This is a genomic window from Kitasatospora sp. NPDC059160, assembly GCF_042755465.1.
GTDB lineage: Bacteria > Actinomycetota > Actinomycetes > Streptomycetales > Streptomycetaceae > Kitasatospora.
On the sequence record NZ_JBHZCN010000031.1, the window covers coordinates 1 to 54,553 of the forward strand.

At 73.0% G+C, this 54,553-nt stretch carries 53 protein-coding genes and 2 pseudogenes (1 of these 55 cut by a window edge); 34 read left to right on the plus strand and 21 right to left on the minus strand.

Going from position 1 to position 54,553, the window contains the following annotated elements:
* Nucleotides 1–156 (plus strand): annotated as a pseudogene (locus tag ACFXOZ_RS15430) (IS5/IS1182 family transposase); the annotation flags it as partial.
* Between the two features lie 15 nt (nucleotides 157–171).
* On the opposite strand, the gene ACFXOZ_RS15435 reads toward ACFXOZ_RS15430, so the two are convergent.
* Together ACFXOZ_RS15435 and ACFXOZ_RS15440 are read right to left on the minus strand one after the other, a co-directional pair.
* The gene (locus ACFXOZ_RS15435; RefSeq protein WP_380590698.1) at nucleotides 172–366 is read right to left on the minus strand and encodes a DUF397 domain-containing protein; all 195 of its coding nucleotides are present in this window, start codon (nucleotides 364–366) and stop codon (nucleotides 172–174) included.
* Between the two features lie 2 nt (nucleotides 367–368).
* Complete coding sequence (locus tag ACFXOZ_RS15440) at nucleotides 369–1,238, minus strand: helix-turn-helix domain-containing protein (protein WP_380521876.1); 870 nt, start codon at nucleotides 1,236–1,238, stop codon at nucleotides 369–371.
* A gap of 142 nt (nucleotides 1,239–1,380) precedes the next feature.
* Between ACFXOZ_RS15440 and ACFXOZ_RS15445 the strand changes: the two genes are divergently transcribed.
* From ACFXOZ_RS15445 to ACFXOZ_RS15460, 4 genes are all read left to right on the plus strand, one after another.
* Nucleotides 1,381–1,758, plus strand: a complete 378-nt coding sequence (locus ACFXOZ_RS15445) for an ATP-binding protein (protein ID WP_380590701.1) — start codon at nucleotides 1,381–1,383, stop codon at nucleotides 1,756–1,758.
* Nucleotides 1,755–2,000 (plus strand): hypothetical protein, encoded by a 246-nt coding sequence (locus ACFXOZ_RS15450; RefSeq protein ID WP_375888509.1) that lies wholly within the window; start codon nucleotides 1,755–1,757, stop codon nucleotides 1,998–2,000. Before ACFXOZ_RS15445 ends, ACFXOZ_RS15450 begins: the two co-directional genes overlap by 4 nt.
* Before the next feature lie 103 nt (nucleotides 2,001–2,103).
* Nucleotides 2,104–2,562 carry a MarR family winged helix-turn-helix transcriptional regulator gene (locus ACFXOZ_RS15455; RefSeq protein WP_380590704.1) on the plus strand — a complete coding sequence of 153 codons (459 nt, stop codon included), beginning with the start codon at nucleotides 2,104–2,106 and terminating at the stop codon, nucleotides 2,560–2,562.
* Nucleotides 2,563–2,608: 46 nt separating this feature from the next.
* Nucleotides 2,609–3,136: a hypothetical protein gene (locus ACFXOZ_RS15460; RefSeq protein WP_380590707.1), complete on the plus strand. Its 528-nt coding sequence runs from the start codon at nucleotides 2,609–2,611 to the stop codon at nucleotides 3,134–3,136.
* A gap of 56 nt (nucleotides 3,137–3,192) precedes the next feature.
* On the opposite strand, the gene ACFXOZ_RS15465 is transcribed toward ACFXOZ_RS15460, so the two are convergent.
* The 4 genes from ACFXOZ_RS15465 to ACFXOZ_RS15480 form a co-directional block, all read right to left on the minus strand.
* Nucleotides 3,193–3,807 carry a hypothetical protein gene (locus ACFXOZ_RS15465; protein WP_380590709.1) on the minus strand — a complete coding sequence of 205 codons (615 nt, stop codon included), beginning with the start codon at nucleotides 3,805–3,807 and terminating at the stop codon, nucleotides 3,193–3,195.
* A gap of 72 nt (nucleotides 3,808–3,879) precedes the next feature.
* Nucleotides 3,880–4,440, minus strand: a complete 561-nt coding sequence (locus ACFXOZ_RS15470) for a GNAT family N-acetyltransferase (protein WP_380590712.1) — start codon at nucleotides 4,438–4,440, stop codon at nucleotides 3,880–3,882.
* 115 nt (nucleotides 4,441–4,555) lie between these two features.
* On the minus strand, nucleotides 4,556–5,116 hold the full coding sequence (locus tag ACFXOZ_RS15475) for an NIPSNAP family protein (protein ID WP_380521866.1): 561 nt from the start codon (nucleotides 5,114–5,116) through the stop codon (nucleotides 4,556–4,558).
* Nucleotides 5,113–5,619 carry a hypothetical protein gene (locus tag ACFXOZ_RS15480; RefSeq protein ID WP_380590715.1) on the minus strand — a complete coding sequence of 169 codons (507 nt, stop codon included), beginning with the start codon at nucleotides 5,617–5,619 and terminating at the stop codon, nucleotides 5,113–5,115. The genes ACFXOZ_RS15475 and ACFXOZ_RS15480 overlap by 4 nt, the downstream gene beginning before the upstream one ends.
* Nucleotides 5,620–5,675: 56 nt before the next feature.
* On the opposite strand from ACFXOZ_RS15480, the gene ACFXOZ_RS15485 reads away from it, so the two are divergent.
* Nucleotides 5,676–6,620 carry a helix-turn-helix transcriptional regulator gene (locus tag ACFXOZ_RS15485; protein ID WP_380590718.1) on the plus strand — a complete coding sequence of 315 codons (945 nt, stop codon included), beginning with the start codon at nucleotides 5,676–5,678 and terminating at the stop codon, nucleotides 6,618–6,620.
* A 64-nt stretch (nucleotides 6,621–6,684) separates the two neighbouring features.
* On the opposite strand, the gene ACFXOZ_RS15490 is transcribed toward ACFXOZ_RS15485, so the two are convergent.
* On the minus strand, nucleotides 6,685–6,882 hold the full coding sequence (locus tag ACFXOZ_RS15490) for a DUF397 domain-containing protein (RefSeq protein WP_375888879.1): 198 nt from the start codon (nucleotides 6,880–6,882) through the stop codon (nucleotides 6,685–6,687).
* Between the two features lie 198 nt (nucleotides 6,883–7,080).
* Here ACFXOZ_RS15490 and ACFXOZ_RS15495 point away from each other — a divergent pair, with 198 nt between their 5' ends.
* The 3 genes from ACFXOZ_RS15495 to ACFXOZ_RS15505 are packed head-to-tail and all read left to right on the plus strand — an operon-like array spanning nucleotide 7,081 to nucleotide 13,761.
* The gene (locus ACFXOZ_RS15495; protein WP_380590721.1) at nucleotides 7,081–8,775 is read left to right on the plus strand and encodes a TIR-like protein FxsC; all 1,695 of its coding nucleotides are present in this window, start codon (nucleotides 7,081–7,083) and stop codon (nucleotides 8,773–8,775) included.
* Nucleotides 8,772–12,770 carry an FxSxx-COOH system tetratricopeptide repeat protein gene (gene fxsT / locus ACFXOZ_RS15500; RefSeq protein WP_380590724.1) on the plus strand — a complete coding sequence of 1,333 codons (3,999 nt, stop codon included), beginning with the start codon at nucleotides 8,772–8,774 and terminating at the stop codon, nucleotides 12,768–12,770. The genes ACFXOZ_RS15495 and fxsT overlap by 4 nt, the downstream gene beginning before the upstream one ends.
* 28 nt (nucleotides 12,771–12,798) lie before the next feature.
* Nucleotides 12,799–13,761, plus strand: coding sequence for a 2-hydroxyacid dehydrogenase (locus ACFXOZ_RS15505; protein ID WP_380521854.1), 963 nt, complete (start codon nucleotides 12,799–12,801; stop codon nucleotides 13,759–13,761).
* A 6-nt stretch (nucleotides 13,762–13,767) separates the two neighbouring features.
* Here the strand turns inward: ACFXOZ_RS15505 and ACFXOZ_RS15510 are convergent, their stop codons facing one another.
* From ACFXOZ_RS15510 to ACFXOZ_RS15520, 3 genes are all read right to left on the minus strand, one after another.
* Complete coding sequence (locus ACFXOZ_RS15510; protein WP_380590784.1) at nucleotides 13,768–14,622, minus strand: alpha/beta fold hydrolase; 855 nt, start codon at nucleotides 14,620–14,622, stop codon at nucleotides 13,768–13,770.
* 22 nt (nucleotides 14,623–14,644) lie between these two features.
* Nucleotides 14,645–15,574, minus strand: coding sequence for a DUF4231 domain-containing protein (locus ACFXOZ_RS15515; protein ID WP_380590727.1), 930 nt, complete (start codon nucleotides 15,572–15,574; stop codon nucleotides 14,645–14,647).
* A 163-nt stretch (nucleotides 15,575–15,737) separates the two neighbouring features.
* Nucleotides 15,738–16,502 carry an SIS domain-containing protein gene (locus tag ACFXOZ_RS15520; protein ID WP_375888891.1) on the minus strand — a complete coding sequence of 255 codons (765 nt, stop codon included), beginning with the start codon at nucleotides 16,500–16,502 and terminating at the stop codon, nucleotides 15,738–15,740.
* A 220-nt stretch (nucleotides 16,503–16,722) separates the two neighbouring features.
* On the opposite strand from ACFXOZ_RS15520, the gene ACFXOZ_RS15525 reads away from it, so the two are divergent.
* Nucleotides 16,723–17,421, plus strand: coding sequence for a metal-dependent transcriptional regulator (locus ACFXOZ_RS15525; protein ID WP_375888894.1), 699 nt, complete (start codon nucleotides 16,723–16,725; stop codon nucleotides 17,419–17,421).
* Between the two features lie 443 nt (nucleotides 17,422–17,864).
* Here ACFXOZ_RS15525 and ACFXOZ_RS15530 read toward each other — a convergent pair whose 3' ends face one another.
* Nucleotides 17,865–18,569 carry a bifunctional DNA primase/polymerase gene (locus tag ACFXOZ_RS15530; protein ID WP_375888897.1) on the minus strand — a complete coding sequence of 235 codons (705 nt, stop codon included), beginning with the start codon at nucleotides 18,567–18,569 and terminating at the stop codon, nucleotides 17,865–17,867.
* A gap of 305 nt (nucleotides 18,570–18,874) precedes the next feature.
* Between ACFXOZ_RS15530 and ACFXOZ_RS15535 the strand changes: the two genes are divergently transcribed.
* Complete coding sequence (locus ACFXOZ_RS15535) at nucleotides 18,875–20,251, plus strand: transcriptional regulator (protein ID WP_380399140.1); 1,377 nt, start codon at nucleotides 18,875–18,877, stop codon at nucleotides 20,249–20,251.
* A gap of 164 nt (nucleotides 20,252–20,415) precedes the next feature.
* Nucleotides 20,416–21,633: a hypothetical protein gene (locus ACFXOZ_RS15540; RefSeq protein WP_380590729.1), complete on the plus strand. Its 1,218-nt coding sequence runs from the start codon at nucleotides 20,416–20,418 to the stop codon at nucleotides 21,631–21,633.
* Between the two features lie 116 nt (nucleotides 21,634–21,749).
* On the opposite strand, the gene ACFXOZ_RS15545 is transcribed toward ACFXOZ_RS15540, so the two are convergent.
* A complete protein-coding gene (locus ACFXOZ_RS15545) occupies nucleotides 21,750–23,051 on the minus strand; it encodes an ABC transporter substrate-binding protein (protein ID WP_380521847.1) in 1,302 nt (433 codons plus the stop codon).
* Between the two features lie 175 nt (nucleotides 23,052–23,226).
* Between ACFXOZ_RS15545 and ACFXOZ_RS15550 the strand changes: the two genes are divergently transcribed.
* Nucleotides 23,227–23,742, plus strand: coding sequence for a hypothetical protein (locus tag ACFXOZ_RS15550; RefSeq protein ID WP_375888906.1), 516 nt, complete (start codon nucleotides 23,227–23,229; stop codon nucleotides 23,740–23,742).
* A 114-nt stretch (nucleotides 23,743–23,856) separates the two neighbouring features.
* Nucleotides 23,857–24,723 (plus strand): formyltetrahydrofolate deformylase, encoded by an 867-nt coding sequence (gene purU, locus ACFXOZ_RS15555; RefSeq protein ID WP_380521845.1) that lies wholly within the window; start codon nucleotides 23,857–23,859, stop codon nucleotides 24,721–24,723.
* Nucleotides 24,724–24,738: 15 nt separating this feature from the next.
* Here the strand turns inward: purU and ACFXOZ_RS15560 are convergent, their stop codons facing one another.
* Nucleotides 24,739–25,956 (minus strand): zf-HC2 domain-containing protein, encoded by a 1,218-nt coding sequence (locus ACFXOZ_RS15560; RefSeq protein WP_380521843.1) that lies wholly within the window; start codon nucleotides 25,954–25,956, stop codon nucleotides 24,739–24,741.
* Nucleotides 25,957–25,993: 37 nt separating this feature from the next.
* A complete protein-coding gene (locus ACFXOZ_RS15565; RefSeq protein ID WP_380399131.1) occupies nucleotides 25,994–26,569 on the minus strand; it encodes a sigma-70 family RNA polymerase sigma factor in 576 nt (191 codons plus the stop codon).
* 689 nt (nucleotides 26,570–27,258) lie between these two features.
* On the opposite strand from ACFXOZ_RS15565, the gene ACFXOZ_RS15570 reads away from it, so the two are divergent.
* Nucleotides 27,259–27,732, plus strand: a complete 474-nt coding sequence (locus tag ACFXOZ_RS15570; protein WP_375888915.1) for an ATP-binding protein — start codon at nucleotides 27,259–27,261, stop codon at nucleotides 27,730–27,732.
* 447 nt (nucleotides 27,733–28,179) lie between these two features.
* On the opposite strand, the gene ACFXOZ_RS15575 is transcribed toward ACFXOZ_RS15570, so the two are convergent.
* Nucleotides 28,180–29,151 (minus strand): GlxA family transcriptional regulator, encoded by a 972-nt coding sequence (locus tag ACFXOZ_RS15575; protein ID WP_380521841.1) that lies wholly within the window; start codon nucleotides 29,149–29,151, stop codon nucleotides 28,180–28,182.
* A gap of 209 nt (nucleotides 29,152–29,360) precedes the next feature.
* Between ACFXOZ_RS15575 and ACFXOZ_RS15580 the strand changes: the two genes are divergently transcribed.
* The 5 genes and pseudogenes from ACFXOZ_RS15580 to ACFXOZ_RS15600 form a co-directional block, all read left to right on the plus strand.
* Nucleotides 29,361–30,686, plus strand: coding sequence for an MFS transporter (locus ACFXOZ_RS15580; protein ID WP_380399125.1), 1,326 nt, complete (start codon nucleotides 29,361–29,363; stop codon nucleotides 30,684–30,686).
* 272 nt (nucleotides 30,687–30,958) lie between these two features.
* Entirely contained in the window at nucleotides 30,959–31,591 is a 633-nt protein-coding gene (locus ACFXOZ_RS15585) for a GNAT family N-acetyltransferase (protein ID WP_380590732.1), read from the plus strand.
* Nucleotides 31,588–31,932: a DUF4229 domain-containing protein gene (locus ACFXOZ_RS15590; protein ID WP_375888924.1), complete on the plus strand. Its 345-nt coding sequence runs from the start codon at nucleotides 31,588–31,590 to the stop codon at nucleotides 31,930–31,932. The genes ACFXOZ_RS15585 and ACFXOZ_RS15590 overlap by 4 nt, the downstream gene beginning before the upstream one ends.
* 27 nt (nucleotides 31,933–31,959) lie before the next feature.
* Nucleotides 31,960–33,105: a LacI family DNA-binding transcriptional regulator gene (locus ACFXOZ_RS15595; protein WP_380521837.1), complete on the plus strand. Its 1,146-nt coding sequence runs from the start codon at nucleotides 31,960–31,962 to the stop codon at nucleotides 33,103–33,105.
* A gap of 300 nt (nucleotides 33,106–33,405) precedes the next feature.
* Nucleotides 33,406–33,903: pseudogene (locus tag ACFXOZ_RS15600) on the plus strand (SdrD B-like domain-containing protein); the annotation flags it as partial.
* Nucleotides 33,904–34,340: 437 nt separating this feature from the next.
* On the opposite strand, the gene ACFXOZ_RS15605 reads toward ACFXOZ_RS15600, so the two are convergent.
* Nucleotides 34,341–35,549: an MFS transporter gene (locus ACFXOZ_RS15605; protein WP_375888930.1), complete on the minus strand. Its 1,209-nt coding sequence runs from the start codon at nucleotides 35,547–35,549 to the stop codon at nucleotides 34,341–34,343.
* Nucleotides 35,550–36,011: 462 nt separating this feature from the next.
* On the opposite strand from ACFXOZ_RS15605, the gene ACFXOZ_RS15610 reads away from it, so the two are divergent.
* Nucleotides 36,012–37,337, plus strand: coding sequence for a dicarboxylate/amino acid:cation symporter (locus tag ACFXOZ_RS15610; protein ID WP_380521836.1), 1,326 nt, complete (start codon nucleotides 36,012–36,014; stop codon nucleotides 37,335–37,337).
* 236 nt (nucleotides 37,338–37,573) lie between these two features.
* Here the strand turns inward: ACFXOZ_RS15610 and ACFXOZ_RS15615 are convergent, their stop codons facing one another.
* A complete protein-coding gene (locus ACFXOZ_RS15615; RefSeq protein WP_030287184.1) occupies nucleotides 37,574–37,777 on the minus strand; it encodes a cold-shock protein in 204 nt (67 codons plus the stop codon).
* Between the two features lie 454 nt (nucleotides 37,778–38,231).
* Between ACFXOZ_RS15615 and ACFXOZ_RS15620 the strand changes: the two genes are divergently transcribed.
* The 7 genes from ACFXOZ_RS15620 to ACFXOZ_RS15650 all read left to right on the plus strand — a co-directional run bounded on the left by ACFXOZ_RS15620 (nucleotide 38,232) and on the right by ACFXOZ_RS15650 (nucleotide 46,364).
* A complete protein-coding gene (locus tag ACFXOZ_RS15620) occupies nucleotides 38,232–39,143 on the plus strand; it encodes a menaquinone biosynthetic enzyme MqnA/MqnD family protein (protein ID WP_375888937.1) in 912 nt (303 codons plus the stop codon).
* Between the two features lie 279 nt (nucleotides 39,144–39,422).
* A complete protein-coding gene (locus ACFXOZ_RS15625) occupies nucleotides 39,423–41,153 on the plus strand; it encodes a serine/threonine-protein kinase (RefSeq protein WP_380590735.1) in 1,731 nt (576 codons plus the stop codon).
* Between the two features lie 131 nt (nucleotides 41,154–41,284).
* Nucleotides 41,285–42,508, plus strand: coding sequence for a cyclic dehypoxanthinyl futalosine synthase (gene mqnC / locus ACFXOZ_RS15630; protein ID WP_380590738.1), 1,224 nt, complete (start codon nucleotides 41,285–41,287; stop codon nucleotides 42,506–42,508).
* A gap of 52 nt (nucleotides 42,509–42,560) precedes the next feature.
* Complete coding sequence (locus ACFXOZ_RS15635; RefSeq protein WP_380590740.1) at nucleotides 42,561–43,244, plus strand: hypothetical protein; 684 nt, start codon at nucleotides 42,561–42,563, stop codon at nucleotides 43,242–43,244.
* 332 nt (nucleotides 43,245–43,576) lie between these two features.
* A complete protein-coding gene (locus tag ACFXOZ_RS15640) occupies nucleotides 43,577–44,164 on the plus strand; it encodes a hypothetical protein (RefSeq protein WP_375888948.1) in 588 nt (195 codons plus the stop codon).
* Nucleotides 44,165–44,234: 70 nt separating this feature from the next.
* Nucleotides 44,235–44,930: a demethylmenaquinone methyltransferase gene (locus ACFXOZ_RS15645; RefSeq protein ID WP_380399106.1), complete on the plus strand. Its 696-nt coding sequence runs from the start codon at nucleotides 44,235–44,237 to the stop codon at nucleotides 44,928–44,930.
* A gap of 144 nt (nucleotides 44,931–45,074) precedes the next feature.
* Nucleotides 45,075–46,364, plus strand: coding sequence for a geranylgeranyl reductase family protein (locus ACFXOZ_RS15650; RefSeq protein ID WP_375889202.1), 1,290 nt, complete (start codon nucleotides 45,075–45,077; stop codon nucleotides 46,362–46,364).
* 75 nt (nucleotides 46,365–46,439) lie between these two features.
* On the opposite strand, the gene ACFXOZ_RS15655 is transcribed toward ACFXOZ_RS15650, so the two are convergent.
* The 3 genes from ACFXOZ_RS15655 to ACFXOZ_RS15665 form a co-directional block, all read right to left on the minus strand.
* On the minus strand, nucleotides 46,440–46,856 hold the full coding sequence (locus ACFXOZ_RS15655) for a MazG-like family protein (protein WP_380590742.1): 417 nt from the start codon (nucleotides 46,854–46,856) through the stop codon (nucleotides 46,440–46,442).
* A 139-nt stretch (nucleotides 46,857–46,995) separates the two neighbouring features.
* Nucleotides 46,996–47,697: a peptidylprolyl isomerase gene (locus tag ACFXOZ_RS15660; RefSeq protein ID WP_380590744.1), complete on the minus strand. Its 702-nt coding sequence runs from the start codon at nucleotides 47,695–47,697 to the stop codon at nucleotides 46,996–46,998.
* A gap of 93 nt (nucleotides 47,698–47,790) precedes the next feature.
* Nucleotides 47,791–48,435 carry a TetR/AcrR family transcriptional regulator gene (locus ACFXOZ_RS15665; RefSeq protein WP_380521826.1) on the minus strand — a complete coding sequence of 215 codons (645 nt, stop codon included), beginning with the start codon at nucleotides 48,433–48,435 and terminating at the stop codon, nucleotides 47,791–47,793.
* 94 nt (nucleotides 48,436–48,529) lie between these two features.
* Between ACFXOZ_RS15665 and ACFXOZ_RS15670 the strand changes: the two genes are divergently transcribed.
* Together ACFXOZ_RS15670 and ACFXOZ_RS15675 are read left to right on the plus strand one after the other, a co-directional pair.
* Nucleotides 48,530–49,195: a CatB-related O-acetyltransferase gene (locus tag ACFXOZ_RS15670; protein ID WP_380590747.1), complete on the plus strand. Its 666-nt coding sequence runs from the start codon at nucleotides 48,530–48,532 to the stop codon at nucleotides 49,193–49,195.
* 176 nt (nucleotides 49,196–49,371) lie between these two features.
* Complete coding sequence (locus ACFXOZ_RS15675) at nucleotides 49,372–50,343, plus strand: DMT family transporter (RefSeq protein ID WP_380590749.1); 972 nt, start codon at nucleotides 49,372–49,374, stop codon at nucleotides 50,341–50,343.
* A 13-nt stretch (nucleotides 50,344–50,356) separates the two neighbouring features.
* Here ACFXOZ_RS15675 and ACFXOZ_RS15680 read toward each other — a convergent pair whose 3' ends face one another.
* On the minus strand, nucleotides 50,357–50,941 hold the full coding sequence (locus ACFXOZ_RS15680; protein ID WP_380590751.1) for a hypothetical protein: 585 nt from the start codon (nucleotides 50,939–50,941) through the stop codon (nucleotides 50,357–50,359).
* A 195-nt stretch (nucleotides 50,942–51,136) separates the two neighbouring features.
* Here ACFXOZ_RS15680 and ACFXOZ_RS15685 point away from each other — a divergent pair, with 195 nt between their 5' ends.
* The 4 genes from ACFXOZ_RS15685 to ACFXOZ_RS15700 all read left to right on the plus strand — a co-directional run.
* A complete protein-coding gene (locus ACFXOZ_RS15685; RefSeq protein WP_380590753.1) occupies nucleotides 51,137–52,264 on the plus strand; it encodes a sensor histidine kinase in 1,128 nt (375 codons plus the stop codon).
* Nucleotides 52,261–52,956, plus strand: coding sequence for a response regulator (locus tag ACFXOZ_RS15690; RefSeq protein WP_380590755.1), 696 nt, complete (start codon nucleotides 52,261–52,263; stop codon nucleotides 52,954–52,956). Before ACFXOZ_RS15685 ends, ACFXOZ_RS15690 begins: the two co-directional genes overlap by 4 nt.
* A gap of 809 nt (nucleotides 52,957–53,765) precedes the next feature.
* A complete protein-coding gene (locus ACFXOZ_RS15695; RefSeq protein ID WP_360239135.1) occupies nucleotides 53,766–54,125 on the plus strand; it encodes an NADH-quinone oxidoreductase subunit A in 360 nt (119 codons plus the stop codon).
* 127 nt (nucleotides 54,126–54,252) lie between these two features.
* Nucleotides 54,253–54,553, plus strand: partial view of a NuoB/complex I 20 kDa subunit family protein gene (locus tag ACFXOZ_RS15700; RefSeq protein WP_380531193.1) — the 5' portion only. Its footprint extends 254 nt past the window's final position; only the first 301 of its 555 coding nucleotides appear in the window; its start codon is at nucleotides 54,253–54,255; the stop codon falls past the right edge of the window.

Genomic DNA, 54,553 nt, shown 5'->3' on the forward strand with positions numbered 1-54,553 from the left:
TTCGACAAGGAGACCTACAAGCGCCGCAACGAGGTCGAGCGCACGATCAACCGGCTCAAGACCTTCCGGGCCGTCGCAACCCGCTACGACAAGCGGGCCTACGTCTTCCATGGCACGGTCACCGTCGCAGCGATCCGCCTCTGGCTCCGACCATGATCCGCCGGACAGAACCTAGACGGTGAAGTGGTCGAACTCGCCGGCCTTGGCGCCCTGGATCCAGGCGTTGAGCTTGGTGCGGGTGGTGGTGACGACGATGGTGGGGTCGTCCGATTCACGGAGGTAGACCAGCTCGCCGGCAGAAGCGATCTCGACGCAGTTGGTCTGGTCGTTGCTGTAGCTGGACTTCTGCCAGTTGAGCTGGTGCATGGCTATCTTCCCTGGACCTTGTAGCGGACGTGCTGGAGCAAACCCAGCGAGTCCCGCTGAGCTGGCGATGACTCGGATGTTGCCGCTGACAAGGGTGGTAGCGCCAAGCCCCTGAGCCGGTCGAACTTCCGATCAAATGTTGTCACGATCTCAGGGTCACCGATGAAGTCGCCGCCGTGCGGGTGGTCGAGTAGAACGGTGTCGAGGCGGGAGTGTGCTCCTCGGATGAGGAGGAAGGAGCTGTCGTTCGAAGCGTACGTGGTGCAGTCGAACGGGAGGATCTGGATCGTCACGTTCGGCAGTCTGCTCATCTCGATCAGATGGTTCAGCTGGTCCCGCATGACAGCTGCCCCTCCGTACATCATGTGCAGGGCTGCCTCGTGAATCACGGCGCGGTACGGGGGCGCGTTCTTGCCCGTGAGTACCCTGCTGCGCTCGCCGCGGAACTCGACCATCTTCTCGTTGTACCCCTGGATGACCTCGCTGTAGGCCTTGGTCTGCAAGAGCCCGGGGATCAGAAGGGATTCGTAGGTATCCAAGGCCGTTGCGCAGCTCTCCGCTTCGGCCAGGTCGAGCGCACTGCGCGTCGTGTGGTGCTTGAACTCGGTCCACCAGCCCTTGCCCGAGCTCTCGCTCATGGCGATGAGGCCAGCCCGGTACTCGGGGTCTGTGACCTTGCAGATGTCGAACCAGGCTTTCAAACGTTCAGTGTTGAGGCCGAGCCTGCCGGCCTCGGTGTGGCTGATGTTCGGACCTTTCACTCCCAAGGCCTCGCCGATCTCCAAGGCTGAGAGGCCTGCGGCGTCTCGAAGTCGGCGAAGTTCCTCGCCGAAGCGACGTTGGCGCTCGCTGATGCCAGTCCTGAATCCCATGAGCATGTCCTTCCCGCAACATGTGGCTACGGAAAGTGTAGAGGCATGTGCGGAGTGTGTTGCAGAGTTGAGGCAGATTCACCTACAGTTCAAAGCATGCCGTCGATCAGACGGTTCGTCAGTAGTGTTTGGGAGACTCCCCATGTGTGACCCCAACCTCAACTCCCCCTCCCTCCTCGTGTCCCGCGAGCTGTTGCGCGAGGCCATGGCGCGCGCCGGGTACGACCTCTCGGCGATCGCGGACGCCGAAGTCGCCCTCGCCGAACTGATCGTGAACGCCTGGAGGCACGGCCGGACCCCCTCGCCGGCCGTCGTCATCTCCGTCGAGTCCCGCACCCTCCGGGTCGACGTGGCCGACCTCAGCCCCCTCCTCCCCGCCCGCCGCAAGCCCGCCGAACTCTCCGAGTCCGGCCGTGGGTTGCAGCTGGTGGAAGGCCTCACTCACCGATGGGGCGCCGAGCCGCAGAAGACGGGCAAGCGAGTCTGGTTCGAGCTGTCGCAGGACGGTGGCGCCGCGTGAACGCCCTCCACCCCATCCATCCGGCCGATCCGGCGATCCACCACCTCACCGGCCCGCAGCTCACCGAACTCATCGTGGAACTCCGGACCGAGGGGCGCGAGTTCGGCATCCTCTGGCCGTCCGCCAAGCCGGGCGAGACCGTCCTGAACGGCCGGGTGCTCGTCGACCTGGGCAACGTTCCCGCCAGTACCGTGATCAACCTCCTGGCGCTGCTGCGCGAGTTCAAGCGACACCGGAGCTGAGTGCCAAGTTTGCTACCACCGGAAAGGAGCTTGACCTCAAGTCGGCTTCACCTCCTAGCGTCGGTCCTGCCGAAGTGATCGACGCGAAGGGGAGGGGTCGGCCGTGGAGTACTCGCACAGCGATGCCGAATTGATCAAGCAGCCCATCGGCTACTGGAGTTGGGCCGCGTACAAGGCCGTCGTCAACCGCACCCGTGGGGCGCTGGCCGAGTTCGGCACCACGCAGCCGCAGTGGTGGGTGCTCGCCCAGCTCGCCCGGGCCGAGGAGCCGAGGACCCGCGACGAGGTCTCCGCCGTGCTGCGCGACTACCTCGACACCGGACAGGACGCTCTCGGTGCCGATATCGACGCGACCGTCGAGCGCGGCTGGGTCGCCGAGTCCGCCGGGGGCCGGCTCGTACTGACCTCCGAGGGGCGGGAGTTCTTCGACCGGCTCGCCGCTCTCCAGGACGAGCTGTGGGCCGAGCGCCACGCGGACATCTCCGACGAGGAGTACCTGACCACGCTGAAAGTCCTGCAGCGGTTCGTCCACAACACGGGCGGGCAGGCCTGGCACCACTGAGCGCAGGGGGGTCGGACTGTCCGACCCCGTTCCTAGGATCGGCGCCATGCCCGATGCCTTCACCGTCCTGTGGACCCACGACACCTGCCGTTCCCTCCGCAAGGGGGGCCGGGTGGGTGAGCGTCCGCCCGTCGCCTACAGCGGGGTGCACCAGTCGCTGCCCGCCTGGTCGACGGCCAAGGCCGGGGACGAGGTGTACGCGCTGCACGTCAACCGGTGCGAGGTGTTCGTCGTCAGCCGGATGCGGATCGTCGACCGGGAGCGCGGCGAGTGCTGCGGCGCCGCCCGAGCGACCTGGCAGGACCCGGCCTTCCCGGGGCACGACGCCTGGTGGATGCTCGGTGCGGGCGGCTGCGGGGCCGAGGCCGTCCACGTGGACGGGACGCCCGTGCGCTTCGACCAGCGGATACCGGGGGAGCTCCTCGGGCAGCTCACCTGGCGCAACCAGCGGGGAAAGGTGCGGGGGTTGAAGCATCTGGTGGACGGGCGCCTCGAACGCTCCGTCAGCCTCCAGGGCTTCTACCGGCTGACCCCCGAGTCGGCCGACGAGCTCGCGGAGCTCGTCGGCCCGTGAGCCGGACCGCTGTGCACAGGAAGTCGGACCGGCCGACTTCCCGCGCACAGCGGCGATCAGGGGCCGACCCGCCCGGCGAGGTTCAGGGCCACCGCGATGTGGCTGTACCCGGGGAGGGACGACCCGACGGCCTTCTCGAAGCGGACGACGTCCGCGATCCCGAGCTTCTCCCCGCCGGGGAGGGTCCGGTTCGAGGTCCACAGGAGCAGCCGCAGCTGCTCGTTCTCCGCGCCGAGCATCGCCGCCGAGGGCTCCAACGGCTTGCCGTTGGCGGCCCGCCACTCGGCGACCTCGGCCCAGAAGGCGGCCACGGTGTCCCAGCAGACCGCTGCCCGGGGGCCGAGCAGGAGCCGGGTCTCCGCAGGAGAGCGGAACACGTCCAGGCTGTGGGAGGCGAGGTTCTGGAGATCCTCCAGGAAGGTGACGGCGAACGCGTACTCGGCCTCGTCCGCCAGCAGCTCCTCGATCAGCGCCAGGACCTCGGCCGTCCGGCCGTGATCCCGCCGGGCGACCCGGAAGGCGACCTGCCGGCAGACGTCCAGGTCCTCGTCGGCGTCCACCGAACGCGGGTCGACACCCGCGAGGTCGAGCAGTCGTGCCGACCGTCCGACCGGCCGTCGGCGCCAGGGGAAACGCATGGTGTTCCTCTCCGCCGAGGCGGTGGTGGGCATGATCGTCAGTGCCGGGGAAGCATGGCACGGTGTTCCACGCGGGCTGCGGGCGGGAGGGCCCAGGGGGAGTCGTCAGCGGCGCCGCTGCCACTCGGCGCGAGTGAGCTCGTACTCGACCTCGCCGTGTTCGGAGCCGGGGATCGCGTCCGGCCAGTCGCCGGTGAAGTTCCGCAGGAACGTCAGGCCGGACTTCTCCATCACGCGCCGGGAGCGGGAGTTGACCGTCATGGTGTTCGCGGTGACCCGCTCCACGCCGAGCTCGGTGAAGCCCTTGTCGATCAGCGCCCGTGAGCCCTCGGTGGCGTAACCCTTGCCCCAGGAGGCCTGGTTGAGCCGGTAGCCGAGCTCGACGACGGCGAGGTCGTGGTCGTCGAGCGGGCGGAACTCGAACCAGCCGAGGAAGGTGCCGGTGGCCTTCTCCTCGGCGGCCCAGAAGCCGCGGGTGCCGGAGCACGGGTGGTCGTGGAGGAGCCGGGGGAGGACCTTCGCCTCGACCGTCTCCCGGCGGGTCGGCTCGCCGCCGTTGATGAAGCGCATGACCTCGGGGTCGTTGTCCAGCGCGAGGAGGTGGTCGGCGTCGGCTTCGGTGAACGGGCGCAGGACGAGCCGTTCGGTCTCAAGGAATACATGCATGGCGCGATCCTGTCCGCCCGCGAACGAGTGTGCCACCGGATATCCGGCGGCCCACCGGCCGGCGCAGGAAGTCGGACGGGCCGACTTCCTGCGTGCAGCCGCCAGCGGTGAGCTGCTAGCCGGTCACCGGGGCCAGACGGAGGTGGTGGTGGGGCCAGGGGGGCGGCTCCGCCGCCGGGCCGAACCAGACCCGGACGTCCTCGCCGGTGCGGACGGGGAGGGCGGGGAAGTCGTTCTCGGCGTGTTCGGTGCGGTGCAGGGCGTGTTCCGGGGCGAGGTGCCGAGCGGCGTACGCGTCGAAGACCTCGAAGGCGGCCGGGTCGGGGTGGCAGACGGTGGCGAGCACCTCGCGGGCGCCGGGCGGCGGCAGGAACCCCGGGCCGCGCAGCAGCAGGACGTCGTCGCTGTCGACCATCGTCGCGTTGGCCGCGTCGCGGTGGGCCCGCCAGACCGGGCCGAAGTAGAAGGCCTCCAGGGCCCGGCGGCGCGCGGCCATGTCGGGGAAGGCGCGCAGCCAGACGAAGCGGTCCGGGTGGTCCAGGTCGCGGAAGCGGCCGCCGAGGGTGATGCCGACGGCCTCCTGCCCGGTCACGAACTCCCGCTCGAAGAGCTCGATCAGGGTGTCCCGGGCGCCGGGGTGCAGGGTGTACCGGCGCAGTTCGACGACGAGGCTCATGCGGCGAGCCCCTTGAACGCCCCGCCGGTACGGGTGAAGTCCATCGTCCAGTTGAGCTCCCAGCTGCGGCCGCCGTCGGCGGAGAACTCCTGCTCCCAGCGGGCGGCGTCCGGGCCGAGGCGGTACCAGGTGAAGTGCACCCGGATCGGGCGGCCGCCGTAGGTGTCGTCGCCGTGGAAGTCGCCGCGGTCGCCGGTGAAGGCGCCGGTCACCGGCGGGTCGAGCCGGCCGGTGCGGCTGTCGGACCAGAAGATCGACCACTGCCGCGCCTCCCGGTCGTACAGGCGCAGGGTGGCGCCCCGGCGGCCGAGGGTGGGGAAGGCGATCTCGTCGATGTTGCCCGCGCCCCCGAACAGTGGCCGGACCACGGACTCGCCGGGGAACTCCTCCCAGCCGATGTCGCTGCCGATGTCGCTGTCGCCACCGCTGAGCGGGGCGGTGAGGCGGCGGTTGGCCACCTGCCAGGTGCCGTGCAGGAAGTCGAAGTCGTTCGTGCCGTTCATGTGCCGCAGGCTAGGAGCGGTCCACTGACATCCACTGTCAGTGAATACTGCTCGGTATGCGCGCGAGCCGACTGGTCACCCTGCTCCTGCTGCTCCAGAACCGGGGCCGGATGACCGCCCGGGAGTTGGCGCAGGAGCTGGAGGTGTCCGTCCGGACGGTCTACCGGGACGTGGAGGCGCTGGCCGCCGCCGGGATCCCGCTGTACGGCGAGGCCGGGCACGAGGGCGGCTACCGGCTGGTCGACGGCTACCGGACCCGCCTCACCGGGCTGACCGCCGAGGAGGCCCAGGCCGCGTTCCTCGCCGCGCTCCCGGGCACCGCCGCCGACCTCGGCCTCGGTGGGGCCCTCGCCACCGCCCAGCTCAAGCTGCGAGCCGCGCTGCCCGCGGAGCTGCGCGAGCACGCCGGGCGGATCCAGGAGCGCTTCCTGCTGGACGCGCCCGGCTGGTACGGCCGCGCGGACGAGACCCCGCACCTGGCGGCCGTCGCCGCGGCGGTGTGGGCGCGCCGGGCGGTGGTGCTGCGGTACCGGCGGTGGCGGGCGCCGGAGGAGATCGAGCGGCGGGTGGAGCCGTACGGGCTGGTGCTCAAGGCGGGCCGCTGGTACCTGGTGGCCGGCGGGCCGTCCGGGACGCGGACCTACCGGGTCGACCAGGTCATCGAACTGCGGCCGCTGCCGGAGGAGTTCTCCGTGCCGGAGGGCTTCGACCTGCCGGCGTACTGGCAGGCCCACCTGGCGGACTTCCGGGCCCGGCTGCACACCGGGGAGGCGCTGGTGCGGTTGACCCCGGAGGGTGCCCGGCGGCTCGGCGTGCCGCCGGGGGAGGGCGGCTGGACGCAGGCCCGGGTGCCGATCGAGTCGGTCGACCACGGGCACGGGGAGTTCCTGCGGCTGGGCGCCGACATCGAGGTGCTGGAACCGGCCGAACTGCGCGAGCGGATCGCGGGGACGGTCCGGGCGCTGGCCGTCCGCTACGGGAGCGCCGATTCCGGGAGGTGAGGGCCCAGGGCCGCCCGGAGTCGCCCGTAGCCGCTCAGAGCCGCCCGTAGCCGCCCGGAGCCGCTCAGAGCCCGACGAAGTGGTCGAACTCGCCGTCCTTGGCGCCCAGGATCCAGGCGTTGAGCTTGACCCGGGTGGTGGTGACGACCAGGTCGGGGCGGTCGGACTCGCGGATGTAGACGAGCTCCCCGGCGGAGGCGATCTCCAGGTACCTGGCCTCCCCGGCGCTGAAACTCGACCGCTGCCAGTTGAGCTGGTCCATGCGTGCTCCTCCTGATCGTTCACCACAGCCGCAACGAGGGTACTGCTCCACGCAAGAGGGCAGCGGCACCGTTTCGGTCATGTCAATTCGTGCGGGTCGCTGTGCTATTCCATTGGGGTGTCAGTCGTTCCTACACTGAGACCCCGCCGCACGGGGGCTGCGGGAGCCAGGTTGCCGACGGGCCCGGGGGAGGCACGTGTGACTGACCGGGGCTGGGACGAGGACGAAGCCCGGCCGTACTTCTTCCTCTCCTACGCGCACACGCCGAAGTCCGGTGCGCGGGGCGCCGGCGACCCGAACCACTGGGTGCGCCAGCTGTACCGGGACCTCTGCGAGGCGGTGCTCCAACTGACCACCGTCCCGGCCGGGGTGCCGGTCGGATTCATGGACGAGTCCATGCACCAGGGCGAGTTGTGGGCCGAGCGGCTGTCCGAGGAGCTGGCGACCTGCCGGGTCTTCGTGCCGCTGTACTCACCCCGGTACTTCAACAGCGTTCCGTGCGGCCAGGAGTGGCACGCCTTCACCCGCCGCCCGGTCTACCCGGCGACCATGGAGGTGGAGCGCACCAGTGGCATCGTCCCGGTGCTGTGGGCGCCGATGAGCCGCTACCGGCTGCCCCAGGTGGCCGGCGAACTCCAGTTCAACCACGCGGGGTTCGGGCCCGACTACGCCACCGAGGGCCTGTACGCGCTGATGAAGCTCAGCTACTTCCGGGCCGCCTACGAACTGGCCGTGCACCGGCTGGCCGCGCGGATCGTCCAGGTGGCGGAGGAGACGGTGATCCCGGTCGGGCGGCGGCTGGAGTTCAACGGGCTGCCCAGCGCGTTCAACGTGTCCGCCCCGACCAAGCAGCTGCGGATCTCCGTACTCACCTACCACCAGGGCGAGTTGCCGCAGGACCGCAACCCCGACTTCTACGGCGCCCGGCGCACCGACTGGCACCCGTACCGGCCGGCCGGCTCGCCCATCGCGCAGCACGCCGTACGGCTGGCACGGCAGTTGGGGTTCCAGCCGACCGTGCACGAGTTCGACGACGAGGTGGAGTCCATCATCGAGGGCAACGCCGAGGCCCCCGGACTGCTGCTGCTGGACCGGTGGGCGCTGCGCGACCCGCGCCGCCGGGAGCTGGTCCGCCGCTTCGACCGCTCCGACGCCACCTGGGTCAGCGTCCTGGAACCGTGGAACACCGAGGACCGGGAGTGCCTCGAACGGGACGGCGAGTTCAGCGGGCTGAGCGACCAGACGCTGCGCAAGACCCGGCGGGCCGGGCGCCCGAGCTTCCTCGGCGTCACCGGCCCGACCGGGCTGAACAGCCTGGAGGACTTCGACGACGCGCTGCCCCGCGCCGCGATGAAGGCCAAGTACGCCTTCGAGAGCCGGACCAGGGCCGAACCGGAGGAGCCCCCGGCGCCCCGGCCGAGCCTGCGCGAGGCCTTCCGCCGCGGCCCCGGCGGCTACGGGCCGGACGGCTTCGGCGGGCACCGCACCGAACCCTTCGGGCCGGACCCCTTCGACCGCGACCACGACCCCGACCGGGACGACCGCGACGACAGCCCTGGCCGGGACGACAGCCCCGGCCGGGACGGCCGCGCCGCGCGGGACGACTACGGCGCGCGGGACGGCTACGGCGCCGACGAGGAACGCACCGTCCGACTCTCCCGCGCGGACTACGCCGCCCCCGAGGCCCGGACCGCCCCCGACCCCCGGACCGTCCCCGACCCCCGCGCCGCCCCCGAGGACCGCACCACCCGTATCACCCGTATCACCCGCACCACCCGCACCACCCGTGACGACCGCACCGCCCGTGACAACGATCGCCCCTACCGCAACGACCGTGACGACGGCGATGACCCCGATGCTGGGATGGCGCCCTTGGGAGGACCGCACCGATGAGTGACAACACCACCAGGAACCTGCGCCTCGGCGCCGCCGAACTGGCCGCCACCCGCGAGGCCGCCCGGCGGGCCGCCGAGCAGGACCGCCAGGGCCGGATCATCACCTTCTACTCCTACAAGGGCGGCACCGGCCGCACCATGGCCCTCGCCAACACCGCGTGGATCCTCGCCGCCAACGGCTTCCGGGTGCTCACCGTCGACTGGGACCTGGAGGCGCCCGGCCTCGCCAAGTTCTTCCACCCCTTCCTGGACCCGGCCTCGCTGGCCGGCACCACCGGGATGATGGACCTGATCGCCGAGTACCGGGAGGAGGCGCTGCGCCCGGTCGAGCACGCCGAGGGCTGGCACCTGGACTTCGCCCGGGTGCACCCGCACGCCCTCTCGCTCTCCTGGCCGCACTTCCCGGCCGGCGGCAGCCTGGACTTCCTCTCCGCCGGCCAGTTCAACCGGGACTACTCCGAGGCCGTCACCCACCTCGACTGGGACATCTTCTACGACCGCTTCGACGGCGGGCAGTTCTTCGACGCGCTCAAGGCCGACATGGCCAAGCGCTACGACTACGTGCTGATCGACTCCCGCACCGGCCTGTCCGACATCGCCGAGATCTGCACCGTGCAGATGCCCGACGACCTGGTGGTCTGCTTCACCCTCAGCGACCAGTCCATCGACGGCGCCTCCCGGATCGCCCAGCACATCCACGACCGCTACCGCGACCGCGGCATCCGCATCCTGCCCGTCCCGATGCGCATCGACGAGGGCGAGAAGGAGAAGGCCGACGCCGGCCGCGCCCTGGCCCGGGTCCGCTTCGACGGCCTGCCCGCCGGCCTGGGCAGCGAGGAACTCGCGGGCTACTGGGGCTCGGTGGAGATCCCGTACCGGCCGTTCTACGCCTACGAGGAGATCCTCGCCACCTTCGGCGACCAGACCGGCACCCCCACCTCGATGCTGGCCGCCTGCGAGCGCCTCACCTCGATGATCACCGAGGGCCGGGCCGCCGGCCTGCCGCCGATGGACGAGGAGGTGCGGCTGCGCTACGTGGACGCCTTCACCCGCCGCCGCCCGTCCGTGCCCGCCGACCTCTACCTGTCCTACGTGCCCGAGGACCGGATGTGGGCGGACTGGATCGAGTCCGTGCTGACCAGGGCCGGCTTCCGGGTGCTGCCGCGCGACCTCAGCGCCGGCACCGACCCGCGCGAGGAGACCGAGCGCGGCATCGACTCCGCCTACCGCACGGTCGCCGTCCTCTCGCCCGCCTACCAGCGCTCCCCGCAGGCCCGGGCGCTGTGGGAGTCGGTGGTCAACTCCGACCCCTCCGGCACCCGGCGCCAGCTGCTGCCGGTGCGCGTCGGCGACGTCCGGCTCACCGCGCCGTTCAGCAACCGCAACCCGGTCGACCTGGTCGGCCGCGACGAGAACCAGTCCATCCAGAGCCTGCTGCGCGCCCTCGGCCGCGGCGACGCCGTGCTCGACGACGCCCCGGCCGGCGGCCCGCGCTTCCCCGGCAGCAAGCCCTCGGTGTGGGACGTCCCGCCGCGCAACCCCTCCTTCACCGGCCGCGCCGCCGTCCTGGAGCAGCTGCGCAACCAGCTGCGCGGCGGCATGGCGGCCGTGCTGCCCACCCCGCAGACCCTGTACGGGCTCGGCGGCGTCGGCAAGACCCAGGTCGCGCTGGAGTACGCCCACCGCTTCATGTCCGACTACGACCTGGTCTGGTGGATCGACGCCGAGCAGACCGAACTGGTCGCCCCGGCCCTCGCCGAACTCGCCCGCCGCCTCGGCCTGCGGGTCGGCGACTCCGTCACCGAGGCCGCCGAGGCCGCCCGGGAGGCGCTGCGCCGCGGCGTACCCACCTCGCGCTGGCTGCTGATCTTCGACAACGCCGACGAGCCCTCCGAGATCCGCCGGTTCTTCCCCGGCGGCTCCGGCCACATCCTGGTCACCTCCCGCAACCAGGCCTGGACCGGGCACGCCGAGGCGCTGGAGGTCGACGTCTTCACCCGCGGCGAGAGCGTCGAGCACCTGTGCCGGCGCGCCCGCAGCCTCTCCCGCGCGGACGCCGACCGGGTCGCCGAGGCCGTCGGCGACCTGCCGCTGGCCGTCGAGGTGGCCGCCGCCTGGCTGGACACCACCGGCACCCCGGTGGAGACCTACGTCGCCCAGCTGCACGCCGAGGCCGCCCGCGCCCTCGCCGTCGACCACCCCACCGACTACCCCACCCCGGTCGCCGCGACCTGGAACGTCTCCATCGGCCGGCTGCGCCAGCAGTCCCCGGCCGCCGTCCGGCTGCTCCAGCTGTGCGCCTTCTTCGCGCCCGAGCCGATCTCGATGAACCTGTTCTACAGCGACCAGATGATCCGGGCGCTGGTGAAGTACGACGCCGACCTCAGCGACAAGTTCATGCTCGGCAAGGTCATCCAGGCGATCGGCCGGTACGCGCTGGCCAAGGTCGACGCCGGCAGCAACAGCTTCCAGGTGCACCGCCTCGTCCAGGCGGTGATCCGGGCCGGGATGACCGACGACGAGCAGGAGATCGCCGTCCACGAGGTGCACCGCATCCTCACCGGTGCCCGGCCCGTCCTCGGCGACACCGACGACCCGGCCAACTGGCCCGCCTTCGACGAGATCTGGCCGCACCTGTCGCCCTCCAAGGCGCACAACTGCGACGAGGCCGACACCCGCCAGCTGCTCATCGACCGGGTCCGCTACCTGTGGAAGCGCGGCGAACTCGACCGCGCCCGCGACCTCGGCCACGCCCTCGACGCCGAGTGGACCAGCAAGCTCGGCGAGGACGACCGGCAGACCCTGCTGCTGCGCTTCCAACTCGCCAACGTGCTGCGCTCCCAGGGCAACTACGCCGAGGCCCTGGCCCTGGACGAGGCCACCCTGGAGCGCCAGCGGGTGCTCCTCGGCGAACACCACCCGTACACCCTGATGACGGCCGGCTCGCTCGGCGCCGACCGGCGGGCGCTCGGCCGCTTCCAGGCCGCGCTCGACCTCGACCAGGAGATCCTGGAGCAGTTCCGCGAACTGTTCGGCGACGACAACCCGCGCACCCTGTCGATGGCCAACAACCTCGCCATCGACTTCCGGCTGGTCGGCAACAGCGAGGCCGCCCGCGAACTCGACCAGGAGACCCTCGACCGGCGCACCGCCGTCCTCGGCCCCAAGCACCCCTACACCCTCTCCACCAAGTCCAACCTGGCCCGCGACCTGCGCGAACTCGGCGACTACCGCGGCTCGGTGGACCTCCTCCAGGAGGTCACCTCCGACCTCGGCGACGTCCTCGACCCGGACCTCCCGGAGAACCTGCGCAACGCCAAGTCGCTGGCCGTCTCCCTGCGCCGGATCGGCCAGCTCGCCGAGGCCCGCCGGATCACCAAGGAGACCTACGAGCGCTACCTGGAGCGCTACGGCGCCGACGCCCCCGACGCGCTCGCCTGCGCGCTCAACCTGGCGGCCGACCACAGCGCCTCCGGCGACAAGGAGGCCGCCCGCGACCTCTGCTCCACCGTCTTCGAGGGCCACCGGCGGCTGTTCGGCGACGAGCACCCGTTCACCCTGGCCTGCGCCAACAACCTGGGCATCTACCTGCGCGGCAGCGGCGACGTCCAGGGCGCCATCGAGCGCGGCCGGCTCACCGTCGACGGACTGACCCGCTCGGTCGGCGCCGAGCACCCGTACACCCTCAACGCGGTGATCAACCTGGCCAACGCCTACGGCGACGACGGGCAGACCGACCTCGCCGAGGCGCTCGGCCGGGCCGCCTACTCGGGCCTGTGCGGGCGGTACTCGCCGCAGCACCCGGACGCCGTCGCCTGCGAGGCCAACCTGGCGATCACCCTGCGCTCGGCCGGCCGGCACACCCAGGCCGCCGAACTGCGCGCCCGGGCGATCTCCGAACTGATCCGGCAGTTCGGCGAGGAGCACCCCAACACCGTCTCCGCCCGCGGCTGGAAGCGGATCAACCGCGACCTGGAGCCGCAGCCGGTGTAGTCACCGGGGCGGGGTATCGTGCGCAACCATGGATACTCCGCCCCCGGTCCTGGTCACCCGGCACCCCGCGCCCGGCGTCCTGGAACGGCTCACCGACCGGTACGCCGTCACCGTGCGCGAGACCGACGAGGAGCTGGACCGGGCCGAACTGCTCGCCGCCGTCCGCGGCCGCCGGGCCGTGCTCACCACCCTCAACAACCGGGTGGACGCCGAGTTCCTGGACGCCGCCGGCCCCCAGCTGGAGATCGTCGCCAACCACGCCGTCGGCTACCACAACATCGACCTGGCGGCCTGCGCCGAACGCGGCGTCGTCGTCACCAACACCCCCGGTGTGCTCACCAACGCCACCGCCGAGACCGCCTGGGCGCTGCTGCTGGCCGCCGTCCGCCGGCTCGGCGAGGGCGAGCGGCTGCTGCGCTCCGGCACGCCGTGGACCTGGAGCCCGAACTTCCTGCTCGGCCTGGAACTGGCCGGCACCCCGCTCGGCGTGCTCGGCATGGGCCGGATCGGGCAGTCGGTGGCCCGCCGGGCCGCCGCCTTCGACATGCCGGTCGGCTACCACAACCGCCGCGCCCTGCCGCCCGAGCAGGCCCACGGCGCCGAGTGGAAGCCGCTGGAGGAACTGCTCGCCACCTCCACCGTGCTGGTCGTCACCTGCCCGTACACCGAGGAGACCCGGCACCTGCTGGACGCCCGCCGGCTGGCCCTGCTGCCGCCCGGGGCGGTGGTGGTCAGCATGACCGCCGGCGTGGTGGACGAGGAGGCGCTGGCCGCCGCGCTGGAGTCCGGCGCGCTGTTCGCCGCCGCCGTGGACAACTTCGAGCACGAGCCGGACGTCCCGTCCGCGCTGCTCGCCCAGGAGCGCGCGGTGCTGGTCCCGCACCTGGGCAGCGCCACCGTACGAACCCGGCAGGCGATGGGCGGCCTGGCGGTGGACAACATCCTCGCGGTGCTGGGCGGCTCCGAACCACTGACCCCGGTGAAGCGCTGACCGGGGTTACCCCGCCGCCCAGGCCAGGGCCGTGGTCATCACCCGGAACGCCCCGAAGTGCGCGGCGCCGGGCTCCAGGAAGAGCTCGGCGCCGGGGACGTGGTCGGCCAGCCAGCGGGAGTGGTCCACCGGCGAGAACTGGTCGTCCGCGCCGTGCCACAGCCAGGTCGGCACCCCGATCGACCCGACGTCGAAGCCCCAGTCGGCGGTGAAGGCCAGCACGTCGTCGATCCAGCCGTCCGCGCCGTGCCGGAACGCCTCCCGGTAGTTGCTCTGCAGCATCCGGCGCAGCCCGCTGTCCGCCACCACCTCCCGGTCGGCGGGCGACAGTTCGGTGCGCAGCCCGTTCAGCAGCCGGACCGGGTCGTCCTTGATCTGGCGGGAGCGGAACTCCATCGCGTCGGCGATCCGGCTGTGCCCGCGCTCCGCCTCCCGGTAGGCCCGGACGTTGGACGGGGTCATCCCCGCGTACCAGTCCAGGCCGGTCGCGTTCCGGGGCGCCAGCCCCACCAGCACCGCCACCCGGCTGACCCGCCCCGGCAGCATCGCCGCGCAGGCCAGCGCGTGCGGGCCGCCGCCGGAGCGGCCCAGCACGGCGAAGTCGCCCAGGCCCAACTCGTCGGCGATGGTGCGCACATCGGCCGCCGCGTGCGACACCCGGCGGCCGAACAGCCGGGTCGAGTCGCCGTAGCCCGGCCGGTCGTAGGAGATCAGCCGCACCCCCAGCCGGTACAGCACGGTGCTGCGCGGATGCGGCCCGACCCTGCTGCCCGGCATGCCGTGCAGCAGGAACACCGGACGGCCGCGCGGATCGCCGAGGGACTCCACGGCGAGGGCGCGACCGTCCGCCGCTTTGACCATCCGTAACGCCACGCGTTCCTCCTCAGTGCTCCCGGTCGGTGGTGGTGCGCACCTCCCGGCGGGCCTGCCAGGTGGTGTGCTCGCGGGACACCGCGTCCTCGGCGTCCCGGGCCAGCCGGGCCCAGATCTCCTCGGCGTCCATCGACTCCAGGTCCAGCCGGGCGAGTTGGAGGCGGATCAGCTCCAGCTCCTCGGCGGCCAGCCCGTACGCGGCGGCCAGCGGGCGGTACTGGCGCAGCTGCGCCCAGGCGGTGACCGAGGCGGCCACCGCCGACACCGTGCCCAGCGCGTCGTAGGTGAAGGCGCCGAGCGCCCGCAGCACCGCCAGCGCCAGGCCCAGCGCCGGCAGCAGCACCCCCAGGACGTCCGTCCAGTAGCCGGCCCGGGCGCAGTAGCGGGCCTTGCCGCGGTACCAGTCGTGCTGCACCCGGATCCGCTCGTTCAGGTACACCTCGCGGCGCACCGCCAGCGGCTGCCCGCGCAGGTCGCGCATGGCCGGGGTGATGTCCACCCCGGTCGCCGGCACCCCCACCGGGCCGCCCCGGAACGCGCCCAGCACCCGGGCGAGTTGGAAGCGGTACAGGCCCTCGGCGTCCGGCAGGCTGTGCGGCGGCGGCTGGTAGGCGTCCGCCCGGACGGCGAACTTCCAGGCCAGCGTCTTCACCGACTCGGCGGCCGCCCGGCCCTCGTACCAGAGGCCCTGCGGGTTCTGCCGGCCGATCACCACCGCCAGCGCCACCGCGCCCAGGTAGGCCGCGGCGGCCGCCCAGGCCCACGGCTCGCCGTCGGCCGAGCCGGTCGCGGCCGCGACCAGCAGCAGGAGCAGCTCCCAGGCGGAGAGCAGCACCGAACGGCGCTGGCCGCGCAGCGAGGCCGCGTCGGCGGCCCAGAAGAACTCGGGCAGCAGCTCCCGCTCGCGCACCCACCCGGTCCGTCCCGCACCAGACGCCATGCTCGGCCCCCACCCGTCGCTCCGGTCCCTCCGCTCTCCTGCCCCGGGCGGGTCGCCGGTACGCCTGGCCGCGGCGGGGGCGCCGCGCAATGGCCGGGAAGGCCCGGTGGATTGTCCGGTACGCCCCGTGGTCGGACGGTTGCGAGCCGTCAACAAGGTGTCGTCAGTAGGTGTAGAGGATGCGCTCGGCGTTGTCGGCCATCTGCTTGGTGTTCCACTCGGTGCCCCCCGGGACGTTGCCGGAGCGGAACAGCGGCGGCGCGGCGGCGTCCCCGGCGGCCGCCCGGTCGGCCAGCCGGCCGACCGCGGAGGCGACCACGGCCTGCATCAGCGCGCTGGTGACGATGGTGGAGACCGGGCCGAAGGAGGTCTCGGCGCCCGGGTGGGTCAGCTCGCCGTCGCCCACCGCGACCTTGCTGTCCAGCACCACGTCGCAGTGGTCCTTGAGGTAGGTGCCGGAGGGGTGCGCCGAGGGCACCTCCTCGGGGTAGGCCAGCGAGGTCACCCCGATCACCTTCAGGCCGCGGTCCCGGGCGTACCGGGCCAGCTCGACCGGCATCACCTGGCGGCCGGAGAGCGAGATCAGGAACAGCAGGTCCCCGCTGGTCGCCGGGGTCAGGTCCAGGGTCGAGGTGGCCAGCCCGGACACCCGCTCCAGGGCGCTGGCCAGCGGCGCGGGCATCATCGTCACCCCGGCCATCCCGGGCACGTTCAGCAGGTTCATCGGGACCAGCCCGCCGGCCCGGTAGACCACGTCCTGGGCCGGCAGCGAGGAGTGCCCGGCGCCGAAGGTGAACACCCGGCGGCCCTCGGTGATCGCCTCGGCCAGCAGGGCGGCCGCCGCCTCGATGGTGTCGGACTCCTCCGCGCGGACCCGGTTCAGGTGGGCGATCGCCGCGTCGAAGTACCGGCCGACCAGGTCGTTCATCGGTTGCCTTCGCTCTCTGCCGGTGGGGGCGCCGGCCGGGTGGGGCGACCGGGACGGCCCGGACGCCAGTGGAGAAAGCTACGGCGAGCACGGTCGCGCCCCGGCGGCACCGCTGTCAACAGGAACGAAAACCGGTCCCGGAAACCCCGGGGCGGGCCCGGTTGTCGGTGCGGTACGTCAGAATTGGCGGTGAGGACACCGAAGAACGGAGCCAGCGGCGATGTCTGGGCTGATCGACACCACTGAGATGTACCTTCGCACCATCCTGGAGCTGGAGGAAGAGGGCATCGTCCCGATGCGTGCCCGGATCGCGGAGCGCCTGGAGCAGAGCGGTCCCACGGTCAGCCAGACGGTCGGCCGGATGGAGCGCGACGGGCTGCTCCAGGTCGCCGGCGACCGCCACCTCGAACTGACCGAGGAGGGCCGGCGGCTCGCGGTGCGCGTGATGCGCAAGCACCGCATCGCCGAGTGCCTGCTCGTCGACGTGATCGGCCTGGAGTGGGAGCAGGTGCACGAGGAGGCCTGCCGCTGGGAGCACGTGATGAGCGAGACGGTCGAGCGCAAGGTGCTCGCCATGCTCGGCCACCCGACCCAGTCCCCGTACGGCAACCCGATCCCGGGGCTGGACGAGCTGGGCGACACCAAGGCCGAGGGCGAGGGCTTCGACGCCGCGCTCGTCCCGCTGGACACCGTCAAGCCGGGCGAGGCCGGCGCGGACGTGGTGGTCCGCCGGATCGGCGAGCCGATCCAGACGGACAGCGAGCTGATGAGCACCCTGCGCCGGGCCGGCGTCCGGCCGGGCTCCACGATCAAGGTGGCGGCCGGCACCGGCGTCGGCGGCGTGCTCGTCGGCACCGGGGACAACGCGGCGGAGCTGGGCAAGGACATCGCCCAGCACGTCTTCGTCGCCCAGGCCTGACCCCGCCCGGCCGGGCCCGATCGCCGCGCCCCGTGCGACGGTCGGGAAGCCCCGGGTGACGATCGGGGCCCGCTGCTCCCCGTGCAGCGGGCCCTTCCCGTCCCTCCCCGGCTCCCTCCCGGTCCCCTCCTGCCCCTCCCGTTCCCTCCCGGCCCCTCCACCGCCTCGCCCGGCTTCCCCGTCCGAGCGACCCTTCCGGCGACCCCACACACCGCAATTCCTCCCCTCGGCCGATCATGGCAATCCTTGAGCGCTGTCACTCGTACGAGGGGCTTTCCCGGTTGACCAGCGGGTAGACCGAGGCCTTATCCGCACATGCGTGTGACGGGCCCCGCCTCCGGTGGGAGACAAGGCCCGTCACTCGCGCGCGTTGTGTCGCGCGGTGCACGCCCTCACCCGATCGGCGCAGGGCGGCAGGCTTCGGCCGTTCGGACGCCGGCCGTTCAGACGCCGGCCGGCTGGGCTGCCTGGAGCTGCTGGGCGGGCGCCTCGCGGCCGCAGGCGTAGGCGAGCGGACTGATCAGCTCGGCGGCGTCCGGCAGCCAGCGGTTGGACTCGGAGGGGGAGCGGGCCCACTGGGCGTAACCGGTGGAGCCGATCCGCGAGGGCGGGGCGACCGTCCAGTCCCCCTCGCCGCGGGCGACCAGGTCCAGCCGCCCGGGCGGCCAGCCGAGCTTGCGGAGCATCTCCGGCAGCTTGGCCGCGACGCCGGGCAGCACCAGGAAGTGCAGCCGCCGCCCGACCCGGCCGGGCGAGCTGGGCAGCACCACGACCGGGCCGAGCTGGAGGTCCATCCGCTCCATCCGGGCCAGCGCCAGGCACCCGGCGGTCTCCGGCACGTCCAGGACGTCGAAGGACCGGCCGGTGGGCAGCAGGATCGAGGCCTTGGGCCGTTCGGTCCACCAGCGCCGCACCGCGCCCGGCCCGGCGCTCGCCTTGCGGGCCCAGTCCGCGTCCAGCGGGTGGGCGCCCGGCTGGGGGCAGCGCTGGTCGCCGCAGGAGCAGCGGGCGGGCCCGTCGCCGTCGATCAGCCAGGCGCCGGGGGCCACCTCCCAGTGGCGGTTCTCGGCGTAGCCGACGGCTTCGATCAGCAGCGGGGGCAGGCCGGCGTTCTTGTCCTGGCCGGGGGCGTCGGGGATGTCTTCCACGGGCTGCTCAACTACCGTGCGTGAGGCTGGTTACGGCCCGGCGGGCCCCGGTCGGCCGCATCCCGGCAATGTCACCCGAACCGGTGACTCAAGCGAGTTGGGGCGGGCGGAGGCAGGCGCAGCGGGGGCGCACGGAAGCATTCCCCAGGGCGCGCGGGGGGTGCGGTTCGTCACCGTGGGTATCCCGCTGACGTTGCTGATCGCTAACCTGGTGTCAGATTCCTTGGACGGTCGGACAGTCGGCAACAGATCAGCACATCGTCGCCCGCCGGCCGGGACCGGAGGGTGTGGGGAGGCGAAGCCCAATGGCCGCGAGACCACTCGTCGCACGACAGCCCAACGAGCGCCTGCAGCAACTGATCCAGGAGGCCAGTTGCTCCAACGCCGGTCTGGCCCGCAGGGTCAACCTGTGCGGCGCGGAGCACGGACTGGACCTGCGCTACGACAAGACCTCCGTCGCCCGCTGGCTGCGCGGGCAGCAGCCGCGCGGTCAGGCGCCGGCCGTGATCGCCGAGGCGCTCGGGCGCAAGCTCGGCCGCAGCGTGTCGGTCGAGGAGATCGGCATGGCCGACGGCAAGAACCTCAGCTCCGGCATCGGGCTGCAGTTCGCGCCGACCCTGAACGCGGCCCTGGAGCAGGTGTGCGAGCTGTGGCGCAGTGACGTCGGCCGGCGGGACTTCCTCACCGGGGCGACGGTCGCCGCCTCCGCGCTGGTGGAGCCCAGCCGGGACTGGCTGATCACCCCGCCCGACCCGGTGGTGGCCCGCACCGGCGGTCCCCGGGTCGGCCCGACGGACGTGTCCGCGATCAAGGCCACCACCGCGATGCTGGTCGACCTGGACCACCGCTTCGGCAGCGGCCATGTGCGCCCGGTCGTCGTGCACTACCTCAACTCGGTGGTCTCCGGCCTGCTCGGCGGCGCCTACCGGGAGGAGACCGGGCGCCAACTCTTCGCCGCGGTGGCCCGGTTGACCGAACTGGCCGGCTACATGGCGGTGGACACCGGGCAGCCCGGGCTCGCCCAGCGCTACTACATCCAGGCCCTGCGGCTCGCCCAGGCCGCCGACGACCGCGGCTACGGCGGCTACGTGCTGGCCGCCTCGATGAGCCACCTGGCGGCCACCCTCGGCAACCCGCGGGAGATCGCCCAGCTCGCCCGTGCCGCCCAGGAAGGCGCCCGTACGGTGGCCACCCCGACGGCGATGGCGATGTTCTACGCCGCCGAGGCCCGCGGCCACGCCCTGCTCGGCGACGCCCGCTCCTGCGAGGCGGTGTCGGCCAAGGCCCTGGAGATGATGGAGAAGCGCCGCCCCGAGGACGACCCGGACTGGATCGCCCACTTCGACGACGCCTACCTCGCCGACGAACTCGCCCACTGCCACCGGGACCTCGAACAGGCCGGGCCGGCCGAGCACTACGCCCGCCGGGCGCTCGACCTGCACCCGCCGACCCGGGTCCGCCGCCGCGCGGTGGACCTCGTGCTGCTCGCCACCGCCCAGCTCCAGCAGCGCGACCTGGAACGCGCCTGCGAGACGGGCACCCAGGCGGTGCGGCTGCTCAGCGGGCTGCGCTCCAACCGGGGCGTGGAGTACCTGGACGAGTTCCGGCGCCGGCTGGAGCCCTACCGGGAGCAGCGGGTGGTGCGCGAGTTCCACGCCAGGGCGGACGCGGAGGCGGCCTGACCACCGTCTGTGCAGGGAGCGTGTGGGAATGTCCCGCCCGCGTGGTCACCCGGTGAGGCGAACCGGTAGCGTGGGCGCGACGTCCAAGGAACTGTGATGCTCCCAAGAACCGACGAGATGTGGTCCGCCGCCAGTGCGCGGTCCTGCACAGGTGAGGAATCGCGTTGAGTCAGCGCCGCTCGTACAACTCGGGTGACTTCAACCTGGACGACCTGTTCCGCCCCGAGCCCGGCCAGCCCCAGGGCCAGCCGGGCCAGCAGCAGGGCCCCACGGCCGTGCCGCCGGTGGGCCGGCCGTCCGGGCAGCCCGAGTACCTCGGCGAGGGCGCGCAGGCGCCGCCGACCCAGGCGATGCCCCCCCAGCAGCCCGCCTGGGGTGCACCGCCGCAGGCCGGTTACGGCGCCCCGCAGCAGGCCCAGCCGGCCCCCGAGACCCAGCACCTGCCGCCGTACCCGGCCGGCGACCCGCAGGGCGGCTACCCGGCGCCGCAGCCCGGCTACGGCGTCCCGCCGCAGACCGCGCCCGGCTACCAGGGCTACCCGCAGGCCACCCAGCCGCAGCTGCCGCAGCACCAGCAGCACCAGCAGGCGGGCTACCCGGTGCAGGGCTACCCCCAGCCGGACGGCTACGCCCAGGACGGCTATGCCCAGGACAACTACGCCACCGACGGCTACGGGTCGGACGGCTACCGGCCCGACCAGGACGCCACCCAGGCGGGGCGCGGCGGCCGCGGTGGACGCTCCTCCAACAAGCTGGTCATCGGCGGCGTGGTCGCGGGCTTCGCGGCGGCCGGCGTGCTGGTCGCCGTGCTGATGAGCGGCGGCGACGACACCACCAAGAGCGGCCAGAAGACCGCCCCGGTCGCGGCCACCGGGGGCACCGCCACCGGCGCGGCCGGCGCGAGCGGCTCCGGCGCCGCCGCCGACCCGGAGGCCAAGGCGCAGGCGCAGCCGCTGTCCGACCTGCTGGGCACCGCGAGCGACAGCCGCAGCGCGGTGGTCTCGGCGGTCGCCTCGGTGCAGAAGTGCGACAAGCTGCCCGACTCGCAGCAGGCGCTGGCCGCCGCGGCCGGCAAGCGGCGCGAGCTGCAGACCAAGCTCGGCCAGTTGAAGACCGACAAGCTGCCCGGCGGCCAGCAGCTGGTCGAGCAGCTCAACGCGGCCTGGACGGCCTCGGCCCAGGCCGACGACGAGTACGCGGCCTGGGCGACCGACGCCCAGTCCTCCTGCGACCCGAAGAAGCCGGACACCGGCAACCAGCACTACAAGAACGCCGTGCAGGCCAGCGGCACGGCCACCACCGCGAAGAAGCAGGCCTCGACCCTGTGGAACGCGATCGCCACCCAGACCGGCCTGCCCAGCCGCGGCGACGGCGACCTGTAGCGGGACCCCCGGAACACCGGAGGCCGGGCCCGCGCGGGGCCCGTCCGTCCGTGTGCCGTACGCGGTGCGCTGCGGGGTGCGGGGAGCGGTGCGGGGAGCGGTGCGGGGAGGAGGGATCAGGACGGGCTGCGGGCCCCGGTGAGGACCCAGCGGACGTCCACGAAGCCCGGCTGCTGCAAGGTCATCCGGCCGCCCTTGACCACCTGGTAGGTGACCCAGGTGTTGACCAGCCGGGGCGACTCGGTGCTGGGCAGCATGTTGGTGGTGCCCCAGTTCAGCGGCGGGGTGAGGCCGACGTCGATGCCCTCGCCGCTGTCCAGCAGGGCGTCGATCGACTTCGCCTCGATCGGCCTGCCGGCCGCGGCGAGCTTCTCCACCACCACCCGGAACACCTCGTAGGCGACCCAGGTGGTCTGCACGCCCGGGTCGGAGACGTCGATGGCGTTCCCGTCGGTGGCCTGGGAGCGGACCACCGCGCGCAGCCCGTCCCAGGTCTTGGCCGACTCCGGCGGGTACCAGCTGGTGACGAACGCGCCGGCCAGCGGGCCGGAGTCGCCGCCGGTGGAGTCGACCACCGACTGCTGGACGCTGCCGATCACCGAGGCGATCCGGGTGTTCTTCACGTTCTGCCGCCGGTAGGCGTCCAGCAGGTTGCTGGTCGGCTCGGCGGCCAGGGCGCTGGTGACGCAGTTGCCCGGGTCGTCCCGGCCGATCGCCTTGCGGACCACCTGGCTGTAGTCGGAGGACTGCTCGGGCGCCTTGACGTCCAGCAGTTTGATGCCGGCCGGCTTGAGCGCGTTGCCCAGGTAGCCGAGCAGGTTGTCGCCGGCCGGGGTGTCCGGGCGGATCAGCGAGACGGCCTTGCAGCCGGCGTCGACCAACTGCCGGCCGCTGCCCGCGATCAGCGCGGGCATGCCGCCGTCCACCGGGTAGGACAGCGGGCTGGAGAACTCGGGCTGGGACAGGCCGTAGCCGCCGATCAGCGGGATGCCGGCGCGCTCCAGCATCGGCATGAAGGCGTCGCCCCACTGGCTGTAGGAGCCGAGCACGGCCACCGCCTTGGCGTCCACCGCCTGCTGGGCGCAGGCCTTGGCGCCGTCGGCGGTGTTGTGCTCGTTGCAGGTGATCACGTGCAGCCGGTGGCCGCTCAGACCGCCCTTGACGTTGACGTCCCGGCCGATCGACTCGGCGAGCGCGGTCATGCCGGGACGGTCCGCGGAACCGGTGCCGGACGGGGCCCAGGTCATCACGGTCAGGTCGTCGGCGCCGGTGGAGGCTCCGGCCGGTCCGCCGCACGCGGAGGCCGAGAAGAGGGTGGGGAACAGCACCGCAGCGGTCACCGCGGCGGCGATCGGGCGGCGCGGGCGGCGTCCGCTGATCGTGGGACGGGCCCGGGACGAGTCCCTTCGGCGGGTCATCGGTCTTCCCTCTCTGGGGCGCCATCCGGCGCACCGGGGGACAGCCAAGCCCCGGAGCCACAAGCCGAGAGGGACGAAATGTGAACGCCCGGCCAACGGACGCCGAAATCCGGGGCGGTACGCGTGTAGATCGCGAGTGGAGCACGAACAGACGGGGAACGTACGATCGTTCACCATGTCCGCCAGCACAGATTCTTCGCACCGGTCCACCCGAAACCCTTCTCGTCCGGGCCACCGCTCCAGCACGATGGGCGGCATGCCGCTCAACGACCTGCCCTGGTGGCGCTGGCGAGCCCGACTCCGCTCGGCGCTGCACATGCTGTCCGACCCCGGTTTCCAGCACGAGGCCTGGCTCACCGGCCGGGAGGGCTACGGCGATGTGACCGACGCCGTCTACCGGCTGGTCGAGGACACCTGGCTGGACCGCTGGTCCGCCGAGAAGTACGTGGGCACCATCTTCCGCGACTCCGCCGAGGCCGCCCTGGTCGACGTCGCGGTGCTGCGCGCGGTCCAGATGCTGCACGAGGTCGGCGCCGACGCCCCGGCCTCCGCCTACCTCGGCCACCCCGGCTGGCCCGAGACCGTCCGGGCCGCCCGCGAGGCGCACGTCGCCCTCGCCACCGGGGACGGGGACGACCCGGACGCGACGCCCAAGTCCCTCGACGTGCTGCGCATCCTCACCCAGGTCTGAGCCGTTCCACCGGCCGGTGCCGTCCCGCAGTACGGGCAGCGGGGCGGCGGCTGTCCAGGATGTGACACGCTGGACCATTCACGCACGTCACCAGTTCAGAACGGGATACCCGCAGTGGAACAGCAGCCGGCCAGCGCCCAGTACGTCCTCACGCTGTCCTGCCCCGACAAGCAGGGCATCGTCCACGCTGTCTCCAGCTACCTCTTCATGACCGGCTGCAACATCATCGACAGCCAGCAGTTCGGGGACGGGGACACCGGACTGTTCTTCATGCGGGTGCACTTCTCCGCCCCCGAGCCGGTCACCGCCGACAAGCTGCGGGCCAGCTTCGCCGCGATCGGCGCCTCCTTCGGGATGGACTGGCAGATCCACCCGACCGAGCAGCGGATGCGGATCGTCCTCATGGTCAGCAAGTTCGGGCACTGCCTGAACGACCTGCTCTACCGCACCCGGATCGGCGCCCTGCCGGTGGAGATCGCCGCGGTGGTCTCCAACCACACCGACCTCCAGGACCTCACCGAGAGCTACGGCGTCCCCTTCCGCCACATCCCGGTCACCCGGGACACCAAGGAGGAGGCGGAGCGGCAGCTGCTCGACCTGGTCGAGAAGGAGAACGTCGAACTGGTCGTGCTGGCCCGCTACATGCAGGTGCTCTCCGACCGGCTGTGCACCGAGCTGTCCGGCCGCGTGATCAACATCCACCACTCCTTCCTGCCGAGCTTCAAGGGCGCCAAGCCGTACCACCAGGCGCACGCCCGCGGGGTGAAGCTGATCGGTGCGACCGCGCACTACGTCACCGCCGACCTCGACGAGGGCCCGATCATCGAGCAGGAGGTGGCCCGGGTCACCCACGACATCAGCCCGGACCAGCTGGTCGCGCTCGGCCGGGACGTCGAGTGCCAGGCGCTGGCCCGCGCGGTCAAGTGGCACAGCGAGCACCGGGTACTGCTGGACGGGACCAGGACGGTCGTCTTCGCGTAGCCGCCTTGGGGCGGGTCAGGGCCTCGCCAGCAGCGGCAGCGCGTGCAGCACCTCGCGCACCGCGGCCCGGTCGCCGTGCTCGCCCACCGGCAGCCGGTCCGGGTCCCGGTGCGCGGCCGCCAACTGGCACAGCTCCAGGCCGTCCAGCACCATCGAGGCCACCGGCTCCCCGGCGGCGGGACCGGCCGACCGCGCCGACCAGGTCGATCCGGCGGGACCGGCCGGTCCGCTCGGTCCGCCGTCCAGCGGCACCAGCCACTCGCCGGCCGCCGGACCGTCCACCACCAGCCGCACCCGCCGAACGGTCCGACCGTCCCCGGACGGCGCCCCGGCGGGCGCGGGCCGCGCCGCGCGCAGCCCCGCCAGCGCCCGCGGCAGCAGCCGGACCACCAGCTCCACCATCTGCCGCAGGTGCTGCGGCGCCGGCGGAGCGTACGGGTAGGCCACCGCGCGGGCCACGTCCTCGCCGTGCACGAAGCACTCCAGGGCGCGCTCCACGAAGGCGTCGCGCAGCGGTAGCACCGCGAAGCCGAGGTCGACCGGGGTGCTGCCCTGCGGCGCCAGCGCGGCGCTGCGCACCAGGTCGTGGGTCTGCTGCCGCCACCGGGCGCGCACCGACCGGGGCGGCAGCCCGGCCTGGTCGGCGAGCAGCCGGGCGGTCCGCGCCGCGTCCGCCGCGTACCGGCCGCCCTGCGGGGGCACCCGCGGCGCCGGGACGCCCGCCTCCTGCGGCGGCACCCGCCGCTCCGCGCCCGGGACCGGCCCGGGTCCGGCGGCGGCCGGCACCGGGTCGGGCAGGCCGAGGGCGAGCGCCAGGAAGCCGTCCGCCGCGGTCAGCCGGCCCAGCACCTCGGCCGGGCGCAGCAGCTCGGTGCCGCCGTGCCACGGCAGTTCGGCCACCTCCTGCCACTCCTCCGGGCCGAGGTCGCGCAGGAGTGCGTCCAGCTTGGCGGTCTCCGCGGTGTACGGCATCCCCCAGGCGGGGACGGGCAGTTCGGCCGGGCGGCTGGCCAGGCACCAGTCCAGCACCTGCTGGCGCAGCGAACCGGGCTGGTCCAGCGGCTCGTCCAGGGAGAGCCAGCCGGCCGCCTCGCGCAGCCGGTCCGCCTCGTCGGCGCACTCCGGGCAGGCCGGCAGGTGCTGCTCCAACTCGGCGGCCTCGCGCGGCGGGCAGGCGCCGAGGGACCAGGCACCGAGCAGCGAGCGCAGGGCGTCGTGCCGCTCCTCGCTCATCCGCCCGCGCACCTCTCGACGGTTCGCACGCTCACCTTCACCTGCCCCCGTTCCCGTCCCCGTGCTCCTGGCGGGCGCGTTCGTCGGCCAGTTCGGTGGCCAGCAGCTCCAGGCCGAGCCGCATCCGCTGCTTGGCGGCCTGCTCGCTGATGCCGAGCAGTCGGGCCGTCTCCTGGTAGGTACGGCCGTCGTAGTACGTCACCGCGATGGTCTCACGCAGGGGTTGGGGCAGGGAGTCGACCACGTACTGCATGCGCGCGGCGGTGGCGACGGCCCGGATCTCCCGCTCGGCCGCCCCGCCGTGCTCCGGCGCCAGCTCGGCGCCGCGGCGCGCCCGCAGCCGTTCGACCGCGCGGCGGTGGGTGAGCGCGCCGAGCCAGGAGCGCAGCGAGCCCCGGGCGGGGTCGAAGTCCCCGGGGTGCTCCCAGACGTGGGCGAAGACCTCCCGGGTGAGCTGGGCGGCGGCCGCCTGGTCGGCGAGTATCCGGCCTGCCAGGCCGTGCACCATCGGGGCGAGCCGGTCGTACAGTTCGCCGAGCGCGGTCTCCTCGCCGCGGGCGAGGCGACGCTGCAACTGCTCGTCCCAGCGCGGGATCCCGTCCGGGGTGGCCATCGAGAACCACCCTCCTGACCGGTTCGCTGGCGTTACCCAACGGTATCCCCTGGCCGGTCCGCGGCGGGAGGGATTCGGGCAAGAACGGAACCCGGTCTCGTGGTTCGCCGCCGTCGGTGCCGGTGCCGGTGCCGGTGCGGTTGCCGCCGTCGCCGTCGCCGTCGCCGTCGCCGTCGCCGTCGCCGATGATGATGCCGATGCCGCTGTTCGAGACCCGCTGGACATATGTCGTACGGGTGGTTCGCGAGTGGCGGGCGGGGCGGCGGGGGCGTCCGGCGGTAGGTTCCCGCCCAGGGCGGGTCCGAACAGGCCCCGCGGGACCGGCGTCGGCCCGGGCCGGACGAGTGCCGGTGCGAGGCTCGCGAGAGTGAGCGGGACAGTATGCACTGCCCTGTCCCCCGATCGCCGGAATATGCCCGAAGCGCTTGCTGCGGTCCGTCCGCCCACCCATCCTGAGGCGTATTCGTGTCGCGGTCGTTGTACGACCGACGAGTTGACGCGGGCGAGTGGCGCGGGCGGACGGGTCGGCGAGTGCCCGAGCGGGCACCGGGTGGCCCCGGTGGTCCCGGGCGGTCCCAGGTGGCACCGGTGGTCCCGGGTGGCACCGGGCGAAGTGCGAGGGCCCCGCCGGCCAGCTGATCCGGCCCGATCGGGACGTTGGCCGAACTGCGAGTGCAGGTGGTGGAGCGGTGCAGGTTCTTCAGGTACAGCTTGCGGTGCAGGCGGACCCCGCCGAGGTCGGCCGGGCCCGGCGGTGGGTGCGCTCGCGGCTGCTGAACCACGGGGTGGACCCGGACGCGCCGATGGCCGAGACGGTGGTGCTGGTGGTCTCGGAACTGGTGACCAACGCCGTGGTGCACACCGGCTGTCCGGCCGTGCTGAGACTCTGCCTGCCGGTGGCCGAGGGCCCGGCGCAGGACGTCCCGCCCGGCCCGCTGCGGGTGGAGGTGGCCGACGCGAGCCGGGCCGCCCCGGCCCCCCGGCACGCCGGGGCGGACGAGGACGCCACCAACGGGCGCGGACTGGAACTGGTCGAGCTGCTCTGCGACCGCTGGGGCTGGTACCCGGACGGTTCGGGCAAGCGGGTCTGGTGCGAGATCGGCGCCGGGGCGCGGCCGGTCGATCCGATGGCGGGCGTGGACTGGGCGGCCCTGGCGCAGTGACCGGGCGGACCCGGCGCGGCAACTGAGCGGACCCGGCGCGGTGGCGGCCTCCGGCGGCGCTCACCGGCCGAAAGGCGATCACCGGCCGAAAGCTGACGCAACCATTCCGAATTTCGGACTAGCCATTGACGTGACGTATCCGACTGATCACGCTTGGGTGCGGCTCCCGTTGCGAGGGGACGCCGAGGGAACGTCCGTCCGCCGTCACGGTGCTGCTGTCCAGGGGGATCGCGTCAGCAGGGGGGATCGTGGACTGCCGGTCGCGGACGGCTCCTCGGCGAGTGCGGAGGGCCCGGCGCGGGTTCAGGGCCCGTGCGCCGTGATCGGACGGCGGCCCGGCACGCTGCGCTCGGCGCGCAGGCGGCCGGCCGCCGTCCGTGGTGCCCGCTCCGGACGATCGAATTCCGGCCAGGCGGCTCCACCCGCCCGTCCCGGTGCGGCCGTTGCTCAGAGCGGGGCGGTCCGGAAGGTGCGCCGGTAGGCGCTCGGGGCCACGTCCAATCGGCCGCGCAGCTGCAACCGCAGTGAGGCGGCGGTGCCGAAACCGGACTCCCGGGCGACCTGGTCGATCGTCAGGTCCGTGCGCTCCAGCAACTGCCGGGCCCGCTCGGTGCGCTGGGTGGTGATCCACTGGCCGGGGCTGGCGCCGGTCTCCTCGCGGAAGCGCCGGGTGAAGGTCCGCACGCTCATGCCCGCCCGCTCGGCGAGCCGGTTCAACGGCAGCGGCCCGTCCAGGTGCTCCAGCGCCCAGGCGCGCACGGCGGCGGTGCCGGCGCCCCCGGTCTCCACCGGGCTCGGGGCCTCCACGTACTGCTTCTGGCCACCGTCGCGCCAGGGCGGCACCAGGCAGTTGCGGGCCACCGCGTTGGCGACCGCGCTGCCGTGGTCGCGGCGCACCACGTGCAGGCAGAGGTCCACCCCGGCGGCCACCCCGCCGGAGGTCAGGACGTCGCCGTCGTCGGTGTAGAGCACGTCCGGGTCCAGCCGGACCTTCGGGAAGGCCCGGGCGAAGCGCTCGGTGTAGCGCCAGTGGGTGGTGGCCGGGCGGCCGTCCAGCAGACCGGCGGCGGCCAGCAGGAAGGAGCCGGTGCAGATCGACATCAGCCGGGCACCGGGCCGGATCCGCCGCAGGGCGGCGGCCAGTTCGGGGGTGAAGGCGGCGTCCGCGCCGTCCGGGGCGGCGTCGTGGGAGGCCGGGACCACCACCGTGTCGGCCCGCTCCAGCAGTTCGGGCCCGTGGTCGACCGAGATCCGGAAGTCGGCGCTGGTGGCGACCGGTCCGCCGTCCAGGGTGCAGGTGGCCACCCGGTAGAGCGGCCGGCCGGAGCCGTCCTTGGCGTTGCCGAAGATCCGCGCGGGGATGCCGAGTTCGAAGGCGATCACACCCCGCAGGGCGAGTACCGCGACGAGGTGCGTCATGCCGTTCCTTTCCAGGGGGCCCGCCCGGGGCCCGCCCGGGGTGCGGCCGGGCGGTGCGGCCGGGCGGTGCGGCCGGGCGGTGCGGGCGGGCGGGCGTGCGGGCGGTGCGGGGTCCGGGCCAGGGTACGCGCCGGGCGTGGCCCGATTCTTGCGAAAGCTGTCATTCGGGCCACTCGTCCGGGCGGCGCCCGCCCGGGAGACTCGTCCACGTGACCGAACGCAGTGCCCTCGCCGCCTCCACGCCCCCCACCGTCCCGATACCCGCCCCCGGCCGGCGCCCCCGGGTGCACTACGCCTGGGTGGTGGCCGCCGTCGCCCTGCTGGTCCTGCTCGGCTCGGCCGGCTTCCGCTCCACACCCAGCCTGATGATGGACGCCCTGCACAACGAGTTCGGCTGGTCGCTCGCGACGATCGCCAGCGCCACCTCCGTCAACCTCACCCTCTACGGCCTCACCGCCCCCTTCGCCGCCGCCCTGATGGACCGTTTCGGCGTGCGCCTGGTGGTGGTCTGCGCGCTGCTCACCATCTCGGTCGGCGCCGGCCTCACCATGCTGATGCGCCAGCCCTGGCAGCTCATCCTCTGCTGGGGCGTCCTGGTCGGTCTCGGCAGCGGCTCGATGGCCGGCGCCTTCGCCACCACCATCACCGGCCGCTGGTTCCAGGCCCGCCAGGGCCTGGTCACCGGAGTGCTCACCGCCGCCGGGGCGGCCGGCAACCTGGTCTTCCTGCCGGTCGGCGCCTGGCTGGTCGAGCAGCACGGCTGGCGCTCGGCCGTGGTCGTGGTCTCGCTCGCGGCCAGCGCCGTCGCCGTGCCCGTCCTGCTGCTGATGCGCGAGCGCCCCGCCGACCTCGGCCTGCTCCCGTACGGCGCCACCGAGGCCCCGCCCGAGCCGGCCCGGGACGGCCGCGCCCTGGCCCGCACACTGCGGGTGCTGCGCGAGGCCGCCCGCACCCGGCAGTTCTGGCTGCTGGCCGGCTCCTTCGCGATCTGCGGCGCCACCACCGCCGGCCTGGTCGGCACCCACTTCATCCCGGCCGCGCACGACCACGGCATGCCCGTCACCACCGCCGCGAGCCTGCTCGCCCTGATCGGCGTGTTCGACGTGGTCGGCACCGTGTTCAGCGGCTGGCTCACCGACCGGGTCGACTCCCGGCTGCTGCTCACCGTCTACTACGGGCTGCGCGGCGTCTCCCTGCTCCTGCTGCCGCAGCTGCTGGCCGGCTCGCTGCACCCGCCGATCCTCGCCTTCGTCGTCTTCTACGGCCTGGACTGGGTGGCGACCGTGCCGCCGACCGTCGCGCTCTGCCGTCGGCAGTTCGGCGAGGACGCCCCGATCGTCTTCGGCTGGGTGCTCGCCGCCCACCAGATCGGCGCGGCCGTCGTCGCCGGGCTGGCCGGGCTGGCCCGCGACGCGCTCGGGAACTACGACCTCACCTGGTACGGCGCCGGCGCGCTGTGCGCGGTCGCGGTCGGACTCTGCCTGGCGCTGCGCACCGGGCGGTCGGGCGACCGGGCGGTGCCCGCCCTGTCCTGAGGGGCGCGGGGACGCGCGCGGGGAGGGGCGGGCGGATGGGACGGACGTACGTCTGGCACGTACGTCCGTCCGGCGGTGCGGGTGCCGGGTACGGACGTCCGTCTGACAGGTACGTCCGTCTGATCCGCCCATGCGCCCGGCCCGCCCGTGCGTCTGGATCGGACGTCCGTCCAACAGGACGCGTCCGCCCGGTTCAGACGTGCGTCTGATCCGGCCGTACGGGCCGCCATGGCCGTCCGGCCCGTCGGAGCGGAGGGCTAGGCTCCGCATTCATGGCGCTCACCTTCACCCTCGACCCGAAGCCCGACCCCGACCTGCGCACCGCCGTGGTCCGGCTGTGGACGGACGTGACCAACGCCGGCGGTGCGGTCGGCTTCGTGGCCCCGGTCACCGAGGAGGAGGTCTGGGACACCGCCGACCGTCAGTTCGCCGGGCTCGCCCCGGACGGCCCCGACCGCCTCCTGGTCGCGCACGAGAGCGCGACCGGCCGGCTGGTCGGGGTGCTGTTCTTCGCGTCGATGCGTTTCGCGCCGATGGAGCACTGGCGGATGCTCAAGCGGGTCATGGTGCACCCCGACTTCCAGGGCCTCGGCCACGGTGCCGAGTTGCTCGCCGAGGCCGAGCGGGTCGCCCGCGCCTGGGGCCTGGAGTCGCTGCGGCTCACCGCGCGCGGCGGCCTGGGGCTGGAGCGCTTCTATGCCCGCTGCGGCTACCGGGAGGTGGGCCGGGTGCCGGCCGCGATCCGGGTCGCCCCCGGGGACGACCGCGACGACGTCACCATGTGGCTGGACCTGCGCCGACCGGCCGTCGAGGAGGGACGGCGGCCCCCTGGCCCGCGCCCGGTGTCAGGCATGCTTGACTGGGAGACCCGCCCCGGCTCGAACCAGAAGGATGTGTCCCAGTGAGCAGCAACGGCCCGCAGAAGTCGCACGCCACGCTCCGCTACACCTCCATGCGGGCCAGCATCTTCCTCGCCTGCCTGCTGGTCGCCCTGCTGCTCGGGCACTTCCAGGTCATCCCGGTGAGCGGTGAGTCCGGGATGATCTTCCTGTTCCTGCTGGCCGCGATCGCCTCCGCGCCCCTCAGCTACGTGCTGCTGAGCAAGCAGCGCGACGAGATGTCCTCCCAGATCACCACCAAGGTCTCCGGGATGCGCAGCCGCACCGCCGACCGGATCGCCGCGCAGAACGCCGAGGAGGACGCCGCGGACGACGCCGCCCGCGCGGCATCCTCCAGGCAGAGCTGACCCGGGGCGCGCCCCGCCGTGCCGAACGTGCCCGCGGTACCCGCCGATCCGCACCCGAGCACGGGCATCGGCACTGACACCGGCGCCGAGATCGAGACCGAGACCGAGATCGAGATCGACGCCGGTACCGGCACCCGCACCGGGCGTGCCGCCGGGACGTGGCCGGCGCCCGTGCGCAGGCCCACCGGGCGGGACGTGGCCAGGCTGGCCGGGGTCTCCCAGGCCACCGTGTCGCTGGTCTTCTCCGGCGCCGAGGCCGGTCGCCGGGTCTCCGAGGCGACCCGGGCGCGGGTCCGTGAGGCCGCCCGCAGCCTGGGCTACCGCCCGCAGGCCGCCGGCCGGCAGCTGCGGCTGGGCCGCAGCGGAATGATCATGCTTGCCGTGCCCAACCTCCAGGGCCCGTTCTTCGGCCGGGTGCTGGAGGGCGTCCACCACGAGGCCGGCCGGCACGGCCTGGCGGTCGTGGTCAGCTCGGGCTGGGGCAGCGCGACCCTGGCCGAGGCCGCCACCGCGGGCCGCTTCGACGGTCTGCTGATCTGCTCCCCGGACGACAGCCAGCTCGGCGAGCTGCCGTCGGACACCCCCGCGGTCTTCCTGGACGCCGACCCCGGCACCGACCGGGCGCGCCCGACCGTCGAGCTCGACGTGGCCGGCGGGATGCGGGCCGCCGTCGAGCACCTGGCCGCTCTGGGGCACCGCCGGATCGGGCACCTGCGGTCCACCCACGCCGCGTATACGTTCCGGGTCCGGCAGGCCGCCTTCGAACAGGCCGTGCGTGAACTCGGCCTGGACGTAGTGGAGTTGGGTGTGAGCCTGAACGACGGTCACGCAGCCGCGCGGAGCGTGGCGGGGGAGCTGCTGGAACGGGCGGACCGTCCGCGTGCGGTGATCTGCGACGACGACGTGGTCGCCTCCGGGGTCTACCAGGCCGCCGCCGAGCGGGGGTTGCGGGTGCCGGACGACCTGTCGGTGGTCGGTATGGACAACGTCGCCGTCTCCGGGCTGCTCGCCCCGCCGCTGACCACCGTCGACCTGCCCGGCGAGGAGCTGGGCCGGGCGGGGGCGGCCGCGCTCGCCGGACTGCTGGCCGGCGAGCGGGTGGAACCGGTCGCGCCGCTGGCCACCTCGCTGGTGCTGCGCTCCTCGACGGCCCCGGCTCCGTCCCCGTCCTAAGTCCCGAACCCGTCCCAGGTCCCGAACCCGGAAGCGACCTGACGGCCGCTCGTGCTGCCGCCCTGCCGGGATGGTCCCAATGAGTGAAACCAGCCGCTGACCTCCAGCGACCCGACCGTGGTGATCGAGTACACCACCTCGCCCGACCCGTGCGTCACCGGCGCCATCACCGTGCCCGGCCCCTGCGACCCCGGCGCCCGGTGGAGCAGCACCTTCCCGGCACCCGCCACCACCACCTGGTTCCGGGTCCGCCGCCCCGGCACCCTGGCGCCCGGCGGGGTGTTCACCCTGACCTGGCCGATGGTCGCCTCGGTCGACGCCGGCAACGCCGACTTCGCCTGGAACAGCTTCGCCTACACCGCCACCGACTCCGGCGGCAGTCCGCTGCTGCCCGCCGAGCCCGCCAAGGTCGGCGTCGGCGTGACCGCCCCCGTCCTGCCGAACAATGCGCTCGGCGACTTCGTCTGGCTCGACCGCGACGGCAGCGGCAGCCAGAAGCCCGGCGCCGCCGGCGTGCCGGGCGTACGGGTCGCACTGCTGGACGGAACGGGGCAGCCGGTCCGGGACCGGACGGGCAAGCCCGTCACCACCGCCACCGACACGAGCGGGCACTACCTGTTCGACAAGCTGCCGGACGGGGAGTACGCGGTGCGCTTCGGCCTGACGACCATCCCGGACGGGGCGAAGGCCACCGTGCGCCACGCCGGTACGGACCCGGCGCTGGACTCGGACGCCGACCCGGCGGCGGGGATCACCCGGACGGTGCGGCTGGAGGGCGGACGGCGGGACCTGGACCTGGACATGGGGGTGGTGCCGGCGAGCTCGCCCTCGCCTTCGCCGACGAACTCGCCCTCCCCGACCGGGGCGCCGTCACCGTCGCCGTCGCCGTCCGCCTTGCCGAGCCCGACCCACAGCCCGTCGCCGAGCGGGAGCCCGACCACGAGTGAGCCCGGCACGCCGACGCACACCCCCGACGCACACGCACACGCGCACGCCCACGCACACCCCGTCGCCCTCGTGGACCCACGGTGGCGGACAGTTGCCCGGTACCGGTGGCAACGGGATGCTCCCGCTGCTGCTCGCGGCCGGTGCGCTCGGCAGCGGGGTGCTGTTCTCGGTGATCGCCTGGGGTTGTCGGGGCCGCCACAGCTGATCGCCGTAACCGAACGAACGGAGGACATGACTGCGCCCGCCGGCCAGACCCCGGCGGGCGCAGTCGTCTGTGGGGGTGGGGGTCAGCCCACCGGGACGGGTTCGGCGAGCGGCGCCACCGGCGCGCCGCGGAACCAGCGCCGGGCGCCGAACAGCACCAGGCCGCCCAGGGTGATCCCGCCGGCCGCGCACACCGCGACCGGGCGCAGCGATCCCTCGGCGAGGTGGCCGGAGACCGCGTAGCCGAGCGAGTTGCCGGTGGCGAACAGGGTCACCAGCCAGGCGAAAGCCTCGGTGACCGTCCCGGTCGGGGCCAGTTCGGCGACCAGGACGAAGGCGGCCGCCAGCAGCGGGGCCAGCATGACGCCGGAGAGGAAGGCCAGTGCGGCCATCGGGTACGGGCCGGGCAGGGTGACCAGCGGCAGGTAGGAGGCGGCCATGGCGAGGGCCATCAGCCAGGTGCGGGTCGCGGTGCTCTGCCGCCAGGTGACCATGCCGTAGGCGAGCGCGCCGAGCAGGCCGCCGAGCGCGGCCAGCGCCAGCAGGGTGCCCCCGCCGCCGGGCAGGCCGTCGGCGTGCTGCTCGGCGTAGGCGATGAACAGGACGTTCTGCGCGCCGACCGCCCAGCCGGCCCCGGCGAGTCCGACCAGCAGCAGGACCAGGCCGGGGGAGCGCAGCGGGCCGAGCAGTCCGGCGGAGTGGTCGCGGGCGGGGGCGCGCCAGGCCCGGGCCGGTGCGGTGGTGGCGACCACCAGTGCACCGGCCAGTCCGAGTCCGGCGGCCACCCAGAGCGCGGCGACCGGGCTGAACAGGCCGGCGATCCCGGCCACGGCCAGCGGTCCGGCCACGTAGAGGATCTGCTGGGAGGCGGAGTCGAAGGCGTACGCGGTGTCGAGCTGCTCCTCGTCGACCACGTTCGGCCAGAGCGAGCGCAGGCAGGGTTCCAGCGGCGGCATCGCCAGGCCGGCGACGGCGGCGCCGAGCGGCGCGGCGAGCGGGGAGCCGGGGGCGAGGGCGAGCAGCGCGTACCCGCCGCCGGCCACCACGGCGGAGGCGAGCAGGACGCGCGGCTGGCCGGTGCGGTCGACGATCCGGCCGAGCACCGGCCCGCCGACGGCGGCGGCGAGCGCGTACACGGAGGTGGCCAGTCCGATCCGGCCGTACGGGACGCCGGCCTCGCGCAGGGCGAGGGCGATCACCAGGGCGGTCATACCGGCGGGCAGGCGGCCGAGCAGGGTGCCGAGCAGGAGTCGGGAGACGTGCGGGGCGCGGAGCAGGGCGAGGTAGCCCATCGGTGGTCTTCTCCGGTCAGGGCAGGGGAGGGTGGGGACGCCGTCAAAGTTATACGTATAACTGCCGTTCGGTCAATCCGACCGGAAGATGGGGCTGATGGGGCGTCAGCTTCGTTCGTGTCCGGATCTCACTGCCGGGTGGGGAGTGGCCGTGGCTCGATCTCAAACAAGTACTTTGAACATCTCAAACCTTTACTGCTAACGTATCGGCCGTGACCACCTCAGACGCACTGCGGATGCACGGCCCGGGCCCGCTGCCCGGCGCCGCCCGCCCGGGTGCGCTGAACGGTGCTGTGGACAGCCCGCGCCGTTGTCGCGCCATGAGCTGCGCAGCCATGAGCTGTATCGCGGCGGCACGCCCCTGACCGGGGTTCGTGACCTCTCCCCGTCCGGCCCCGAGCCGTGCCGCCGCCTCCGCCCCGCCCCACCGCCAGCAACGCCCTCCCCCGGAGTCGCACCCCCATGTCCACAGCGCCCGAGGCGACCTCGTCGCCGTCCCTGCTCACCCGCATCCGCAAGACACCGTTCTGGGTGCAGATCGTCGCCGGGCTCGTGCTCGGCGTCGGCCTCGGCTACCTGGCCCGCGCCGCCGACGTCTCCTGGCTGGCCACCACCCTGGAGACGATCGGCAAGATCTTCGTCCAGCTGCTCAAGCTGGCCGTGCCGCCGCTGGTCTTCACCGCGATCGTGGTGAGCGTCGCCAACCTGCGCAACGTCACCAACGCGGCCCGCCTGGCCACCCGCACGCTGCTCTGGTTCATGATCACCTCGCTGATCGCGGTCGGCATCGGCCTGGGCCTGGGCCTGCTGACCAACCCCGGCCAGGGCACCAACCTCAAGACCGACGGCCTCAAGGCGCTCGACTCCAAGGGCACCTGGATCGACTTCCTGACCGGGATCTTCCCGACCAACATCGTCGACGCCTTCGTCAAGGTGAACGTGCTGCAGATCGTCTTCATGGCGGTCGTGGTCGGCGCCGCGATCATCAAGCTCGGCACCAAGGCCGAGCCGGTCCTCAAGCTCAGCGAGACCGTGCTGGAGCTGACCCAGACCGCGCTGTGGTGGGTCATCCGGCTCTCCCCGCTCGGCACCCTCGGCCTGATCGGCAAGTCCGTCGCCAAGTACGGCTGGGACCTGCTCAAGCCCTTCGCCACGCTGACCCTCGACATCTACGTCGGCTGCGCCCTGGTGCTGTTCGTCGTCTACTCGCTGGTGCTGCGCTTTGCCGCGGGCCTCAACCCGCTGCACTTCTTCAAGGGCGCCTGGCCCGCCATCCAGCTGGCCTTCGTCTCGCGCTCCTCGGTCGGCACCCTGCCGGTCACCCGCCGCGTCACCGAGCGCCTCGGCGTCCCGAGCGAGTACGCCTCGTTCTCCGTGCCGTTCGGCGCCACCACCAAGATGGACGGCTGCGCCTCGATCTACCCGGCCGTCGCCGCGATCTTCGTCGCCCAGGTCTACAACATCGAACTGGGCCTCAAGGACTACATCCTGATCGCCTTCGTCTCGGTCGTCGGCTCGGCCGCCACCGCGGGCCTCACCGGCGCGATCATCATGCTGACGCTGACCCTGTCCACCCTGGGCCTGCCGCTGGAGGGCGTCGGCCTGCTGCTGGCCATCGACCCGATCCTGGACATGATGCGCACCGCCACCAACGTCGCCGGCCAGGTGGTCGTGCCGGTCGTGGTCGCGGCGCGGGAGCGGATCCTGGACGTGGCCGCGTACAACAACCCCTCCGGGGACCTGTACGAGGAGGACGCGCCGAAGGCCGCGGTTCCGGTCGCTGCCTGATCCTCGGCACGCCGTTCGATCGTCGGTGCGATCGGTGCGACACGAAGGGCCCTCTCCCGGCAGACGGGGAGGGCCCTTCGGCCTACTCCTGCCCCTCCCCGTCTGCCGGGAAAAGGCAGGGGGCCCGCCGCGATGGGCAGGCCCCCTTGGGTGCTGCTCTTGTGCTCATGGTGACGGCTGTCGGGAGCCGCCGGCGGACCCGAAGGGTCCCGAGCGATCAGAACATCAGAGGATGATCAGACGGCGGTGACGTTCTCCGCCTGCGGGCCCTTCGGACCCTGGGTGACGTCGAAGGTGACCGCCTGGTTCTCCTCCAGCGAACGGAAGCCGTTCGCATTGATGGCGGAGTAGTGGACGAAGACGTCGGGGCCGCCGCCCTCCTGGGCGATGAAGCCGAAGCCCTTCTCAGCGTTGAACCACTTGACGGTTCCCTGAGCCATGCCGTTCTCCTTGCGATGCGTGTCGGGGGCCACACCGTGTGGTCCCCGGTCCGCTGCGCTGATCGCCCTGCCTCCGGACGAGTCCGAAGTTTTTCGATATTGCTGAAAAACTACAAAAAGCCCGCGGTTACATGCTCCGCAGGCTTCAAGTACTGCAAGGGGAATCAAACTGCAACTGAGGGCAACGCTAGCATGCGGCCGCTGTGACGACCAGGGGTCACTTGCCCTTCGGACGACGCGTGTCGTAGGCCCCCCGACGGGGCTGGTTACGGGCGCGGGCAGGCGTGTTGGGGGCCCGCACGAGTCCGCCGGGAGGCGCCCGCGCGCCGGTCCGGAAGCGCCCGCGCGCGTGTCGGGTGGCCGGTGCGAGCCGTCGCGAACAGCAGGCATACGCTGCGGTGAAACGCACGAACAGCGCCGTGGGGAAGCGCACGAACAGCAAGGGAGCGCCGCAGTGGCAGCACCGGACGGACAAACGCGGGAGCCCGAGCACCAGGAGACCACCCCGGTCAGGCCGAGGGTCGGCCACATTCAGTTCCTGAACTGCGTCCCCCTCTACTGGGGCCTCGCCAGGACCGGCAACCTGCTCGACCTCGACCTCACCAAGGACACCCCGGAGAAGCTGAGCGACCAGCTCGTCGGCGGCTCCCTCGACATCGGCCCGATCACCTGCGTGGAGTACCTGCGCAACGCCGAGGACCTGCTGGTCCTGCCCGACATCGCGGTCGGCAGCGACGGCCCGGTGATGTCCTGCCTGATCGTGAGCAAGGTGCCGCTCGCCGACCTCGACGGCCGCCGGGTCGCCCTCGGCTCCACCAGCCGCACCTCCGTCCGGCTCGCCCGCCTGCTCCTGGAGGAGCGGGAGGGCGTGCGCCCCGACTACTTCACCTGCCCCCCGGACCTCAGCGCGATGCTCGCCGAGGCCGACGCCGCCGTCCTGATCGGCGACCCGGCCCTGCGCGCCTACCTCGGCCAGGCCGCCGACCTCGGGCTGACCGTCCACGACCTCGGCGAGATGTGGAAGGAGTGGACCGGACTGCCGTTCGTCTTCGCGGTCTGGGCCGTGCGCCGCGAGTTCGCCGAACGCTGCCCCGAGCTCACCGCGGCCGTCCACCGGGCCTTCCTGGAGTCGCGGGACCTCTCGCTGGTCGAGGCCGCCAAGGTGGCCGAGCAGGCCGCCCGTTGGGAGACCATCGGGGCGGACGTGCTGGAGCGGTACTTCAGCGAGGCGCTCGACTTCTCGCTCGGCGGGCGGCAGCTCGCCGGGGTCGCCGAGTTCGCCCGGCGGGTCGCCCACGACAGCGGCTTCGCGCCGGACGTGACGGTGCGACTGCTGGAGCCGGCGGCGCTGCCGGTCGGGCCGTAGGGTCCGCCTCCGTCCCGCCGTCCGCGGGAGGGGCCGGCCGGACCACGGTGGTGGTGCGGCCGGCCCCTTCGCGTGGGGTGCGGACGGCGCGTTCGCGGGGGTGCGGACGGTGTTCGCGCTGGTCCGGCGGGGCGCGGCGGTCGGGCCGTCGGTCCGGCCTGCGGGCGGGTCGGGCGGCGGTCGGGCGGCGGGTCGGTCCGGCCCGGTACGGTCTGCTCCCGAGGTGCGTCCGGCGGGGTCCCGCGCGGGTGCGGGGTGGGCGAGGGGAGCGTGCGGGACATGCGGGCACTGGGGTCGGACGATCCGCGCCAGGTGGGCGCCTACCGGCTGTTGCGACGGCTCGGCTCGGGCGGGATGGGCCGGGTCTACCTCGGCCGGACGGCCGGCGGGCGCACCGTCGCCGTCAAGGTGGTCCGGGCCGAACTCGCGGACGACGCCGAGTTCCGCGCCCGGTTCCGGCAGGAGGTGGCCGCCGCCCGACGGGTCGGCGGTGCCTGGACCGCCCCCGTCCTGGACGCCGACACCGAGGGCGAGCAGCCCTGGGTCGCCACCGGCTACGTCGCGGGCCCCGCACTCGCCGACGCCGTCCGGGCACACGGCCCGCTGCCGGAGGCCGCCGTCCGCGCCCTTGGCGTCGGGCTCGCCGGGGCACTCGCCCATGTGCACGGGCTCGGCCTGGTGCACCGCGACGTCAAACCCTCCAACGTGCTGCTCACGCTGGACGGCCCGCGGCTGATCGACTTCGGGATCGCCCGGGCCCTGGACGCGACCAGTGGTTTCACCCGTTCGGGTTATGTGGTGGGCTCACCCGGCTTCATGTCGCCCGAACAGGCGAACGGGCAGCCGGCCGGACCGGCCGGGGACGTCTTCTCGCTCGGCGCCGTCCTGGCCTTCGCCGCCACCGGGGTCCACCCCTTCGGAGCGGACGTCAGCGCGGCCGTCCTGCTCTACCGGGTGCTCCACGAGGAACCGGACGTCACCGGACTGCCCGAGGCGCTGCGGGCGGTCGTCCTCGACTGCCTCGCCAAGGACCCGGCCGCCCGGCCCACCCCGCGGCAACTGGCCGCCCGCCTCGACCCGGACGGCGCGGCCGCCGCCCTGCTCGGGCGGGGCGACTGGCTGCCGCCGGCGCTGGCGGCCGGGGTGGGGCGCAGCGCGGTGGAGCTGCTGGACCTGGAGGGGGCGCAGGGGGAGGCGCCGCCGGACGCGTCGGACGCGTCGTACACGTCGACGTGGGCGTCGGCGTCGGCTGCGGAGTCGGAGTCGGAGTCGGCGTCGGGAGAAGGGGAGGGGGACGGGCCGCTGCCGCTGTGCAGCTACCCGGCCGGGACGGGGGAGGAGCAGGGGCTCGCCCGTCGGCGCCGCCGGGCAGGAACCGCGGTGGCGGCGGTGCTGGTGGTCGCGGTGCTCGGGGGCGCCGGGTACGGGTGGTACGCGATGACCGGGCCGTCCGAGCCGGTGGTGTCGGTGCCGACCCTGGGGCCGCTGCCCGTGCCGTCCGTGGACCCGGGCCAGGCCGTCGCGTCGCCGGGGGCCTTCGTGCCGGGTGGGACGGAGGGGGCGTCGCCCTCCGAGCCGGTGTCTCCTTCCACGGCGGCGTCCGGGGCGGCCCCGCCGTCCGGGACGGGTGGGCCGGGGGCGGTGCCCGCGGCGTTCCTGGGCACCTGGAGCGGCGACATGGTCACCGACAAGGGGCTGCCCGGCGGCACCACCACGCTCACCGTCCGCCAGGCGGCGATCGGCCAGGAGGCCACCACCAGCCACAACGGCGTCTCCGGGCTGATCTCGATCAGCTGCGAGGGCGCCTGGACGCTCACGTCGGTCTCCGGCACCGAGCTGGTGTTCCGGTCCCGGCTGGTGCGCTCCTCCCTCCCCGGTGCCTGCACCGGCGGCTCCAACACGGAGACCCTGAGCCTGCGGTCCGACGGGACGATCCGCTTCACCTCCGCCGACCCGGCCGCCGGGAACCCGGCCGGCACCTTGCGCAGGACCGGCTCGGCGGGTCGGTAGCGGGTCGGTGCGGGCGGCCCGGTGGGACGGGTCGAGGCGCAGTTCAGCGGGCTGACGCGGGCGTCCGAAAGGCCTGGCGTAGGCTGGTTCGGCCGTACCCGAGTTGCACTTGAGAGAGAGAAGGCCGCCAGGTGACCGAGCTCGCAGCGACCACCCTCGATGCGTCCAGCACCGACCTGCAGGCCGTGCTCGACCGGGCCGCCGCCGGCGGCCGGATCACCCCGGAGGAGGCGCTGGAGCTCTACCGCTCGGCGCCGCTGCACGCGCTCGGCTCCGCCGCCGACGCGGTGCGCCGCCGCCGCTACGCGGGTACCGAGCACATCGCGACGTACATCATCGAGCGCAACATCAACTACACCAACGTCTGCGTGACGGCGTGCAAGTTCTGCGCCTTCTACGTGCCGCCGAAGAGCGACAAGGGCTGGTCCCGCGAGCTCGACGAGATCCTGCGCCGCTGCGCCGAGACGGTCGAGCTGGGCGGCACCCAGATCATGTTCCAGGGCGGCCACCACCCGGACTACGGCGTCGAGTACTACGAGCGCGCCTTCTCGGCGATCAAGGCCGACTTCCCCCAGCTGGTGATCCACTCGCTGGGCGCCTCCGAGGTCGAGCACATGTCCCGGATCTCGGGCGTCTCCATCGAGGAGGCCATCACCCGGATCCACAAGGCGGGCCTGGACTCCTTCGCCGGCGCCGGCGCCGAGCTGCTCCCCGAGCGGCCGCGCAAGGCGATCGCCCCGCTCAAGGAGTCCGGCGAGCGCTGGCTGGAGATCATGGAGGCCGCGCACGGCCTCGGCGTGGAGTCCACCTCCACCATGCTGATGGGCACCGGCGAGACCAACGCCGAGCGGATCGAGCACCTGCGGATGATCCGCGACGTGCAGGACCGCACCGGCGGCTTCCGCGCCTTCATCCCGTACACCTACCAGCCGCAGAACAACCACCTCAAGGGCTCGACCCAGGCCACCGTCTTCGAGTACCTGCGGATGATCGCGATCGCCCGCCTGTTCCTCGACAACATCGCCCACATCCAGGGCTCCTGGCTCACCACCGGCAAGGAGGCGGGACAGCTGTCGCTGCACTACGGCGCCGACGACCTGGGCTCCGTGATGCTGGAGGAGAACGTCGTCTCGGCGGCTGGTGCCAAGCACCGCTCCAACCTCACCGAGCTGATCCACCTCATCCGCGCCGCCGACCGCGTCCCGGCGCAGCGCGCCACCACCTACGAGCACCTGCGGGTGCTGGACGACCCGGCCAACGACCCGGTCGACCCCCGGGTCGCCTCGCACATCGCCTCCACGGCGATCGAGGGCGGCACGGCGCACCCCGAGCTCAAGATCCTGGACAACGGCTGAGGCCCCGGACGACCGAGGACCACGGACACCCGAGACCGCTCCGGTCGACGCCGTGCTGACCCTGCACCGGGCCGAGTTCCTGCTGCCCGACCCCGCCGCACCCACCGCCCCGTCCTTCGCCGACGGGGCGGTGGTGGTGCGCGGTGAACTGGTCGAGGCCGTCGGCCCGTACGCGGACCTGGCGGCGGCCCATCCGTCGGCCCGGGTCCGGGACTGGGGCCGGGCCCTGCTCGCGCCCGGCCTGCGCAACCCCTGCGGGCAGCGGCTGCTGGAACGGGACTACCACCCGGACCCGCGGGAGGAGATCGGCGTCGAGCCGGTCGTGGACGGGCTGGTCGGCTGCACCGACGAGGCCCGGTACGGAGCCAGTGCGCGGCGCGGCCTGCAGCGGATGCTCGGGTTCGGCGTGACGGCGGTGGCCGGGCCGTTCGCGCGGCCCGCGGTGCGGACGGCGGTGGCGCGGTCGGGGCTGGTGGCGTTGCCGGGGCCGGGGCCGGGGCCGGGGCCGGGGGCGTCGGGGGCTGGGGAGCTGGGCGAAGGGGCGGGCCTGCTGGACCCGTTGGCGGTGCTGCCGCTCGCCCGGGCCGTGCACGGGCGGGTCGCGGCCGGTGGGCGGGCGGACTTCGTGGTGTTCCCGGTGGCGGCGGAGGAGGCGCAGGAGGGCGGGGTCCGGCCGGCGGCCGGTGGGTGCCTGGCGACCGTGCTGGCCGGGCGGTTGGTGTACCGGCGGAGGTGACCGCCCGCGGGGGCGGCTTGCCGGGTCGCTCACCGGGTCGCTTGCGGGGCGGCTCGAAGGGGTGACGGTCGGCGGGCGGAGGCGGTCGTGAGCCCTCCGGTGTGACGTACCCATCAGTAGGCGGATTGCCTTGCCGTGCAGGGGACTTCCTTCGTGTGCACCCGAACTGCCGTGCCCTCCCAGGGGGGTGATTGTCCCTTCACCGTGACCTGAGGGCCCGCCAGCGGATACGATCCCGGACAGCTCACTCCGTACCCTCACCACACCACCACCCGTGCCCGCGGGCGGCGGGGCCGTGTCCCAGGCCCCGGAGGCAAGCCAGGACAGGAACCATGCGAACCGCGACCGTCCCCCCGCCGCGAACCCCGCGGATGGGCCGTGGTTGGTACCTCGCCGCCGTGCTCAGCGCCGTGCTGGCCGTCGGGATGTGCCTGCTCGGTTGGCGCCAGGCCGACCAGGCCGACCGGATCGCGGCCCACCCGGTCAGGGTCGAGGGCGTCGTCACCCAGCTGCCGACCGGCGGCGGCACCTACAGCGCCGTCAGCTACAAGGTCAGCGGTCAGCCGCACACCGCCGCCGCGCTGCCGCTCGCCGACGGCATCAGGCTCGGCGACGCCGTCTGCCTGGAACACGCGGCCGACGACCCGGGCGCCGTCCGGATCTGCGGCGACACCTACCCGCAGCCCGTCGGCGTCGGCCTGGCCCGGTTCAGCGTGCCCGTCGCCGTCGTGCTGTTCGTGATCTGCATGCTGCGCATCCGGCGCCACCGGCGGGCCGTCGCCGTCCGCGGCGGGCAGGGCCGGCTCAGCGCCAACCTGGCCATGGCGACCGGCGCCCTGGCCGAGGGGATGCCCGCGATCACCCAGGGCAAGCGCTCGCGCCGCCGCCGTCGCGCGGGCGGGCGGCGCGGATCGCACTGAGCCCCCGTCGGCGGATCGCACCGAGCCCCCGTTGGTCGGGGCAGCCGTCGCAGGGTGAACAATGGGGGGCGTGACCCGAGCCTCCCTGGACAAGCAGCCGCACGAAGTCGCCGCCATGTTCGACGACGTCGCGGCCAAGTACGACCTCACCAACGACGTGCTCTCCCTCGGCCAGGCCCGCGCCTGGCGCCGGGCGGTGGCCGAGGCGGTGGCCGCGGGACCGGGGGACCTCGTGCTCGACCTCGGAGCCGGCACCGGCACCTCCTCGCTGCCCTTCGCCGAGGCCGGGGCCGACGTCGTCCCGTGCGACTTCTCGGTCGGCATGCTCACCGAGGGCAAGCGCCGCCACCCCGAGCTGCCGCTCACCGCCGGCGACGCCACCCGGCTCCCGTTCGCGGACGACACCTTCGACTCGGTGACGATCTCCTTCGCGCTGCGCAACGTCCAGGAGACCGACGCGGCGCTGCGCGAGATGCACCGGGTCACCAAGCCCGGCGGCAAGCTGGTGATCTGCGAGTTCTCCACGCCGACCTGGACGCCGTTCCGGACCGTCTACACCGAGTACCTGATGCGCGCGCTGCCGCCCGTCGCCACCGCCGTCAGCAGCAACCCGGACGCGTACGTGTACCTCGCCGAGTCCATCCGGGTCTGGCCGGACCAGCCCACGCTGGCCTCCCGGATGCAGGAGAGCGGCTGGTCCAAGGTCGCCTGGCGGAACCTGACCGGCGGGATCGTCGCGCTGCACCGCGGGTACAAGCAGGCGTAGCCGCAGGGGGGGCGGTACGCGGCGGAGCACGGGGACCGCAGGAGTCTCCGGCAGCGTGAGCGGAACTAGACTGCCGGAGACAAAAGCCGCCATCCCCCGCCGCAGCTCCAGGAGTGTGTCCACGTGTCCGAGACCGCATCCGATCTGACGAAGCCGGACAGCACGGTCGAGAGCACCGCCGACGTCATCGTGGTCGGCGCGGGCCCGGCCGGTGCCACCACGGCGTACTACCTCGCCCAGGCCGGACTGGACGTCCTGCTGCTGGAGAAGACCGCCTTCCCGCGCGAGAAGGTCTGCGGCGACGGCCTCACCCCGCGCGCCACCAAGCAGCTGGTGGACATGGGCATCGACGTCTCCACCGAGAACGGCTGGCTGCACAACAAGGGCCTGCGCATCATCGGCGGCGGCGTCCGACTGGAGCTGGACTGGCCCGAGCTGGCCTCCTTCCCCGACTACGGCCTGGTCCGCAAGCGCGCCGACTTCGACGAACTGCTCGCCCGTCAGGCCGAGAAGGCCGGCGCCCGGCTCTACGAGCGCTGCAACGTCAGCGGCCCGGTCCTGGACGAGCGCACCGGCCGGATCGTCGGCGTCACCGCCAAGCTCGGCGAGGAGAAGCGACCGGTCACCTTCCGCGCCCCGCTGGTCGTCGCCGCGGACGGCAACTCCACCCGGCTCTCCCTCGCCATGGGCCTGCACCGCCGCGAGGACCGCCCGATGGGCGTCGCCTACCGCACCTACTTCAACTCGCCGCGCCACGACGACGACTACCTGGAGTCCTGGCTGGAGCTGTGGGACACCCGCGGCGACCAGCGCAAGCTGCTCCCCGGCTACGGCTGGGTCTTCGGCATGGGCGACGGCACCTCCAACGTCGGCCTCGGCATCCTCAACTCCTCGCCCGCCTTCGGTGAACTCGACTGGCGCGAGGTGCTCAAGGCCTGGTGCGCGAGCATGCCCGCCGAGTGGGGCTACACCCCCGAGAACATGACCGAGCCGATCCGCGGCGCCGCCCTGCCGATGGCCTTCAACCGGCAGCCGCACTACACCCGCGGCCTGCTGCTGGTCGGCGACGCGGGCGGCATGGTCAACCCGTTCAACGGCGAGGGCATCGCCTACGCGATGGAATCCGGCCAGATCGCCGCCGGCGTCATCGTGCAGGCCCACGCCCGCGTCACCGAGGGCGGCCGCGAGCGCGCCCTGCAGGCCTACCCGCGCATCCTCAAGGACGTGTACGGCGGCTACTACACGCTCGGCCGCGCCTTCGTGAAGCTCATCGGCAACCCCAAGGTGATGCAGCTCGCCGCCCAGCACGGCCTGCCGCGCCCGCTCCTGATGCGCTTCACCCTCAAGCTGCTCGCCAACCTCACCGACCCGCAGGGCGGCGACGCGATGGACCGCGTGATCAACGGGCTGGCGAGGGTCGCGCCGAACGCCTGAGGTGGCGGGGTGCCGGGGCGCTCGGGGCGGTGGGGCGGCGGTCGGCGGGGTGCAGGGTGCTCGGGGCGGCGCCGTTCAGGGCGACTTCGGTGCCGTCCCCTGCGCCCCCGTCCCCTGTTCCGTCGTCCCCCGCGTTGAAGGATCTTGCTCGGCCGTCTCCTGCTCCGCCGTGTCGCGGGAGGCGGCGGAGCGCTGTTCGACGTAGGCGAGGCGCTCGTCGAACACCCGGGCCGCGTCGGGGGTGAGCGTCCGCAGGGCGACCAGGGCGCTGAACACGACGTCGCAGAGCTCGTGCTGGACGTCCTCCCAGGTGTGGGTGACGCCCTTGCGCGGGTTCTGCCCGGTCGCGCCGATCACCGCGGCGCCGACCTCGCCGATCTCCTCGGAGAGCTTGAGCAGGCGCAGCAGGCGCTCCTCCTGCGGCGACTGGGTGCTCTGATCGTCCAGCCACGCGACCAGGTGGTCGACGCTCTCCCAGATCCGGCTGTCCATGCGGTGCTGCTCCCTGCGGTGTCGGTGGTGCTGCCACCGTACGGGAGCGGCGAGGGGGCGGGCCGGACCGCTGCGCGCCGGACCGGTGCCGCCCGGTCCACCCCCTTGTGTTCGCCTGCTCGCCTGCCCGGCCGGTGGATCAGCGCTTGCCGATCTTCACGTGGCGGATGTTCACGGGGACGTTCGGGAATCCGTCGCCCGGGCCGTTCTGGTCGTCCTCGCCTGCGGCGGCGATCTTCTGCAGGACGTCCAAGCCGGCCGTCACCCGGCCGAACGGGGTGTAGGCGGGGGAGAGCTTGGTGTCCTTCCAGACGATGAAGAACTGGCTGCCGTTGGTGTTCGGACCGGCGTTGGCCATGGCCACGGTGCCGGCCGGGTAGGTGGCGCCGGTCAGGTTCTCGTCCGGGAAGGAGTAGCCCGGACCGCCGCTGCCCGTCCCGGTCGGGTCGCCGCACTGCAACACGTAGATCCGCTGGGTGGTGAGCCGGTGGCAGTGGCTGCGGTCGAAGTAGTCGTGCTCGGCGAGGAAGCGGAACGAGAAGGTGGTGCAGGGCGCCTTGTCGGTCAGTGCCTCGAAGGTGATCGGGCCCTGGTTGGTGCGCACGGTCGCCTGGTAGGGGCGGGCCGCCTTCGCGGCGTCGAAGACCGGGATGCCCTTGAAGTTGTCGGCCGGGACGGCCGGTGTGTAGGTGCAGGCCGCGCTCGGGGTGGGGGTGGCGCCGGAGGGGGCCGCGACGGCCGTGCCGGTGCTCGCCGCGAGCGGGAGGACGGTGGCGGCGGCGACCAGCGCCCAGTGCTTGCGCTTCACGTGACGGGCCTTCCGGGGGGTGGTAGACGGCATGCTTGTCATGGAGGAATCATCCACGGCCGGGTGGGTCTTCGGTAGGGGGCTGGGGCGGCCGGTACTCCTTCGGCTGTCGATAGTGACGTGGTGTCAGTTCTCCTTCGGGATGGGCGTGAACAGACCGGCCCGGGCGGCGAGGGCGGCGGCGTCGGCGGCCCGTTCGGCGGTGCCGGCGTCCAGTGGTTCGCCGGTGACGAACAGCCGGTAGTAGAGCGGGGCGGTGGCGGCCCTGATCACCTCGGCGCCGTCCGTCCCGACGGGCAGCTCTCCCCGCACAACGGCCCGTTCGGCGACCTCTGCGGCCTGGCGGTGGCGGGCCGCGAAGAACCCGCGCAGGGCGGTCGCGCCGACGTCGGAGCGTTGGGCGGCGGAGATCAGCGCGGTGGGCGTGGAACCCCGCTCCGGGTCGGTGAAGACGCTGAGCACCTCCTGGGTGATGCGGCGGAGGTCCTCCTGGAGGTCTCCGGTGTCGGGCAGTGGCCAGGGCTGGTCGGCGGAGGCGGTCAGGGCGTCGGCGATCAGGCCGTCCACTCCGCCCCACCGCCGGTAGAGAGTCGCCTTGTGGACGCCGGAGCGTGCCGCGACGGCCTCGGCGGTGAGTCCGTCGTACCCCTTCTCGGTGACCTCGGCGAGCGTGGCGGCGACCACCTCCGCGCGGACCCGGGCGGTGCGCCCGCCCGGGCGCGGGGTGGGCGTGCGGGGCGGCTGCCGGTCGGGAGTGGTGGCCTCGCTCAAAGTCGACTCCTGTCGCATTAAGGCTTGCTGCGGGGTGGTGGTCGTGCCATGCTCATCGTAATGCGACTCAAGTCGCATTACGAGAGGAGCCTGTGTGACCACCCGTGCCATCCCCGACCCGACCGCCCTCCACCCGCTCGCCGGCCACGACCGAGTGGTCCTGCTGCGCCCGCTCGTCACCGACCCGAGGATCCAGGTCGGCGAGTACACGTACTTCGACGACCCCGACGGAGCCACCCGCTTCGAGGAGCGCAACGTCCTCTACGCCTACGGCCCCGAACGGCTGGTGATCGGCAAGTACTGCGCGATCGCCACCGGCACCCGCTTCCTGATGGCCGGGGCCGCCCACCCGGCCATCGGCGTCTCCACCTTCCCCTTCACGATGTTCGGCAGTAGCTGGACCGAGCAGACCCTCGACATCGTCACGGGCCTGCCCAGCCGCGGTGACACCGTGGTCGGCAACGACGTCTGGTTCGGCTTCGGCGCCACCGTCCTGCCAGGCGTCCGGATCGGCGACGGAGCGATCATCGCGGCCGGTGCGGTGGTCACCGCCGACGTCGAGCCCTACACGATCGTCGGCGGCAACCCCGCCCGCCCGATCCGACGCCGCTTCGACGACACCGACATCGAACGCCTCCTCCGCGCCGCCTGGTGGGACTGGCCGACCGAGCTCGTCACCGAGCACGTCCGCGCCATCATGTCCGGTACTCCAGCCGACATCGAGGACATCGCCGAGACGAACGGTCTGCTCGCCGCCTGACCCGCCGGCGCCCGGCAGGGGCATTGATCACCGGCGGCCCGGTGCGCGAAGATGGCGCCCCCGTGCTCCACCCCTCGCCCCGTCCCCCGCTGAGCCACACGCCCAGCTCCCGGGTCCGTCCGACGCCGTACGGTCCTCGCACCCGCCGGTTCCGTTCGTACGGAGGGATCCTCCTCATGCGCGCCTCCCTGTCCTCGTTCTCGTCCTCATCGGTCCTTCGCGATCTACCGGTCCTGCTCGTGGCAGTGGTGTGGGGATCGAGCTTCCTCGCCGTCCAGCGGGTGGCCGACCCGGAGACGGTCGTGGCGATGCTCGTCCTGCGCTTCGGGCTGGTGCTGCCGCTGCTCGGGCTGGTCGCCTGGCGCTCCCTGCGGAAGCTGAGCCGCGCCGAATGGCTCGGCGGCGCCACGCTGGGCCTGGTCCTCAGTGGGATCTTCCTGCTTGAGACCTACGGCGCCGTGCACACCTCCGCGACCAATGCCGGGCTGATCATCAGCCTCGCGATGGTGCTCACCCCGCTCGGCGAGAGCGCCCTCGCCCGGACCGCACCGCCGCGGGCCTTCCTCGCGGCCGCCGGGCTGGCCGTCCTCGGCGTAGCCCTGCTCACCGGCGACGGCGGGCTGCGCCCTCCGACCCTCGGCGACCTGCTGGTGCTCGGCGCCGCCCTCGTCCGCTCGGCGTACGTCTTGGCGACGGCCCGTGCCCGAGCCGTCCGCCACACCGACATGCTGGCCGTCACCTGGGTCCAACTCGCCTCGGCCACCACGGTGTTCGCCGTGGTCGCGCTCTCCGTCGGGCCCGCTCCCTGGACCATCGCCCGCTCGTACGGGGCCGGCCAGTGGGCCTGGCTGCTGCATCTGTCCCTGTTCTGCACCCTGTTCGCCTTCTTCGTCCAGATGTGGGCCGTCCGGGCCACCTCGCCGTCCCGGGTGAGCCTGCTGCTCGGCACCGAACCGCTGTGGGCCGCCGTCTTCGGCCTCACCGTGGCCGGGAACCGGATGGGCCCGCTCGCCCTGCTCGGCGCAGCCCTGGTGCTGATCGCGACCGAGTGGGGGCGGCGGACCGCCCCTGCGCCGCTCCCGGCCGCGAGCGCGGCCGCGAGCGCACCCGAGGCGGAGCAGCCGAGCCCGGAGCCGGCCCCGGTCTGACCCGAGGCCCCTGTCACCGGCGCCGCCACAGAGTCCGGCGGGCGTAGTCGACCGTGACCGCGCCCAGTAGCGGACCCCAGGCGACCAGAGGCAGGTAGGCGAGAGTCATCACCAGGGCGCTGAGGCCGTGCGGCGAATCCGCCTCGGCCAGGTTCCCGGCCCAGCCGCCGAACAGGGCGAACAGCCCCAGCCCGGTCAGGACGAGTGCGCCCGACAACGCCGGAACAACGGCGAACAGGGGGCTCACCCGTCGGCCGCCTATCAGCGGGATCCAGCGCGGAGCCACCTGCCCCCAGGGCCGGACCAGGCCCACGGTCAGGAACGCCAGCCCCTCCGCCAGCGCACTCAGCGCCACGCAGTAGACCGTGCCCCAGCCCGGCTGGTGCGCCGCGTACGCCGCAGCCGTCGCCCCGCTGAAACCGAGCGGGACGCCGAAGCCGAAGACGATCCGCCACAGTCCCGAGGGAACCGTGCTGAGCGCGGCGGCCGCGGCGGCGATCCGGGCCCAGCGCGGGGCGGGCGGGACGTCCGGCACGACCGCGTCGACCGGGCCGATCCGGTGGTCGGACAGACGGGCATTGATCATGAGCTTCGACATGGCGGTGCACTCCCTTCGGCTCCGGCCCCGTGGCCGGTGCGATGACTCAAGACTGGCGCTCGGGAAGGACCGGCGGCAGATGCCGATCGGGCTGTTCCTCCTGCTCAACTGCCCTTTGAAATGTGCCGATCGGCACAGGTGTGCCGCCCCTCCCGCGCCGTAATGTGACGGCAGTCGAAGAGTCGAGGAGAGGTGATGACGATGACTCAGATCCTGTCCGGGGTCGTCCTGGTCCTGGCACTGCCTGCCTGGTCGGCGCGGGGCCGCCGTGGCGCGGCAGCCGTGACCTTGGCGCTCGGGGCGTCCTCGGCGGTGGTCACGGCCGCCGTCTGGATCCTCGGCCGCTGGATGGAGGACGACCGCTGGGCCGGGCTGCTCGGACTGGTCGAACTGGCCGTCCTGCTGCTGTCGGTGGTCATCACTCTGCGCACCGAGGACGGCCTGCGGTGCGCACTGGCGGCCTGGACGGCATGCGCAGCGGTCGCCCTCTGGCTTACCAGGTTCGCGTTCGTCGAAGGGCCCGGGGACGTCCTCACGATCTTCGGCTTCGGCTCGGCGCTCTCCCTGCCGGCCGTCCTGATCGGGCTCTACCTGAGGGGCCTGGACGAGGGACGCGCCAAGGCGGTGGTCGAGGCCAGGCGGGCCCAGCGGCTCGAACTGGCCCACGATCTCCACGACTTCGTGGCGCACGACGTCAGCGGCATGGTGGCCCAGGCCCAGGCCGGTGCTTACCTGGCCTCGGTCGACCCGGCCCGTGCGGTCGCCATGTTCGAACGGATAGAGCAAGCCGGGCAGCGGGCCCTGGCATCACTGGACCGGACGGTCCAGCTGCTGCGCACGGAGGAGGGGACCGGGCGCGGCCCACAGCCGGGGCTGTCGGAACTCGCGGAGGTGGCCGAGCGGTTCACCGCCGCGGGCGGCCCCGAGGTCCGGCTGGAACTGCCGGAGCAGCCGGTTCCGAGGGAGCTGGGAGGGACGGTCCACCGGATCGTCGTCGAGGCGCTGACGAATGTCCGACGGCACGCCCAGGGTGCCGGACGGGTCGACGTCCGGGCGCGCCGTGTCGGCGAGTGGCTGGAGCTGACCGTGACGAACGACGGTCGGCCGGTGGGGGCGGCCAGTCGGCCCCGGCGTGGGGGCGGCAGCGGACTGCCTGGTCTGGCCGCGCGGGTGGAGGCGCTCGGCGGCACCTTCGAGGCGGGAGTGCATGAGCGGGAGGCCTGGCGTGTGACGGCGAGGCTGCCGCTGGCGGGGCGGGAGGAACCGGAGCGGCCGGAGACCCCGATGAGGACGAGTGCGGGTGCAGGGGAGAAGAGCGGATGAGCAGCAGCGCAAAGCCGATCCGGATCCTGGTCGCCGATGACCAGGCGGACATTCGCAGCGCGTTCAGGATGATCCTGGACGTTCAGCCGGACATGACGGTGGTGGCGGAGGCGGCGGACGGTGCCGCGGCGGTACAGGAAGCGAACAGGCTGCGGCCGGACGTGGTGCTCGTGGACATCCGGATGCCGAAGCTCGACGGCCTGGAGGTCACGCGGCAACTCGCCGGTCAGTGCAAGGTGATCGTGGTGACGACCTTCGACCTGGACGAGTACGTGCACACGGCCTTGCGGCACGGTGCGGCGGGCTTCCTGCTCAAGCGCTCGGGGCCGGTCCTGTTGATCGAGGCGGTCAGGGCGGCGATGGCGGGGGACGCGTTGATCAGTCCGCAGGTGACCGTTCGGCTGTTGCAGCACATGGCACTGCCGGGCGCCACGCCGACGCCTGGGGCCGCGGGCGGGGGAGGCGTGCCGGGCCCGTCGATAGCCGGCCCGGTGGAAGAACTGACCGAGAGGGAAAAGGAGATCGCTGAGCTGGTGGCCGATGGAGCGACCAACGCCGAGATCGGCGCCGGGCTCTTCATCTCACCGGGAACGGTGAAGAACCACCTCGCCAACATCCAGCGCAAGCTCGGTGCCCGTAACCGGGTGGGCATCGCGGCCTGGGTGTGGGAACAGGCAGTCGGCAACCGGTAGCCGGCCCCTGGCCCCAAGGGCGAGAGCGGAACGACGGACGAGGCCTGCGCCAGAGCGGGGCCCGAGAGCGAGAGGGAGGCAGGGCGGAGGAGGAGGCGGGCCGAGGGATTCGAGGGCCGCAGCAGGAAGTTGGGCCTGCCTACACGGGAGGCGGAGCCGCGAGGGCGGCGGGTGAAGCGGAGGCGGAGGAGGAGGGCAGGCCCCCAGGGGCCCACAGGCTGCCGGGGCTGCGAGCGCGCAGCAGCCCCGCGCTGGGACCGGCCGGTCCAGCGCAGGTGACACCGGCAGCAGGTGGGCAACCCTGGCGCGGGCGGCGGGCGGCGGGCGGCGGGCGGCGGGCGGGAGGGGGAGGGGGAGGGGGAGACCCCCACGGGCACCATCGCGCGCTTGTGAACAAAGGGTCAAGCAAGCGTTCCTCCCCCCACCACCCCTCCGAGTGAGCCGCTATAACACGTCAACATGACGCCCCGAAATTTGCTATCCCCGGAGCATAGTTGATATAGGAATACGCCCCTGACCAGCCGCTTCCCAGGTAAATGCGACTGCTTGTGACCATTTGACTCCTTTGCGTTGACAATTCTGGGCATGTTCGCATTCGCCACCATTCACATGGTGGCGTAGATCACAAAGATGACGATGAACTGCGTGTCGCAGATCACAAGCCACCGGGCATAGGATGCGCTCGTTCCAGGCTTTGTGAACTGCCTCACATGAGGTGGATCTCGGGAACTGGAACGCGGGTTCACCTCAGTGTGACCCGCCGGTTCCGATCTGCAGTCAAGGACGACTGGACGGAGGGAGCGGGGGCTATGAATGCCTACGCGCCGATCCTCGTACTCGGTGCCATCGCGGCGGCGTTCGCGGTCGGTTCCGTCGTGATGGCCTCACTCACCGGCCCCAAGCGCTACAACCGGGCCAAGTTGGAGGCGTACGAGTGCGGCATCGAGCCGACCCCGCAGCCCGTGGGCGGCGGTCGGTTCCCGATCAAGTACTACCTGACGGCGATGCTCTTCATCGTCTTCGACATCGAGATCGTCTTCCTCTACCCCTGGGCGGTGACCTTCGACTCCCTGGGGCTCTTCGGGCTGGTCGAGATGCTCCTGTTCATCGCCACCGTCTTCGTCGCGTACGCCTACGTCTGGCGTCGCGGCGGCCTGGAGTGGGACTGAGGCAGGGGTGGCGCCGCCGCCCTTGTGAACGAGCGGACAAGCTCGGACGGGCCGGACGTTCCCCCGGACGCTCCGCGGGCGCATCGCCGGACGTACCAGAGGACTTGAGGGCATTGAGAGGGATCTGATGGGAATCGAGGAGAAGCTGCCGAGCGGCTTTCTGCTCACGACCGTGGAGTCGGCCGCCGGCTGGGTGCGCAAGGCGTCACTCTTCCCGGCCACCTTCGGTCTGGCCTGCTGCGCGATCGAGATGATGACCACCGGTGCCGGCCGCTACGACCTGGCCCGGTTCGGGATGGAGGTCTTCCGGGGCTCCCCCCGGCAGGCCGATCTGATGATCGTGGCGGGCCGGGTGAGTCAGAAGATGGCCCCGGTGCTGCGCCAGGTGTACGACCAGATGCCCAACCCGAAGTGGGTCATCTCGATGG

Coding starts and splice junctions, on each gene's coding strand:
- ACFXOZ_RS15440 (WP_380521876.1), bottom strand. CDS start 1,238: ATGGGATTCAGGACTGGCATCAGCGAGCGCCAACGTCGCTTCGGCGAG.
- ACFXOZ_RS15475 (WP_380521866.1), bottom strand. CDS start 5,116: ATGAGCCTCGTCGTCGAACTGCGCCGGTACACCCTGCACCCCGGCGCC.
- ACFXOZ_RS15460 (WP_380590707.1), top strand. CDS start 2,609: ATGCCCGATGCCTTCACCGTCCTGTGGACCCACGACACCTGCCGTTCC.
- ACFXOZ_RS15510 (WP_380590784.1), bottom strand. CDS start 14,622: ATGGTCAAAGCGGCGGACGGTCGCGCCCTCGCCGTGGAGTCCCTCGGC.
- ACFXOZ_RS15465 (WP_380590709.1), bottom strand. CDS start 3,807: ATGCCCACCACCGCCTCGGCGGAGAGGAACACCATGCGTTTCCCCTGG.
- ACFXOZ_RS15565 (WP_380399131.1), bottom strand. CDS start 26,569: ATGGCCACCCCGGACGGGATCCCGCGCTGGGACGAGCAGTTGCAGCGT.
- ACFXOZ_RS15585 (WP_380590732.1), top strand. CDS start 30,959: ATGGCGCTCACCTTCACCCTCGACCCGAAGCCCGACCCCGACCTGCGC.
- fxsT (WP_380590724.1), top strand. CDS start 8,772: ATGAGTGACAACACCACCAGGAACCTGCGCCTCGGCGCCGCCGAACTG.
- ACFXOZ_RS15445 (WP_380590701.1), top strand. CDS start 1,381: ATGTGTGACCCCAACCTCAACTCCCCCTCCCTCCTCGTGTCCCGCGAG.
- ACFXOZ_RS15640 (WP_375888948.1), top strand. CDS start 43,577: ATGCGAACCGCGACCGTCCCCCCGCCGCGAACCCCGCGGATGGGCCGT.
- ACFXOZ_RS15660 (WP_380590744.1), bottom strand. CDS start 47,697: ATGCCGTCTACCACCCCCCGGAAGGCCCGTCACGTGAAGCGCAAGCAC.
- ACFXOZ_RS15605 (WP_375888930.1), bottom strand. CDS start 35,549: ATGGGCTACCTCGCCCTGCTCCGCGCCCCGCACGTCTCCCGACTCCTG.
- ACFXOZ_RS15680 (WP_380590751.1), bottom strand. CDS start 50,941: ATGTCGAAGCTCATGATCAATGCCCGTCTGTCCGACCACCGGATCGGC.
- ACFXOZ_RS15545 (WP_380521847.1), bottom strand. CDS start 23,051: ATGACCCGCCGAAGGGACTCGTCCCGGGCCCGTCCCACGATCAGCGGA.
- ACFXOZ_RS15675 (WP_380590749.1), top strand. CDS start 49,372: ATGCGCGCCTCCCTGTCCTCGTTCTCGTCCTCATCGGTCCTTCGCGAT.
- ACFXOZ_RS15515 (WP_380590727.1), bottom strand. CDS start 15,574: ATGGCGTCTGGTGCGGGACGGACCGGGTGGGTGCGCGAGCGGGAGCTG.
- ACFXOZ_RS15625 (WP_380590735.1), top strand. CDS start 39,423: ATGCGGGCACTGGGGTCGGACGATCCGCGCCAGGTGGGCGCCTACCGG.
- ACFXOZ_RS15480 (WP_380590715.1), bottom strand. CDS start 5,619: ATGAACGGCACGAACGACTTCGACTTCCTGCACGGCACCTGGCAGGTG.
- ACFXOZ_RS15655 (WP_380590742.1), bottom strand. CDS start 46,856: ATGGACAGCCGGATCTGGGAGAGCGTCGACCACCTGGTCGCGTGGCTG.
- ACFXOZ_RS15610 (WP_380521836.1), top strand. CDS start 36,012: ATGTCCACAGCGCCCGAGGCGACCTCGTCGCCGTCCCTGCTCACCCGC.
- ACFXOZ_RS15525 (WP_375888894.1), top strand. CDS start 16,723: ATGTCTGGGCTGATCGACACCACTGAGATGTACCTTCGCACCATCCTG.
- ACFXOZ_RS15535 (WP_380399140.1), top strand. CDS start 18,875: ATGGCCGCGAGACCACTCGTCGCACGACAGCCCAACGAGCGCCTGCAG.
- ACFXOZ_RS15520 (WP_375888891.1), bottom strand. CDS start 16,502: ATGAACGACCTGGTCGGCCGGTACTTCGACGCGGCGATCGCCCACCTG.
- ACFXOZ_RS15695 (WP_360239135.1), top strand. CDS start 53,766: ATGAATGCCTACGCGCCGATCCTCGTACTCGGTGCCATCGCGGCGGCG.
- ACFXOZ_RS15560 (WP_380521843.1), bottom strand. CDS start 25,956: ATGAGCGAGGAGCGGCACGACGCCCTGCGCTCGCTGCTCGGTGCCTGG.
- ACFXOZ_RS15490 (WP_375888879.1), bottom strand. CDS start 6,882: ATGGACCAGCTCAACTGGCAGCGGTCGAGTTTCAGCGCCGGGGAGGCC.
- ACFXOZ_RS15550 (WP_375888906.1), top strand. CDS start 23,227: ATGTCCGCCAGCACAGATTCTTCGCACCGGTCCACCCGAAACCCTTCT.
- ACFXOZ_RS15470 (WP_380590712.1), bottom strand. CDS start 4,440: ATGCATGTATTCCTTGAGACCGAACGGCTCGTCCTGCGCCCGTTCACC.
- ACFXOZ_RS15685 (WP_380590753.1), top strand. CDS start 51,137: ATGACGATGACTCAGATCCTGTCCGGGGTCGTCCTGGTCCTGGCACTG.
- ACFXOZ_RS15575 (WP_380521841.1), bottom strand. CDS start 29,151: ATGACGCACCTCGTCGCGGTACTCGCCCTGCGGGGTGTGATCGCCTTC.
- ACFXOZ_RS15690 (WP_380590755.1), top strand. CDS start 52,261: ATGAGCAGCAGCGCAAAGCCGATCCGGATCCTGGTCGCCGATGACCAG.
- ACFXOZ_RS15435 (WP_380590698.1), bottom strand. CDS start 366: ATGCACCAGCTCAACTGGCAGAAGTCCAGCTACAGCAACGACCAGACC.
- ACFXOZ_RS15505 (WP_380521854.1), top strand. CDS start 12,799: ATGGATACTCCGCCCCCGGTCCTGGTCACCCGGCACCCCGCGCCCGGC.
- ACFXOZ_RS15615 (WP_030287184.1), bottom strand. CDS start 37,777: ATGGCTCAGGGAACCGTCAAGTGGTTCAACGCTGAGAAGGGCTTCGGC.
- ACFXOZ_RS15485 (WP_380590718.1), top strand. CDS start 5,676: ATGCGCGCGAGCCGACTGGTCACCCTGCTCCTGCTGCTCCAGAACCGG.